This window comes from Aeromonas sp. BIGb0405, assembly GCF_024807335.1.
GTDB classification, from domain to species: Bacteria; Pseudomonadota; Gammaproteobacteria; order Enterobacterales; family Aeromonadaceae; genus Aeromonas; species Aeromonas rivuli.
Map to the genome: position 1 here is coordinate 226,458 of NZ_JANUEP010000001.1, position 57,060 is coordinate 283,517.

The 57,060-nt window shown below is 60.1% G+C and carries 54 protein-coding genes; 14 read left to right on the forward strand and 40 right to left on the reverse strand.

The genetic code is table 11. The annotated features are described in order from the left end of the window. The first annotated feature begins 330 nt into the window (after positions 1–330). Positions 331–1,053, forward strand: a complete 723-nt coding sequence (locus tag M2366_RS01130) for a phosphatase PAP2 family protein (RefSeq protein ID WP_259268736.1) — start codon at positions 331–333, stop codon at positions 1,051–1,053. 236 nt (positions 1,054–1,289) lie between these two features. Here the strand turns inward: M2366_RS01130 and M2366_RS01135 are convergent, their stop codons facing one another. Continuing rightward, positions 1,290–2,126 carry a MetQ/NlpA family ABC transporter substrate-binding protein gene (locus M2366_RS01135; RefSeq protein WP_259268737.1) on the reverse strand — a complete coding sequence of 279 codons (837 nt, stop codon included), beginning with the start codon at positions 2,124–2,126 and terminating at the stop codon, positions 1,290–1,292. A gap of 428 nt (positions 2,127–2,554) precedes the next feature. After that, on the reverse strand, positions 2,555–2,752 hold the full coding sequence (locus tag M2366_RS01140; RefSeq protein ID WP_042652500.1) for a hypothetical protein: 198 nt from the start codon (positions 2,750–2,752) through the stop codon (positions 2,555–2,557). A 301-nt stretch (positions 2,753–3,053) separates the two neighbouring features. Between M2366_RS01140 and M2366_RS01145 the strand changes: the two genes are divergently transcribed. The 3 genes from M2366_RS01145 to M2366_RS01155 all read left to right on the forward strand — a co-directional run bounded on the left by M2366_RS01145 (position 3,054) and on the right by M2366_RS01155 (position 5,114). After that, positions 3,054–3,593 (forward strand): isochorismatase family protein, encoded by a 540-nt coding sequence (locus M2366_RS01145; protein WP_224432702.1) that lies wholly within the window; start codon positions 3,054–3,056, stop codon positions 3,591–3,593. A gap of 5 nt (positions 3,594–3,598) precedes the next feature. After that, the gene (locus M2366_RS01150) at positions 3,599–3,808 is read left to right on the forward strand and encodes a hypothetical protein (protein WP_259268738.1); all 210 of its coding nucleotides are present in this window, start codon (positions 3,599–3,601) and stop codon (positions 3,806–3,808) included. A 229-nt stretch (positions 3,809–4,037) separates the two neighbouring features. Further along, positions 4,038–5,114, forward strand: coding sequence for an SGNH/GDSL hydrolase family protein (locus M2366_RS01155; protein ID WP_259268739.1), 1,077 nt, complete (start codon positions 4,038–4,040; stop codon positions 5,112–5,114). A gap of 70 nt (positions 5,115–5,184) precedes the next feature. Here the strand turns inward: M2366_RS01155 and ppsA are convergent, their stop codons facing one another. Beyond that, positions 5,185–7,557, reverse strand: a complete 2,373-nt coding sequence (gene ppsA / locus M2366_RS01160; RefSeq protein WP_259268740.1) for a phosphoenolpyruvate synthase — start codon at positions 7,555–7,557, stop codon at positions 5,185–5,187. Positions 7,558–7,861: 304 nt separating this feature from the next. On the opposite strand from ppsA, the gene M2366_RS01165 reads away from it, so the two are divergent. Next, a complete protein-coding gene (locus tag M2366_RS01165) occupies positions 7,862–8,674 on the forward strand; it encodes a pyruvate, water dikinase regulatory protein (protein ID WP_042043770.1) in 813 nt (270 codons plus the stop codon). A gap of 129 nt (positions 8,675–8,803) precedes the next feature. Here M2366_RS01165 and M2366_RS01170 read toward each other — a convergent pair whose 3' ends face one another. Beyond that, positions 8,804–9,070 (reverse strand): hypothetical protein, encoded by a 267-nt coding sequence (locus tag M2366_RS01170; protein WP_042043769.1) that lies wholly within the window; start codon positions 9,068–9,070, stop codon positions 8,804–8,806. Between the two features lie 427 nt (positions 9,071–9,497). Between M2366_RS01170 and M2366_RS01175 the strand changes: the two genes are divergently transcribed. Then, positions 9,498–10,874 (forward strand): amino acid permease, encoded by a 1,377-nt coding sequence (locus tag M2366_RS01175; RefSeq protein WP_224432698.1) that lies wholly within the window; start codon positions 9,498–9,500, stop codon positions 10,872–10,874. Positions 10,875–11,010: 136 nt separating this feature from the next. Here the strand turns inward: M2366_RS01175 and M2366_RS01180 are convergent, their stop codons facing one another. The 20 genes from M2366_RS01180 to trmJ all read right to left on the reverse strand — a co-directional run bounded on the left by M2366_RS01180 (position 11,011) and on the right by trmJ (position 30,044). Continuing rightward, entirely contained in the window at positions 11,011–11,253 is a 243-nt protein-coding gene (locus tag M2366_RS01180; RefSeq protein WP_042043767.1) for a zinc ribbon domain-containing protein, read from the reverse strand. Positions 11,254–11,420: 167 nt separating this feature from the next. Beyond that, positions 11,421–12,905: a ribosome biogenesis GTPase Der gene (der, locus tag M2366_RS01185; RefSeq protein ID WP_042043766.1), complete on the reverse strand. Its 1,485-nt coding sequence runs from the start codon at positions 12,903–12,905 to the stop codon at positions 11,421–11,423. A 74-nt stretch (positions 12,906–12,979) separates the two neighbouring features. Next, the gene (gene bamB, locus M2366_RS01190; protein WP_042043765.1) at positions 12,980–14,173 is read right to left on the reverse strand and encodes an outer membrane protein assembly factor BamB; all 1,194 of its coding nucleotides are present in this window, start codon (positions 14,171–14,173) and stop codon (positions 12,980–12,982) included. After that, positions 14,166–14,816 (reverse strand): tetratricopeptide repeat protein, encoded by a 651-nt coding sequence (locus tag M2366_RS01195; RefSeq protein ID WP_259268741.1) that lies wholly within the window; start codon positions 14,814–14,816, stop codon positions 14,166–14,168. Before M2366_RS01195 ends, bamB begins: the two co-directional genes overlap by 8 nt. Before the next feature lie 3 nt (positions 14,817–14,819). After that, positions 14,820–16,097 (reverse strand): histidine--tRNA ligase, encoded by a 1,278-nt coding sequence (gene hisS / locus M2366_RS01200; RefSeq protein WP_259236698.1) that lies wholly within the window; start codon positions 16,095–16,097, stop codon positions 14,820–14,822. 162 nt (positions 16,098–16,259) lie between these two features. After that, entirely contained in the window at positions 16,260–17,375 is a 1,116-nt protein-coding gene (ispG, locus tag M2366_RS01205) for a flavodoxin-dependent (E)-4-hydroxy-3-methylbut-2-enyl-diphosphate synthase (RefSeq protein ID WP_259268742.1), read from the reverse strand. A 9-nt stretch (positions 17,376–17,384) separates the two neighbouring features. Further along, the gene (gene rodZ, locus M2366_RS01210) at positions 17,385–18,311 is read right to left on the reverse strand and encodes a cytoskeleton protein RodZ (RefSeq protein WP_259268743.1); all 927 of its coding nucleotides are present in this window, start codon (positions 18,309–18,311) and stop codon (positions 17,385–17,387) included. After that, on the reverse strand, positions 18,301–19,077 hold the full coding sequence (gene pilW, locus M2366_RS01215) for a type IV pilus biogenesis/stability protein PilW (RefSeq protein ID WP_259268744.1): 777 nt from the start codon (positions 19,075–19,077) through the stop codon (positions 18,301–18,303). The genes rodZ and pilW overlap by 11 nt, the downstream gene beginning before the upstream one ends. 27 nt (positions 19,078–19,104) lie before the next feature. After that, positions 19,105–20,208, reverse strand: a complete 1,104-nt coding sequence (locus M2366_RS01220; protein WP_259268745.1) for a bifunctional tRNA (adenosine(37)-C2)-methyltransferase TrmG/ribosomal RNA large subunit methyltransferase RlmN — start codon at positions 20,206–20,208, stop codon at positions 19,105–19,107. A gap of 171 nt (positions 20,209–20,379) precedes the next feature. Next, complete coding sequence (gene ndk / locus M2366_RS01225) at positions 20,380–20,808, reverse strand: nucleoside-diphosphate kinase (RefSeq protein WP_259268746.1); 429 nt, start codon at positions 20,806–20,808, stop codon at positions 20,380–20,382. A gap of 380 nt (positions 20,809–21,188) precedes the next feature. After that, the gene (pepB, locus tag M2366_RS01230; RefSeq protein ID WP_259268747.1) at positions 21,189–22,472 is read right to left on the reverse strand and encodes an aminopeptidase PepB; all 1,284 of its coding nucleotides are present in this window, start codon (positions 22,470–22,472) and stop codon (positions 21,189–21,191) included. Beyond that, entirely contained in the window at positions 22,469–23,758 is a 1,290-nt protein-coding gene (pepB, locus tag M2366_RS01235; protein ID WP_259268748.1) for an aminopeptidase PepB, read from the reverse strand. The genes pepB (M2366_RS01230) and pepB (M2366_RS01235) overlap by 4 nt, the downstream gene beginning before the upstream one ends. A gap of 184 nt (positions 23,759–23,942) precedes the next feature. Continuing rightward, a complete protein-coding gene (gene fdx / locus M2366_RS01240; RefSeq protein WP_005907038.1) occupies positions 23,943–24,281 on the reverse strand; it encodes an ISC system 2Fe-2S type ferredoxin in 339 nt (112 codons plus the stop codon). Between the two features lies 1 nt (position 24,282). Next, a complete protein-coding gene (hscA, locus tag M2366_RS01245; protein WP_259268749.1) occupies positions 24,283–26,130 on the reverse strand; it encodes a Fe-S protein assembly chaperone HscA in 1,848 nt (615 codons plus the stop codon). 28 nt (positions 26,131–26,158) lie between these two features. Then, the gene (gene hscB / locus M2366_RS01250) at positions 26,159–26,677 is read right to left on the reverse strand and encodes a co-chaperone HscB (RefSeq protein WP_224432689.1); all 519 of its coding nucleotides are present in this window, start codon (positions 26,675–26,677) and stop codon (positions 26,159–26,161) included. Between the two features lie 9 nt (positions 26,678–26,686). Then, positions 26,687–27,010 (reverse strand): iron-sulfur cluster assembly protein IscA, encoded by a 324-nt coding sequence (gene iscA, locus M2366_RS01255; protein ID WP_005907034.1) that lies wholly within the window; start codon positions 27,008–27,010, stop codon positions 26,687–26,689. 15 nt (positions 27,011–27,025) lie between these two features. Continuing rightward, positions 27,026–27,412 carry a Fe-S cluster assembly scaffold IscU gene (gene iscU, locus M2366_RS01260; RefSeq protein WP_005907033.1) on the reverse strand — a complete coding sequence of 129 codons (387 nt, stop codon included), beginning with the start codon at positions 27,410–27,412 and terminating at the stop codon, positions 27,026–27,028. Between the two features lie 43 nt (positions 27,413–27,455). Then, positions 27,456–28,670, reverse strand: coding sequence for an IscS subfamily cysteine desulfurase (locus M2366_RS01265; RefSeq protein ID WP_042043745.1), 1,215 nt, complete (start codon positions 28,668–28,670; stop codon positions 27,456–27,458). Positions 28,671–28,722: 52 nt separating this feature from the next. Beyond that, positions 28,723–29,226 carry a Fe-S cluster assembly transcriptional regulator IscR gene (gene iscR, locus M2366_RS01270; RefSeq protein WP_042043744.1) on the reverse strand — a complete coding sequence of 168 codons (504 nt, stop codon included), beginning with the start codon at positions 29,224–29,226 and terminating at the stop codon, positions 28,723–28,725. An 89-nt stretch (positions 29,227–29,315) separates the two neighbouring features. Beyond that, a complete protein-coding gene (gene trmJ, locus M2366_RS01275; protein WP_259268750.1) occupies positions 29,316–30,044 on the reverse strand; it encodes a tRNA (cytosine(32)/uridine(32)-2'-O)-methyltransferase TrmJ in 729 nt (242 codons plus the stop codon). A 157-nt stretch (positions 30,045–30,201) separates the two neighbouring features. Here trmJ and M2366_RS01280 point away from each other — a divergent pair, with 157 nt between their 5' ends. After that, the gene (locus tag M2366_RS01280) at positions 30,202–30,609 is read left to right on the forward strand and encodes a hypothetical protein (protein WP_259268751.1); all 408 of its coding nucleotides are present in this window, start codon (positions 30,202–30,204) and stop codon (positions 30,607–30,609) included. On the opposite strand, the gene M2366_RS01285 is transcribed toward M2366_RS01280, so the two are convergent. Then, on the reverse strand, positions 30,562–31,095 hold the full coding sequence (locus M2366_RS01285) for an SCP2 domain-containing protein (RefSeq protein ID WP_259268752.1): 534 nt from the start codon (positions 31,093–31,095) through the stop codon (positions 30,562–30,564). The two genes, M2366_RS01280 and M2366_RS01285, sit on opposite strands and share 48 nt — an antisense overlap. 185 nt (positions 31,096–31,280) lie before the next feature. Here M2366_RS01285 and M2366_RS01290 point away from each other — a divergent pair, with 185 nt between their 5' ends. Next, complete coding sequence (locus M2366_RS01290; protein ID WP_259268753.1) at positions 31,281–32,276, forward strand: peptidase U32 family protein; 996 nt, start codon at positions 31,281–31,283, stop codon at positions 32,274–32,276. 79 nt (positions 32,277–32,355) lie between these two features. After that, positions 32,356–33,228, forward strand: a complete 873-nt coding sequence (locus M2366_RS01295) for a U32 family peptidase (protein ID WP_259268754.1) — start codon at positions 32,356–32,358, stop codon at positions 33,226–33,228. 61 nt (positions 33,229–33,289) lie between these two features. Here M2366_RS01295 and nlpI read toward each other — a convergent pair whose 3' ends face one another. The 7 genes from nlpI to queA all read right to left on the reverse strand — a co-directional run bounded on the left by nlpI (position 33,290) and on the right by queA (position 40,361). Continuing rightward, positions 33,290–34,240 (reverse strand): lipoprotein NlpI, encoded by a 951-nt coding sequence (gene nlpI, locus M2366_RS01300; protein ID WP_306382045.1) that lies wholly within the window; start codon positions 34,238–34,240, stop codon positions 33,290–33,292. 90 nt (positions 34,241–34,330) lie between these two features. After that, positions 34,331–34,699: a rhodanese-like domain-containing protein gene (locus tag M2366_RS01305; RefSeq protein WP_224432683.1), complete on the reverse strand. Its 369-nt coding sequence runs from the start codon at positions 34,697–34,699 to the stop codon at positions 34,331–34,333. Between the two features lie 187 nt (positions 34,700–34,886). Then, positions 34,887–35,834 carry a protein translocase subunit SecF gene (secF, locus tag M2366_RS01310; RefSeq protein ID WP_259268755.1) on the reverse strand — a complete coding sequence of 316 codons (948 nt, stop codon included), beginning with the start codon at positions 35,832–35,834 and terminating at the stop codon, positions 34,887–34,889. Positions 35,835–35,843: 9 nt separating this feature from the next. Next, the gene (secD, locus tag M2366_RS01315; RefSeq protein WP_259236707.1) at positions 35,844–37,697 is read right to left on the reverse strand and encodes a protein translocase subunit SecD; all 1,854 of its coding nucleotides are present in this window, start codon (positions 37,695–37,697) and stop codon (positions 35,844–35,846) included. Positions 37,698–37,715: 18 nt separating this feature from the next. Then, positions 37,716–38,048, reverse strand: a complete 333-nt coding sequence (yajC, locus tag M2366_RS01320) for a preprotein translocase subunit YajC (protein WP_005899993.1) — start codon at positions 38,046–38,048, stop codon at positions 37,716–37,718. 57 nt (positions 38,049–38,105) lie between these two features. After that, positions 38,106–39,239, reverse strand: coding sequence for a tRNA guanosine(34) transglycosylase Tgt (gene tgt / locus M2366_RS01325; protein ID WP_042043732.1), 1,134 nt, complete (start codon positions 39,237–39,239; stop codon positions 38,106–38,108). A 75-nt stretch (positions 39,240–39,314) separates the two neighbouring features. Next, a complete protein-coding gene (gene queA, locus M2366_RS01330; RefSeq protein WP_042043731.1) occupies positions 39,315–40,361 on the reverse strand; it encodes a tRNA preQ1(34) S-adenosylmethionine ribosyltransferase-isomerase QueA in 1,047 nt (348 codons plus the stop codon). A 231-nt stretch (positions 40,362–40,592) separates the two neighbouring features. Between queA and M2366_RS01335 the strand changes: the two genes are divergently transcribed. The 3 genes from M2366_RS01335 to ahpF all read left to right on the forward strand — a co-directional run bounded on the left by M2366_RS01335 (position 40,593) and on the right by ahpF (position 44,045). Next, the gene (locus M2366_RS01335) at positions 40,593–41,057 is read left to right on the forward strand and encodes a CBS domain-containing protein (protein WP_224432679.1); all 465 of its coding nucleotides are present in this window, start codon (positions 40,593–40,595) and stop codon (positions 41,055–41,057) included. A 695-nt stretch (positions 41,058–41,752) separates the two neighbouring features. Further along, complete coding sequence (gene ahpC / locus M2366_RS01340; RefSeq protein ID WP_017411392.1) at positions 41,753–42,319, forward strand: alkyl hydroperoxide reductase subunit C; 567 nt, start codon at positions 41,753–41,755, stop codon at positions 42,317–42,319. 142 nt (positions 42,320–42,461) lie between these two features. Further along, positions 42,462–44,045 carry an alkyl hydroperoxide reductase subunit F gene (gene ahpF / locus M2366_RS01345; RefSeq protein WP_259268756.1) on the forward strand — a complete coding sequence of 528 codons (1,584 nt, stop codon included), beginning with the start codon at positions 42,462–42,464 and terminating at the stop codon, positions 44,043–44,045. A gap of 95 nt (positions 44,046–44,140) precedes the next feature. Here the strand turns inward: ahpF and M2366_RS01350 are convergent, their stop codons facing one another. From M2366_RS01350 to M2366_RS01385, 8 genes are all read right to left on the reverse strand, one after another. Continuing rightward, positions 44,141–44,623 (reverse strand): GNAT family N-acetyltransferase, encoded by a 483-nt coding sequence (locus tag M2366_RS01350; protein ID WP_259236710.1) that lies wholly within the window; start codon positions 44,621–44,623, stop codon positions 44,141–44,143. A 129-nt stretch (positions 44,624–44,752) separates the two neighbouring features. Further along, a complete protein-coding gene (locus M2366_RS01355; RefSeq protein WP_042043727.1) occupies positions 44,753–46,015 on the reverse strand; it encodes an MFS transporter in 1,263 nt (420 codons plus the stop codon). A 182-nt stretch (positions 46,016–46,197) separates the two neighbouring features. Then, a complete protein-coding gene (locus M2366_RS01360) occupies positions 46,198–47,406 on the reverse strand; it encodes an MFS transporter (RefSeq protein ID WP_259268757.1) in 1,209 nt (402 codons plus the stop codon). 106 nt (positions 47,407–47,512) lie between these two features. Further along, the gene (locus tag M2366_RS01365) at positions 47,513–48,442 is read right to left on the reverse strand and encodes a LysR family transcriptional regulator (protein ID WP_259268758.1); all 930 of its coding nucleotides are present in this window, start codon (positions 48,440–48,442) and stop codon (positions 47,513–47,515) included. 243 nt (positions 48,443–48,685) lie between these two features. Further along, positions 48,686–50,569 (reverse strand): DEAD/DEAH box helicase, encoded by a 1,884-nt coding sequence (locus M2366_RS01370; RefSeq protein WP_259268759.1) that lies wholly within the window; start codon positions 50,567–50,569, stop codon positions 48,686–48,688. A 192-nt stretch (positions 50,570–50,761) separates the two neighbouring features. Further along, on the reverse strand, positions 50,762–51,211 hold the full coding sequence (locus M2366_RS01375; protein ID WP_042043722.1) for a hotdog fold thioesterase: 450 nt from the start codon (positions 51,209–51,211) through the stop codon (positions 50,762–50,764). 87 nt (positions 51,212–51,298) lie between these two features. Further along, positions 51,299–51,787, reverse strand: a complete 489-nt coding sequence (locus tag M2366_RS01380) for a hypothetical protein (RefSeq protein ID WP_259268760.1) — start codon at positions 51,785–51,787, stop codon at positions 51,299–51,301. Next, positions 51,787–54,846, reverse strand: coding sequence for an FAD-binding and (Fe-S)-binding domain-containing protein (locus M2366_RS01385; RefSeq protein WP_259268761.1), 3,060 nt, complete (start codon positions 54,844–54,846; stop codon positions 51,787–51,789). The genes M2366_RS01380 and M2366_RS01385 overlap by 1 nt, the downstream gene beginning before the upstream one ends. A 169-nt stretch (positions 54,847–55,015) precedes the next feature. Here M2366_RS01385 and M2366_RS01390 point away from each other — a divergent pair, with 169 nt between their 5' ends. Next, a complete protein-coding gene (locus M2366_RS01390) occupies positions 55,016–55,942 on the forward strand; it encodes a cation diffusion facilitator family transporter (RefSeq protein ID WP_042043718.1) in 927 nt (308 codons plus the stop codon). A 381-nt stretch (positions 55,943–56,323) separates the two neighbouring features. Next, complete coding sequence (locus M2366_RS01395) at positions 56,324–56,836, forward strand: hypothetical protein (protein WP_259268762.1); 513 nt, start codon at positions 56,324–56,326, stop codon at positions 56,834–56,836. Positions 56,837–57,060 lie beyond the last annotated feature (224 nt).

The following is a 57,060-nucleotide window of genomic DNA, read 5'->3' on the forward strand; positions in this document are numbered from 1 at the left end:
ATTCGTCTCTCTTCTGCCGCCACAGTCGCTTCCCCCCTAATCCGTACAGGACAACGGGTCAGACACTCAGATTCATGCCTCTGCTGCCGCCACAGCCGCTTCGCCGCCCTGGCCCACACAGGGCAACTGGTCAGGCACTCAGATTCATGCCTCTGCTGCCGCCACAGTCGCTTCGCCGCCCTGACCCACACAGGGCAACTGACTGATGGTGCCCCCTGATTTGTAACACCATGTTGTTGGCCGCCTCTCGCGACTTGACCGCCAAGCCGGGGCTGGCACAATGTCGCCTCTTTTTATCTGCCGCGCCACGGCACCGTTACGAGCCTTGTTATGTCGACGCACTCCTCTTCACTGCCGCGCAGCCAGGCGCTTGCATTCAGTGCCGCCCTGATCCTGCCGCTGGTGCTGCTGGTCTGCCTGCCCTGGCAGCCTTTTAGGGTCAATGCCCTGCAATCGGAGTGGTTGTGGTGGCCCTACGCCCTCACCCGCATGGTGGATATTCCCGGCCTCGCCATCAGTATCCTGGCCCTACTGCTGCTGACCCGCTACAAGCTGGCCCTGAGCCTGCCCGCCCTGCTGGCCTTGAGTGGCGCCCTCTTTGCCGTGCTCGCGGGCGACTGGGTCATCAAGAGCCTGATCAAGCACCTGACCCAGGAGCCGCGCCCCTATCTGCTCTGGTTGGAGAGCCAGCAGCTGATCCCCGCCATCGAGCAGTTCTATGCCAGTCAGGTTGAGGTGCGCAGCGAACAGGTACATGCGGCGAGCCAGCTGCTGGCCCTGCCCCAGTGGCTAGGCAACCACTGGCAGGCGGAGGTGAATTACGCCTTCCCCTCCGGCCACAGCATCGCCGCCATGAGCCTCGCCCAGTTCTTCGGTCTGATCTGGCTGGCCCGCGCGCCCCGCGGAGTCTGGCTGCTGCCGCTATGGGCCCTCGCCATCGGCCTGTCACGCACCCTGATCGGCATGCACTGGCCCCTGGATGTGCTGGCCAGCGCCCTGCTCGGCAGCCTGACCGCCCTGTTTGCCGCCCGCTGGTGGCTACGCCACTACTGATCCCTCTCCAGATGCTGCACCAGGGCGCGGCGCATGCCCTGTCACAGACCTCACCCTGCATGGGTTGACGAGCACTCTGCTCGGCAACCTGACGCGCTGTTTGCCGCACCGTCTGCGAGTGGCTACGCCACCACTGATTGCCCGTCGCCATCGGCGGCCCACACTGCGGCGAATATGAGCACGGGCACCCCTGGGTGCCCGTGCTCATATCAAACCATCCGTCATGGGGGGTCGGCTCACCCCTTGTTCTGCCCCTGCCAGCCTTCGGGGTATTTGTAACCGACGAAACGCTTGGCGGCATACGCCTTGAACGCGGGGGAGTTGTAGGCGGCAGCCACATCCTTGGCGAACGGGGTATCGGCATCGCCGCGCTTGACCACCACCCAGTTGATGAAGTCATAGCTGCGCTCGAGGAAGAGCCCCTCGCTGAACGGGATACCGCTCGACGCCGCATAGTTGCCATTGATCACCGTAAAGTCCACATCTTCCCGCGAGCGTGGCAGTTGCGCCGCCTCCAGCAGCACCAACTTGAGATTGTGGGGGTTGCCGACCACGTCAAACTCGCTCGCCTTGAGGGGATTAATGCCCTCTTTAAGGGTGAGCCAACCCATGTCCTGCAACATCAACAGCGCCCGCGCCTGGTTGCTGGGATCGTTGGGCAGCGCCACTGTGCTCCCCTCTTTCAACGCCGATAGTGTCTTGATCTTGCCGGAATAGAGACCCATGGGGCCGGTCGGCACCTGGGTTATCGGGGTCAGCGACAAGCCCCTGTCCTTGGCAAAGCTCTCCAGATAGGGCCTGTGCTGGAAGCAGTTCACATCGAGGGAGCCATCGGCCAGGGCGAGATTCGGGCTTACATAATCGGTGAACTCCACCAGTTTCACTGTGTAGCCTTTGGCTTCCAGCTGCGGCTTGATGGAGTCGGTCACCATGTCGGCAAAATCCCCGACCGTGGTACCAATCACTATCTCTTGCTTGACGGGAGCCGCCGCATCGGCGGCTGTGGCAGAAAAGGCGCTGCTGGCGGCCAGCAGGGCAAAGGCGGAAAGTGTGAAGAAGGAACGACGCTGCATAAGAAACTCCCTGTCAACATGGTCAAAACGGTGGCCTGGCCGCGGGGAGTGCCCCTGCAGGCAGCCTCACCACAACCATCTAGCCATCCAAATGGCTAATTAAGATCACCATAACAGAGCCTCCGCCCTTCGCCAAGCGACAAAATTGGCTGAGCTTGCGCAAAGATGGCGAGCACCAGTGCCGATGCCGAGGCGCGGTCCGTCACCGCTCCTCGCGCGAAAATCTTTGATAAGCCACACAATAATGATGAGCAGGATCTCGCCATCCCGGCCTCATCCGGCATAGGATGGTCATTTGGTGCCCTTCCGTCTGGGCGACGAGTAGCGCAGTCCGACCGTGCGGGCGCCATGCCCTCCATAGCAAAAAGCCCCGGCGTCATCGACACCAGGGCTTTGGGAATACACCGACGGATTGAACCGACAACGCCTTACTTGACCGCCTTGCTGGCGTTCTCCATCGCCTGCTTCTCGGCGGCGCCGAGGATGGCAGTCTGGCGATTTTGCTCTGCCAGGTAGCAGGTATCCTTGCTGATCCCCTGCGCCTGGCAGTCCGCCATGCGCTGGGCAGGGCTGGAACAACCGGCCATCAGACCAGCGACGGACATAAGCAGAATGATTTTCTTCATGGTGATTCCCATCGTTAAGTTAATCGCGGCGCACTCTTGAACAAGGGCTGGAACTGCTTTAATAACAAGATCTTCCCACTCGTTCGGCCGGATTCGTTGCCAAATTTGGCGACACTGGTCTTAGCACTGTCAGGTGCTTTTTCATGGCCCGACTCTAGCGCCGTCCGCCCGGTGCGTCACTGGCGCTCTGGTAACAATTTGTTTCTCTCTATATAAAAAGGGGTATCGCGCCGAGCCTGCTCGCCGCTCCCCATGCCGTTCGCGGGCCACCTAGCACGCGATCCCTTGCTAAGGAGTCACCATGTTGATCACCTCCACCACAGGCCTGCTGGTCGTCGATATTCAGGGCAAGCTGGCCCGCCTCGTCGAGGGGAGCGAGTCCCTCATCGCCAACACCGCCCGGCTGGTGCAAGGCGCCCGGGCGCTGGGCTTGCCGGTGATCTGGCTGGAGCAGAACCCGGACAAGCTCGGGGCCACGGTGCCCGAGCTGCAGCCGCTGCAAGCCGGGACACAGGTGCTGCCCAAGTTCAGCTTCGGCGCCCTGGGGGAGCCGCAGGTGGCGGCGGCGATCAGCGAAACCGGGGTGACCCACTGGCTGGTGTGCGGCATCGAGGCCCATATCTGCGTCTACCAGACGGTGCAGGGGCTGTTGGACGAGGGCGCCCAGGTATCATTGGTGGTAGATGCGGTGTCGTCGCGCACTGCCGCCAACAAGGCGGTGGCCGTCGATCAATTGGCGGCATTGGGGGCACGGCTCAGCTCGGTGGAGATGTGCCTCTATGAGTTGCTGGGGGATTGCCGCCATCCGGCGTTTCGCCAGATCCTGGCCCTGGTGAGATAAGCGCCATGATGGATAACATGGTGCCTTTTATGTTCGGGGTGGTCGCTTTCCTGATCGCACAGGTAGTGACCATAATCGGCATGGCGCTCACTCGTCGCTATCTGGCTTGGCTCTGGGCGGGCTTCATCATCTTCTACCTCCTCTGGTGGATCCTGCTCGGCTGCCCTCCCTTCCTTCCCCACGAATGGCCCGGCCCTGATGGGACAGCGGGCTGAGGGAAAACTTATTAATCTTCGAGTAAAAAGTTTGATGGCCCCCACAGATCCTGACGATGCTGCTTTTATGCACAGCACCTCTCCATCTATCTTCATTCGGCGCCCATTTGCTGGGCGTCAAATGGCAGCGATGGTGGCGTATGCCTGATCGGTTCCCATCGTGCACGGGATCGGCGCTGGCGTCATGGCCTTCCCTGCCCCCACTCAATGAAACAACACAGGGATCAGCATGAAGACAGTGAAAGGACTCCTCCTGCTCGCCGCCATGGGGCTGGCCGCCGAGGCACTGGCCGCCCGCATTGAAGCAACAGACTATCGCCTCAATTACGAGGGACGCATCGTACGCGACTGGGTCAAACAGGACGTGCGGTTCAACTGGCCGGCGACCCGGCTCACCTTTCGCTTCGAGGGACGGGAGCTCGCCATCGCCATGGACGGCCAGCAGAGCCAGTTCGATCTGCTGATCGATGGCCAATTGCAAGGCGTCATCAACACCGGCCAGGGCATGCACACCTATCCCCTGCTGCAGTGGCCGACGCCTCGCTCGGTCAAGGTCGAGCTGGTCAAACGCACCGAAACCTATGACGCCATGCTGACCCTGGACGCCCTGGTCACCGACGGAGTAGTGAGCGGCCTCTGGCAGCAAAAGCCCCACCTGCTGTTTGTCGGTGACTCCATCAGCGCCGGCATGGGCAGCGAGTCGAACAAGCGCGAATGCAGTTGGGAGGAGAACCTCAACAGCTCCAACGCCCGGCTTGCCTTCCCGGCCAAAACGGCGGCGCTGCTCGGGGCCACCCATAGCCAGGTCTCCTACTCGGGGCTCGGACTCTTGCGCAACTGGGACGGCAACCAGCCCCAGCATGCCCTGCCCCATTATCTGGACAAGGCAGGCGCCGTCTATCAGGGGGGCACGGATTTCGAGAGCCAGCACCCGGCGCTCATCGTCGTCGAACTCGGCACCAATGACTTCAGCTCCGAGCTGCAACCCCACGAACCCTGGCCGGATCAGGAGAGCTTTCAGCAGGCCTGGATCGATGGCTATGTCGAGCTGCTGCGGGATCTGCGCCAGCGCTACGACAGCCCCATCATCCTGATGGGCCAGTATCTCTGGCCCCACGACCGGCTGAACCAGACCCTGACCCGGTTGCAGCAACAGCTTGCCCTGCTGGGGGAGCCTCCCGTGCTCATCGAGCAGATGCGCTCCGAGAACTCAGGCTGCCTCTGGCACCCGACCGCCGCCGAGCATGACGGCATAGCGGCGAGCCTGGCCGGGCTTATCCGCCAGCAAGGGCTCTTGCCTGAGTAGAGATCCGACTGGCAACCCATAAAAAACGGCGCCCTTGCGGCGCCGTTGTATCGAGAGCGGATTGGCTGACTTAGCCGGCCTTGTGCTGCTCGGCCAGATAGAGCCAGGTATCGACGACCGTATCGGGGTTGAGCGACACCGAGTCGATGCCCTGCTCCACCAGCCAGGCGGCGAAGTCCGGGTGATCGGACGGGCCCTGACCGCAGATGCCGACATACTTGCCCGCCTTGCGGGCGGCCTGGATGGCCATGGCCAGCAGCGCCTTGACCGCATCATTACGCTCGTCGAACAGGTGGGCGATGAGGCCGGAATCCCTGTCCAGTCCCAGGGTGAGCTGGGTCATGTCGTTGGAGCCGATGGAGAAGCCATCGAAGTGCTGCAGGAACTGATCTGCCAACAGGGCGTTGGAGGGCAGTTCACACATCATGATGACTTTCAGGCCCCGTTCGCCACGGCGCAGACCGTTCTCGGCCAGGATCTCGATCACCTGCTCGGCTTCACCCACGGTGCGCACGAAGGGGATCATCACCTCGACGTTGGTCAGCCCCATCACATCGCGCACCCGCTTCATCGCCTCGCATTCGAGGGCGAAACAGGGACGGAAGCTGTCGGCGATGTAACGGGAGGCACCGCGGAAGCCTATCATGGGGTTCTCTTCATGGGGCTCGTAGCCACGGCCCCCCACCAGATTCGCGTACTCGTTGGACTTGAAGTCCGACATCCGCACTATCACCCGCTCCGGCCAGAAGGCGGCGGCCAGGGTGGCGATGCCTTCGGTCAATTTGGCGATGTAGTACTCGCGGGGGCTCTCGTAGCCGGCGATCATCTTGGTGATGGTGGCCTGCAGCGCCGGGCTCTGCTTGTCAAATTCCAGCAGGGCCTTGGGGTGCACCCCTATCATGCGGTTGATGATGAACTCTAGGCGCGCCAGACCCACACCGGCGTTGGGCAACTGGGCAAAGTCGAAGGCCCTGTCCGGGTTGCCGACGTTCATCATCACTTTGATGGGCAGGCGCGGCATGTTGCCCACTTGTGTCACCGCCACCTCGAAGTCGAGCTGGCCATCATAGATGAAGCCGGTATCGCCCTCGGCGCAGGAGACGGTGATGAGCTGGCCCGGCGCAATGTGATCCGTGGCATCGCCACAGCCGACCACGGCGGGGATACCCAGCTCGCGGGCGATGATGGCGGCGTGGCAGGTGCGGCCCCCCCGGTTGGTGACGATGGCCGAGGCCCGCTTCATGATGGGCTCCCAGTCCGGATCCGTCATGTCGGTGACCAGCACGTCACCGGGTTGCACTTCGTCCATCTGGCTGATGGAGCTGATGACCCGGGCCGGGCCCGCCCCTATCTTGTGACCGATGGCACGCCCTTCGATCAACACCTTGCCCGCTTGCTTGAGGGCAAAACGTTCGAGGGTGTTGGCCTCCTGACGACTGCGTACCGTCTCGGGACGAGCCTGGACGATGTAGAGCCTGCCATCCTGACCATCTTTGGCCCACTCGATGTCCATGGGACGGCCATAGTGTTGCTCGATGATGAGCGCCTGCTTGGCCAGCTCCATCACCTCGTCATTGTTGATGCAGAACTGGTTGCGCTCCGCATCCTGGGTATCTTCAATCTTGACCTGACGGCCATGACCCGCATCGCTGGAGTAGGTCATCTTGAGCAGCTTGGATCCCAAGGTCTTGCGCACCACGGCGGGGCGACCCGCTTTCAGGGTCGGCTTATGGACATAGAACTCGTCCGGATTGACCGCACCCTGCACCACCATCTCCCCCAACCCCTGGCTGCCGGTGATGAAGACCACATCGTTGAAACCCGATTCGGTATCCAGGGTGAACATGACACCGGAGGCGGCCAAGTCCGAGCGCACCATGCGCTGGATGCCGGCGGAGAGGGCCACGCCCTTGTGGTCATAGCCCTGGTGCACCCGGTAGGAGATGGCGCGATCGTTGAACAGGGAGGCAAACACATGCTTGACGGCGGTCATGACGGCATCGATGCCGCGCACGTTGAGGAAGGTCTCCTGCTGGCCCGCGAAGGAAGCATCCGGCATGTCTTCGGCGGTGGCGGAGGAGCGCACCGCAAAGGAGGCCTCCAGCCCGGCACTGAGCTTGTCATAGGCGCTGCGGATGGCCTCTTCCAGCTCCGGCTGGAAGGGGGCATCGATCACCCATTGACGGATCTGGTTACCGGCGGCGCCGAGGGCCGCGATGTCATCCACATTCAGATGGTCAAGCAAGTCATGGATCTGATCATTGAGCCCGCTGCGCTCCAGAAACTCATTAAAAGCAAACGCCGTGGTAGCAAACCCACCCGGCACGGACACACCGGCACCAGACAGGTTGCTTATCATCTCGCCAAGGGATGCATTCTTGCCGCCGACTCGTTCTACATCTTGCATTCCGAGCTGTTCGTACCAAAGTACGTACTGTTGCATTTGCATGTCTCCAGGTTGGTGGGCCAGGGTGCCGGTGCACCATCTGTGCCTTGTTGTGTGCTTTTTTTGTTAGTTTGTGCTGTCGCTGCCCGCCGAGAAAACGTTTTCTTCTCCCGGTCAAAAAAATCCCCACGCAAGATTTGGGGATAGGCCGAATGACACAGACATTCTACAATGCGAACACAAAAAGGTAACGATTCAGGTTTGCAACCGAGTTCACAACTTGGAAACGGCAGATCGGTTGACAATAGTCGTTTGGTATCGAGAGATACTTTCTTCGCAGCAAGTAAAAAGGGAGCGGCCAGTGCACACCGTTTTTTATGTTTCAGATGGCACTGCCATCACCGCCGAGGTGTTTGGCCACGCGGTACTCAGCCAATTTCCCATGATCTTCGAGCAGGTCACCATCCCTTTCGTGGAGACCCTGGAGAAGGCGCGTCTGGTCCGCATGCGCATCGACGAGCAGTTCCGCCAAACCGGGGTTCGCCCCATACTGTTCCACACCATCGTCGACCCGCAGGTGCGTGAAGAGGTGCTCAAAGCCCACGCCAGCAGCCATGACTTTCTCAACACCTTCGTCAGTCCCCTGGAGCAAGAGCTTGGCATCAAGGCCACCCCGCGTCTGCATCGCACCCACGGCATGGAGAACCGCAAGCTCTATGACGACCGCATCGAGGCGGTCAACTTTGCCCTGGCGAACGACGATGGCATCACCACCAAGGAGTATGACGAGGCGGACATCATCCTCATCGGCGTCTCCCGTTGCGGCAAGACACCGACCAGCCTCTATCTGGCGCTGCAATTTGGCGTGCGTGCCGCCAACTACCCCTTCATCGAACAGGACATGCAGGCCCTGGAGCTGCCCGCCGCCCTCAAGGCCAATCGCCACAAGTTGTTCGGGCTGACCATCACCCCGGACAGGCTCCATGAGATCCGCAACCAGCGCCGGGCCAACAGCCGTTACTCCTCCCTGGAGCAGTGCCAGCAGGAGCTGGCGAGCGTCGAGCGCCTCTATCGCCAGGAGGCGATCCGCTTCCTCGATACCAGCGCCCACTCGGTGGAGGAGATCAGCGCCAAGATCCTCGAGGGCACCGGCATGCGCCGCCAGCTCTATTGAGAGCGGCGCTCATCCGCAACAAAAGTCAGCCCAGCTTGCCATGCAAAGAGCCCTGTTCCCGCCAACGCGGGTTCAGGGCTCTTTGTCATAGGGCTGGCCGGGGAAACACCCCGGGTTCCCCTCCCGTTGTCAGCTCTTGGGCAGGTTAAGCTCACGGTTACTCATCAGTTTGCCGTAGAAGGAGATCAAACCATAACCACCGCGCACCCGCTCCGCCAGCCAGATCCCCAGTCCAAGGCCGAGCAGGCCAGCCCCCGCCATCACCCAGGGCCAGCTGGCCTGGGCCAGGAACCCGAGGCACAACAAGACACCCAGGGCCAGCAACAGCAGCAGTGGCGCCAGACACAGCACTCCCCACAACAGGGCCATCATGACCCAGCCCACCATCTTCATCATCCCAAAACCCGCCTATCCTCGTCATAACAGTGATGGATACCGCTCTTGCCACTGATTGCCCTGCCCCACCTGCCACTGACATGGGCAGGCAAGGCGGGAGCGGATGCAAAAAGCCTCCAATGAATCTCACCACCATTAATCACGGATAGTGCAGAAGATCAAGATCGGCATAATCAGTTGACCAGATAGTGAGCAATGACCAGAAAAAGTGAGAAGAACCTCAAGAAAAGACTGATGAGAGGCGAAAAAGCCAGCGAATGATAGCAAAAACAGGTGCAACACGGGTCGTTTATCACTATTCTGCTTCGGTTGGTAGCCACCATGAAAAACAACAAATGGCACCATGTAACGAAATAAATACAGGTTACGTCAGCTTTTGGCTACGAAATGACGAAAGCGACGGACTGACGAATCAAAAGGACTCAGTATGGATCTTCAACCACAAGGCGATGAGCTCAAGCGCGGCCTCAAGAACCGCCATATCCAGCTCATCGCCCTGGGCGGCGCCATCGGCACCGGCCTGTTTCTGGGGATAGCCCAGACCATCAAGATGGCCGGCCCCTCAGTGCTGCTCGGCTATGCCATCGGCGGCTTCATCGCCTTCCTCATCATGCGCCAGCTCGGCGAGATGGTGGTGGAAGAGCCGGTGGCAGGCTCCTTCAGCCACTTTGCCTATAAATACTGGGGTGACTTCGCGGGCTTCGCGTCTGGTTGGAACTACTGGGTACTCTATGTGCTGGTCAGCATGGCCGAGCTCACCGCAGTCGGCATCTATGTCCAGTACTGGTGGCCCGAGATCCCGACCTGGATGTCGGCGGCCCTCTTCTTCGTGCTGATCAACGCCATCAACCTCACCAACGTCAAGGCATTTGGCGAGATGGAGTTCTGGTTCGCCATCATCAAGGTGGTCGCCATCGTCGGCATGATTGGCTTTGGTGGTTACCTGCTGGCCAGCGGCAGCGGCGGCCCCGAGGCGAGCGTGACCAACCTCTGGGATCAGGGCGGTTTCTTCCCCAACGGTATCAGCGGCCTGGTGATGGCCATGGCGGTCATCATGTTCTCGTTCGGGGGTCTGGAGCTGGTCGGTATCACGGCCGCCGAAGCCGACGATCCGCAAAAGAGCATTCCCAAGGCCACCAACCAGGTGATCTACCGCATCCTCATCTTCTATATCGGCGCCCTGGCAGTACTGATGTCCCTCTACCCCTGGGGCAAAGTCGTCGAGGGCGGCAGTCCCTTCGTGATGATCTTCCATGCCCTGGACAGCGATCTGGTGGCGACTGTGCTCAATATGGTGGTACTGACCGCGGCGCTCTCGGTCTACAACAGCTGCGTCTACTGCAACAGCCGGATGCTGTTTGGCCTGGCCAAGCAGGGCAATGGTCCCAAGGCGCTGCTCAAGACCAGCAAGAGCGGTGTTCCCATGGTCGCCATCTCCATCTCGGCGGGTGCCACCTTGCTGTGCGTGCTGATCAACTACCTGATCCCGGGCAAGGCCTTCGAGCTGCTGATGGCGCTGGTGGTATCGGCCCTGGTCATCAACTGGGCCATGATAAGCCTCGCTCATCTCAAATTCCGCAAGGCCAAGCAGGCCCAGGGGATCGAGCCTAAGTTCAAGGCGTTCTGGTACCCCTTTGGCAACTACCTCTGCCTCGCCTTCATGGCGGGTATCCTGGTGATCATGTATCTGACCCCCGGCATCCAGATCTCCGTCATGCTGATCCCGGTCTGGATACTGGTGCTCGCCATCGGTTACCAGTTCAAACGCAAACGCCTGGCCGCTGCCGCCGTGAATCCGGCCTGAGACCAACACAAGCCCGACAAGAGGCCGAGTCAAACTTGCATAAAAGAGGCGCCCGGTGGGCGCCTCTTTCCTATCTCATTTGGCTGGTCGGCGAGCGATTGAAAGGACGAGCTGTAACGGCTGCATGGCCTCTCCTCTATTCGCCATCCCCTACCCGCCTGACCTCATAGATCACCCGACGCTTGGAGATGAGGCTGCTGCACCCCTGACAGAAATAGTCGACCGCACCGCATGCCTGCAGCCGCTCCAGCGGGGCGCCACAATCGGGACAACTGGCCTCAAAGCACAACTCGGCGTGACAGACCGGGCAGCGCTGTTCGCTATGGCGAGGATCCAGGGCCGCCGCACACGCGGGGCAACTGGGCGTGGAATCATTCATGGTGATGCTCCTGATAATATGAGTCTGGCTTGAGCCTGCCGCAGACCCGCTCCTTCTCTTATCAGCATGGCTGCTGCCGATTGTCAGGGTCAAGATAACATGGGGAGCGCCTGCGGGAATTGCACTGCATCAATGTAAAACGGCTGCCCTGAGGCAGCCGCGTTGTCTTACTTCTTCATCTTGAGCAGGCGCTTACGTTGCCGCTCCTGACTCAGGGTCATGGTGTTCTTCCTGCCCTCGAAGGGGTTGACCGACTCCTGGAACTCGACCCGGATCGGGGTACCCATGATCTTCAGGGACTTGCGGAAATAGTTGATCAGATAGCGCTTGTAGGAATCCGGCAAGTCATTGAGCTGGTTGCCGTGGATGACGATGCGCGGCGGGTTGTAACCACCGGCATGGGCGTACTTCAGCTTGACCCGGCGACCATTGACCATGGGCGGCTGGTGATCTTCCTGGGCCATCTGCATGATGCGGGTCAGCATGGCGGTGCTGGTCCGGCGGGTGGCGGACTGGTACGCCTCCTGGATGGATTCGAACAGGTGGCCGACCCCGCTACCGTGCAGGGCAGAGATGAAGTGCACCCGGGCGAAATCGATGAAGCCCAGACGACGGTCCAGCTCATTCTTGATGCTGGTCTTCACCTCGGTATCCAGACCATCCCACTTGTTCACCACCAGCACCACGGAGCGACCGGTGTTGAGCACGAAGCCCAGGATACTCAAGTCCTGATCGGTGATGGTCTCGCGGGCATCGATCACCAGCAGGCAGACGTTGGCATCTTCGATGGCCTTGAGGGTCTTGATGACGGAGAACTTCTCCACCGTCTCATGCACCTTGCCACGACGACGCACACCGGCGGTGTCGATGATGACGTACTTCTGCTCATCACGCTCCATGGGGATGTAGATGGAGTCGCGAGTGGTACCCGGCATGTCATAGACGATGACCCTGTCTTCACCCAGCATGCGGTTGGTCAGGGTGGATTTACCGACGTTGGGGCGACCGACGATGGCGAACTTGATAGGCAAGTCGGCAAAGGGGGTCTCCTTGGTGTCTTCCCGGGTGTCCAGATCACCGGCGGCTACCATGCGCAGCAGGGCTTCTTCATCGAAGTCCTCTTCTTCCTCTTCCTGCACATCGTCTTCACCGACCAGGGTTTCCAGGTGCGGGGCCAAAGAGAGCTCCAGCAGGCTCAGCACGCCGCGACCATGGGCGGCGGCTATCTGATAGACCTCCCCCAGCGCCAGGGAGTAGAACTCGGACACGGCGGAATCGCCATCGATGCCGTCGGTCTTGTTGGCGACCAGGAACACCTTCTTCTGGGCCTTGCGCAGGTGCTCGGCGATCGCCTGATCCGCGGCGGTCAGACCGGCACGGGCATCGACCATGAACAGCACCACATCGGCTTCTTCGATGGCCTGCAGGGATTGCTCGGCCATCTTCAGCTCGATACCCTCTTCAGTGCCATCGATACCACCGGTATCGACCACGATAAATTCCAGCTCGCCCAGCTTCGCCTGGCCGTATTTACGATCCCGGGTCAGGCCGGGGAAATCTGCCACCAGGGCATCCCGGGTACGGGTCAGGCGGTTGAACAGGGTGGATTTCCCCACGTTGGGGCGGCCCACCAGGGCTACTACAGGAGTCATAAAAGCCTCATTCTCAAGACGACAAAGGCTCCGGGTCCGAAGACCAGGAGCCGGATAATCAAAATATCGGACAGTTAGGGACGCTTAAGGGCGTACAACTTACCGTCACGGCTCTGTACATAGAGTACATCTTCATCCACCAGAGGGGCGGCATAGAGACCACTGCTATCGAGCTGCTGCATCGCCTTGATGGACCCATCGGTACGATCCAGCCAATACAGGTAACCTTCCACATCGCCCACCACCACATAGTCGCCAAAGACGACCGGGGCGGTGACGCTGCGATTTTCCAGCTGGGTGTTGGACCACAGCTCCAGACCGTTGCGACGGTCGATGGCAAACAGGTGACTGCGGCTGTCGGTCAGCACGATGGCATCACCGCTCACCGCCATGTCGCGATAACCGGAATATTTGCGCTTCCACACCTCATCACCTGTCATCAGCTTGCGGGCCATCAACTGGCCGTTGTAAGCGATGGCATAGAGTTCATCACCGGCGATGAGCGGAGCGGCATCCACGTCCACCATGCGATCCAGTTCGGTGGCACCGCGCGGGTCGGCAACCTTGGACTGGCGCACCGGTTGACCGTTGCTGAGCAGGGCGATGCCCACCTTGCCATCGGCGCGGCCGTACAAGACGGCGCCATTGGTGATGACGGGGGAGCCCGTGCTGCGCAGGGTCAGCGGCGGCTGCTCTTCGGAGAGTGTCCATTGCAGCTTGCCTTCATCGCTATCCAGCGCGACCAGACGACCCGAGGTAGTCAGTACCACGACCCGGCCATCTTCGACCGCAGGGCTGGCAACCACTTCACCCGGCACTGTGGTCTGCCAGAGTACGGCACCGTCTTTTTCGTCCAGGGCATAGACCTGGCCGTTTTCGGAGCCGAGGAACAGCTTGCCATAGCGAGACACCAGACCGCCGGAGAGGCGGGCGCTGCGCTTGTCTGCGTTGACCGGCAGATCCGCCAAGTCCACGCTCCACAGCTCCTTGCCGCTCGCACGCTCGAAGGCGGTCACGTCACCGCCACGGGCGGCGGCATAGATGACATCATCCTCGACCGCCGGGCGCAGCTGGGAGTAGAAGTTGCCAATGCCATCGCCTACCGAGCTGCTCCACAGGGTATCGGCCTGGAAGCTGGACTCAACCTGGGGCAAGGCTGCCATGGGGTTGAGATCTTCATCCTTGCTGAACAGGGAACAACCTTGCAGCGCCACGGCGATGGCGGTACCCAGCGCTACCCGTTTGAGGTCACGTTTCAGATCACGCATCCGGCGCTCCTGCATTGACGTTGGCTGGCAGCGCCAGATCGTCCATCTTCAGCTTGAGCTCCGGGCTGGCTTGCAGACCACCGGCATCGGCTGCGGCCTGATAGGCATCGCGGGCCTCTTCCGGCTTGCCCTGCTTGAGCAGCAGATCGCCGCGCACTTCGGCAAGCTGCGCCTTGAAGGCCTCGCTCTTGATCTTGCCGAGCTGAGCCAGGGCCTCGTCAAACTTGCCCTGATCGCCCAGCACCCGGGCCAGACGCAGGCCAGCGATGGGCTGTACGCTCTCGTCACCTTGCGCAACCACCTGACTAAGCTGCTGCTCGGCCAAGTCCAGCTTGCCCGCCTTGACGGCGGCAGCGGCCAGCTGCAGGGCCGCCAGCTCACTGTAGGATTCCCCCTTGTGCTCGCCGATGAAGCTCTGCGCCTGGGCAAAGGCGGCATCGTCCCCCTTGGCCAGGGCCTGGGTCAGCTGGTTGTAAGCCTGGGAAGCTGCCTCCTTGCTCGTCTGCTGATATTCGTTGTAATAGCGCCAGCCAAACAGGCCGACCAAGCCGATGACGGTCCCGGCAATCACCGAGGTACCGTTCTCTTTCCACCAGCTCTTGATAACTTCAACCTGTTGATCTTCGGTGGTATAAACTTCCACGGCTTACTCTCCTTTGACTGCCAGCAGGGCAATGACGGCGTCGACCTTCAGGGTCTGTTGTTCCCCCTGGCCACGCAGATATTTGATGGTCACTTCCCCGTTTTGTGCCTCGGACTCGCCGAGGATCAGGGCAATGGACGCGCCGCTCTTGTCGGCACGTTTGAGCTGCTTCTTGAAATTGCCGCCACCGCAGTGGCTCATCAGACGAAGATCGGGCAACGCATCGCGCAGTCGCTCGGCCAACTGGAAACCAGCGGACGCTATCCCCTCGCCGACCATGGCCAGATACACGTCCACCCCAGGGCGGATGTCGGCATTGAGCTCGAGGGTCTCGAGCATCAGCACCAGACGCTCTATGCCCATGGCAAAACCGACCGCCGGGGTGGCTTGACCGCCGAGCTGCTCGACCAGACCGTCGTAGCGGCCACCGGCCAGCACTGTGCCCTGGGCGCCCAGACTGCTGGTGACCCACTCGAATACGGTGAGGTTGTAGTAGTCGAGACCACGCACCAGCCGCTCATTCACTTCATATTGAATGCCGGCGGTATCGAGTAGCCTCTTGAGCCCCTCGAAGTGGGCCAGGCTCTCTTCGCCCAGGTGATCGAACAGACGCGGGGCACCCACCAGAATTTCCTGAACGCGCTCACTCTTGGAGTCGAGCACCCGCAGCGGGTTGCTGTACATGCGGCGCTGGCTATCTTCATCCAGCTCATCCTTGTACTGCTCCAGATAAGCAACCAGGGCATCGCGATAGGCGGCACGCTCTTCGCTCTGGCCCAGAGTATTGAGCTGCAGGCAGACATGATCCTGGATGCCAAACAGGCGCCACAAACGGTGAGTGAGCATGATGAGTTCGGCATCGATGTCCGGGCCATTGATCCCAAACAGCTCGACACCGAATTGATGGAACTGGCGATAGCGGCCCTTCTGGGGGCGCTCGTGGCGGAACATGGGGCCCATATACCACATGCGGCGTTCCTGGTTATAGAGCAAGCCATGCTCGATACCGGCACGGACGCAGCTGGCCGTCCCTTCCGGGCGCAGGGTGAGGCTGTCACCGTTGCGATCCTCAAAGGTATACATCTCTTTTTCGACCACGTCGGTCACTTCACCGATGGCGCGTTTGAACAGATGAGTCTGTTCGACGATGGGCATGCGCACTTCGCTATAGCCATAGCTGGCGACGACCTGACGCAGGGTCTGTTCCACTTTCTGCCATACCGGGCTCTGCTCCGGCAGGCAGTCATTCATACCGCGAATCGCTTGAATCTGTTTTGCCACGTTGCTACTCGAGAAAAAGACGTGAAATGTGGCCGCATTATAGGGATTTTCGACCCCGAGGTAAAATCGGGGCAGTTCCAGTGCGGCATGATGGCTGAACCGGCTCAGCGAGGCACCCAGGCCTTCTCTATCGGATCTGGCCAACCGGGATCAGCCGGGTGGTTAAGCCTTGTCTATTCGGATCTGGTTAGCGGGATCCAGCATGGCGGCACGGGCACGGATACGGCGCTCCAGCACGGGGATCAGATCCTTGTTGTCCAGGCGGTCGACCCGCAGGCCCCCCTCATAAAAGGCGCTCTTGTTGGCCGCCCCCGCCAGACCGAGGTCGGAGACCAGGGCTTCACCCGGACCATTGACCACGCAGCCGATGATGGAGACATCCATGGGGGTGATGATATCTTCGAGCCGCTCTTCCAGGGCATTGACCGTGCTTATCACATCGAACTCCTGACGGGAGCAGGAGGGACAGGCGATAAAGTTGATGCCACGGGAGCGAATGCGCAGGGACTTGAGGATGTCGAAGCCGACCTTGACCTCCTCCACCGGATCGGCCGCCAGGGAGATGCGCAGGGTGTCACCGATACCATCGGCCAGCAACATGCCAAGGCCGATGGCCGATTTGACGGCGCCGGCCCGAAAGCCACCCGCTTCGGTAATACCCAGATGCAGGGGCTGGTCTATCTGCTTGGCCAGCAGGCGATAGGCCCCCACGGCGAGGAAGACATCGGATGCCTTGACGCTCACCTTGAAGTTATCGAAGTTGAGACGATCCAGGTAATCCACGTGGCGCATGGCCGACTCGAGCAGTGCCTCTGCGGTCGGTTCGCCATATTTCTCCTGAATATCGCGCTCCAGAGAGCCCCCGTTGACGCCGATGCGGATCGGAATATTGAGGTCCCGCGCACAGGCCACCACGGCCCGCACCCGCTCTTCACTGCCGATATTGCCCGGATTGATGCGCAGGCAATCGGCGCCGTATTCGGCCACTTTCAAGGCGATACGGTAGTCGAAGTGGATGTCGGCAATGATGGGAATATTGGTCTGCTGCTTGATGAGCTTGAAGGCTTCAGCAGCCTCCATGGTCGGCACCGAGACCCGGACCAGGTCGGCACCCACCCGCTCGATGCGCTGGATCTGCTCGACGGTGGCGGCCACGTCTGTGGTCTTGGTGTTGGTCATGGTCTGAACCGTGATGGGGGCATCGCCCCCAACCGGTACATTACCCACCATGATCTGCTTGGATTTACGACGAATGATCGGGGATTGGTGAGCGAACATGGGTAGAGCTTACTCCTGCGGCAACGCGAACTTGGCGGTCCGGCCGTTGTTGTAACGGCTCATGTCGATGGACTTGCCTTCAAATTCAATCTTGACGGCCATGGGCGCACCAATGATGAACTTGAAGGGGGCTGTCCCGGCGAGGGTCAATTCATCATTGGCCTTCTTGAGACCGCTGAACAGGGTCTTGCCCGTGCTGTCTTTCACATCGAGCCAGCAATCGGCGGCAAAGTTCAACTTGAGTTGCGGCACGCTGGTCGCAGGTTCAGTCGCAGAGTCAGGCACAGTGGCCACCGCGTCGCTCACCACAGTCTCTTCAACCGGGGCCGTGTTGACGGCTGCACTCACCGTGGTGTTCTGGTCAACGGCGGGATCAGCGGGCTCCACCTCGGCAACAGGCGCTGTCTCTGCGACAGGCAGTTCGCCCTGAGTCGCCTCATTCACGTCGGTTGCAACCTGTGGTTCGGCCGGTGCGCTGATCTCGCTGGCGGCGAGCGCGTCCTCCCCTGCAGAGCGCTTGGCCGTACTCTGCCACCACCAGGCGACAGACAAGCCGATCAGCGCCAGGATCACCAACCAGGTCACCAGCTTGAGGCGACTGTCATTGGCCTGCTGACGGGAGCGGCGCGAGAAGCTCTGCATATCAATGTTGTCCGGCGGCGTCAGTCCCAACTTGGTGTAGGCAGCCAGGACTGTCTCTTCCGGAACGCTGACCAGCTTGGCATAAGTGCGCAAGTAGCCACGAATAAAGGTGTGCGACGTGTTCTTATCGTAAGTATCTGATTCGATAGCCGCAATCAGGGTCAGACGAAGATGAAGGCGTGATGCAACCTGTTCACGGGTCCAGCCAAGCTGTTCGCGAGCGGCGCGCAGCAGCTGGCCTGGGCCTGCTGCCTGAGATTCGTCTTGAGAGTCGTGTTGCTGTTCAATAGTCATTGGCTAAGTAACGCTTGGCTTGTGGCGAAGAGGGAAAGCGCTGTACCAGCTCAGTCCCGAATTGGTGAAGTAATGCCGGTTTGTCCATCGACTGGGCGAGACGCAGTCTCAACCAGAGACTCTCTTCGTTCTCATCGGCCACGGCCGCAAAACGAACGAGATAGTCCTGCACATCGGTCAGCTTGTCATCTTTCATGGAAAGCTCGGCCAAGTCCAGCAATAACCTTGGATCCCGGGGATTATACCCCAAGGCAAGATGATAGTACTCGCTCGCTTTCTCTTTTCGATTGTTTTGCAATGCACAAATCGCCGCATTCTCATAGGTATTGGCCACCTTGACGTAGTCAGGTTGCTCAATCGCCTGGTTGAATGCCTTGTCGGCCTCGTCGAAACGGCCGCGATTGCAGAGGAAGGCCCCATAGTTGTTCATCGCGTCAGCATTGGTCGGATCCATGGCCAAGGCTTTCCGATAACTCGCCTCGGCCGACTTGTAATCCTGCACCTGCTGGAAAAAATAGGCAAAGCCAACCTGGATCTGGGCATTGTCAGGATCGTACTGCAGTGCCTTGTCCAGATTGAATTTTGCCTGTTCGGCATTGCCCTGACGCAAATATTGGAGGCCCAGGTCCAGTCTGGTCTGGGCTGCCGCCTTGAGGTCGGGGCCAACTTCGCGTTGTGTCGAGTTCGGGCCAACGTAGCTAGTCTCGGTCACGCAGCCGGACAGCGCACAAAGCGCCGCCACCAGTATCAATTTACGTGTATCCATTTCCCTGACTATACAATGGCTTAGCGGTTAGACCATTTTGACGGAAATCCCTTCCTGTTGCATCCGATTTTTCATGGTGCGTTTGGTGCGATCGATCACCTCCCCCACCAGCTGGCCACAGGCCGCATCAATGTCCTCTCCCCGGGTCTTGCGCACTATCACGGTGAAGCCGTACTCCATCAGCACCTTGGAGAAACGGTCGATGCGACTGTTGCTCGGCTTGCCAAAGGGGTTGCCCGGGAAGGGATTGAACGGGATCAGGTTGATCTTGCAGGGGGTGTCTTTGAGCACCTTGGCCAACTCGTGGGCCTGCTGCATGTCGTCATTGATATGATCGAGCAGCACATATTCCACCGTGACCCGGCCACCGTTGGCGTTGGATTTGGCCAGATAGCGGCGTACCCCGGCCAGGAAGTTCTCGATATTGTACTTGTCGTTGATCGGCATGATCTCGGAGCGCAGCTTGTCATTCGGCGCATGCAAAGAGATAGCCAGCGCCACATCAATCTGGTCGCCCAGCATGTCCAGCGCGGGGACTACCCCTGAGGTTGAGAGCGTAACGCGGCGCTTGGAGATGCTGAAACCAAAATCATCCATCATCAGTTTCATGGCCGGCACCACGTTGGCCAGGTTGAGCAACGGCTCACCCATGCCCATCATCACCACGTTGGTGATGGGTCGTTTGCCCCCCACCACCTTGGCGGCGCGCCATACCTGGCCGATGATCTCGGAGACCTTGAGGTTACGGTTGAAACCTTGCTGGGCGGTGGAGCAGAAGGTGCACGCCAGGGCGCAGCCGACCTGGGAGGAGACGCACAGAGTCGCCCTGTCCCCTTCCGGGATATAGACGGTCTCGACCTCTTGATCGCCGACTTGCAGTGCCCACTTGATGGTGCCATCGGAAGAACGTTGCTCGCGGCTGATCTCCGGGGCCCGGATCTCGGCGATGATCTTGAGGCGTTCACGCAGCGCCTTGTTGACGTTGTTCATCTGATCGAAATCATCACAACCAAAGTGATAGATCCACTTCATTATCTGATCTGCCCGGAACGGCTTCTCGCCTAGCTCGACGAAGAAGGCACGCATGGCATCCCGATCGAGATCCAGCAGGTTGATTTTTGTTTCGCTCATCAAAGGCCTCAGTCCACAAACTACAAAATTATTGCTGACAGTCGTCAGGGGGCGGCATTGTACAAATAATGTGTCCACCTTTCCACCCGCAGCATACGGGGTTATCAGCCTTTTCGCCAAAAAACGAAAGGGAGCCGAAGCTCCCTTTGCTCAATGTCACTGCCGGCATCATCAGGCGCGTGGGCAGATCTCGTCATCGCCGAAGAAGTAGGCGATTTCACGGGCAGCAGAAGCGGGGGCATCGGAGCCATGCACGGCATTGCGGTCAATGCTCTCGGCGAAGCAGGCGCGCAGGGTACCCGCCAGGGCATCGGCCGGGTTGGTGGCGCCCATGATTTCGCGATTGCGACGAATGGCGTCTTCACCTTCCAGCACTTGCACCATGACAGGACCGGAGGTCATGAAGGCTACCAGTGCGTTGTAGAAGGGACGCTCTTTGTGCTCGGCATAGAAACCACCGGCCTGCTCAGCGCTCATGTGGATCATCTTGGCTGCGACGATACGCAGGCCCGCGCTCTCAAAGCGGTTGTAGATGGCACCGATCAAGTTCTTGCTGACAGCATCCGGCTTGACGATAGAGAAGGTACGTTCGATAGCCATTAGATCTTCCTTAAACTACAGAGATTTATGATGAGAATTCGTGTTCGGCGGCGATTATACGTAAACAAAAACCGGAATAACACACAAAAAGGCAACTTTTTGTTAAACAAATTCATCGTTAAAACAACATGCCCGCCTATCTTGCCGCAGCTCAAGCACAAAAAATGTGCTCTTCCCCACGATATCTTGGTAAAGGCCGTAAAAGCTAGCGTCTCTTGCTGGCATCGCAGCCCGGTATCCGGCGGCGACTGCGCCCTTCCTTCCGACTCGCAGGCGGCTATTGGCTCAAAAATGGGTAGTGTGGCTCTTGGCAAAGCAAGAAGGCGCCATCATGGCGCCTTCTGATCACAGTGCTACAGGATCCCGCACTGGACGGTGCCTCAGCGGGTCTCTTCCTGCAGGGCACGGGCTATGGTGCGCATCCCCAGGGTATTGGCCCCCGGCGCCCACAGGCCATCGCCGTTCTCGTTGAAGCACGCAGCGAGATCGATGTGCAGCCAGCCCTGCCCCTCGTTGGCAACGAAGCGGGAGAGGAAACCGGCCGCGTTGGAGGCGCCACCCGGGCCGCCACCCGGCACCGGGCGACTGTTGGCGGTGTCGGCATAGTGGGACGGACACTGCTGGCTATGCCAGGGTTCGAGCGGCAACGGCCAGGCGGCTTCCTGCTCGGATTCCGCATAGGCCATGGCCCGGCTCACCAGCCCCTTGTCCAGGCCGAACAGGGCATTGTAACGCCCCCCCAGCGCCATCACCGCCGCCCCCGTCAGGGTGGCGCCATCGATGATAAGCGGCGCACCGGATTCACCGGCGAGCTGCAGGCCATCGGCCAGCACCAGGCGCCCCTCGGCATCGGTGTTCACTATCTCCACCGTGGTGCCGTTCTTGTAGGTCAGAATATCACCCAGCTTGTAGGCGTGGCCCGAGACCAGGTTCTCGGCGCAGCACAGGATCAGCTTTATCCGCTTGTTCAGACCGCGCAGCATGGCCAGCGCCAGGGCGCCAGTGACGATGGCGGCGCCTCCCATGTCATGCTTCATGGTCAGCATGCCCTGGGAGGTCTTCATGGAGTAGCCGCCCGAATCGAAGGTGATGCCCTTGCCAACCAGGGCCGCCGCGACCGGGGCCTTGGGATCCTTGCTCGGGTTGAAGTCCAGCTCCAGCATGACGGGTTCGCGATCGCTGCCGCGCCCGACCTGATAGAGACCGACCCAACCCGCCTGAGCCAGGGCTTCTCCCTTGAGGATGCGATGGCTCACTCTGTCCGGTGCCAGTTCGGTAATAAAAGCGGCTGCTTCGACCGCCAAGTCCAATGGCCCCAACTGCTCGGGGGTGGCGTTGGTCATCTCGCGCACCCAGCGTCCGCACAGCCAGCGAGCCTCCAGTTCGGCCCTGTCCTCCTCGCTGCAGGTGGCCCATTGCAGTTCCACCTCCCGTTTCGGGGTCTGCAACCCTTGGGCGAAAGCCCACTGCTGCTCCCTGTCCCAGTGACCAGCCAGGCTGACCTTGTAGATCCCCTGGTTGCAGAGACGACGCGCCGCCTGCTGGATATCCTGCAAGGGGCTCGCACTCACCAGATGGATCTGGGCGCCATCGGCGCGGTGGGAGACCAGCGCGCCCTCACCCCATTCGGCGCTGGCAAATTCACGACTTAACCAGATGTTCATGCAGAAACCTCTTCGAGCCAACGTGCAATGGTGCGCAGGCCATGACCCTTGGCACCGGTGGCCCACAGATCGTTACCCGCTTTCTGGTAGGCGCCCGCCAAATCCATGTGCAGCCACCCCTTGCCTTCGTCACGGACGAAGCGCGACAGGAAGGCGGCGGCCGTGGTGGCGCCGGCTGTGCCCTCGGCCGTGGCCACGTTGCTCATGTCGGCAAACGAGGAGCCGAGCTGGCCCTGGTGCCAGGTCTCCAGCGGCAGCACCCAGGCTTTCTCATGCTCCGCCTTGGCGGCAGCCAGGCCACGGGCATGTTCGGCCTCATCCAGGGCGAACAACGCATTGTAATCACGCCCCAGCGCCATCTTGGCGGCGCCGGTCAGGGTGGCGGCATCCAGGATATAAGGCGCGCCACTTTCGCCCGCCGTCAGCAGGCCATCGGCCAGCACCAAGCGGCCCTCGGCGTCGGTATTCTGGATCTCGACACTGATGCCGTTGCGATAGGTAAGGATGTCGCCGAGCTTGAAGGCGTGGCCGGAGACCAGGTTCTCGGCGCAGCAGAGGATGAGCTTGACCCGCTTGTCCAGGCCACGGGCGATGGCCAGTGCCAGACCCCCGGTTACCATGGCGGCGCCACCCATGTCCGATTTCATCGGCAGCATGCCATCGGATGACTTCATGCTGTAGCCGCCGGAGTCGAAGGTGATCCCCTTGCCGACCAAGGCCGCCGCCACCGGCGCGTCCGGGTTGCCAGTCGGGTTGTAATCGAGCTCCAGCAGCACGGGTTCGCGCTCACTGCCCCGTCCCACCGACCAGATGCCGATGTGACCCGCCTCCTTCAAGGCTTCACCGCTGGTGATGCGCGCGGTCACCTTGTCACCGGCCAGACCGCGAATGAGCAGCAGGGCTGATTCCGCCAGGCTCATGGGGTAGATCTCTTCCGGGCAGCCGTTGGTCACGTCCCGCACCCAGGCACTCGCTTTGAGCAGGCCATCGAGGGCCTTGGCATCCTCGGCCGACTGCTCGCCGAACGCCAGCACCCGCTCGCCCTTGGCGGCATAGAAACCTTGGGCAAAGGCGAAACGGCGCTCCAGATCCCAGGCTTCACCAGCCAGGCGAACCCGCTTGATGCCGGAGGACTCCAGGCGACGACCGGCACGCTGGATGGCGCGCAACGGCTCTTTATCAAGATGCACCAGGGTCTCATCGCCATTAAAACTCAACAGGGCACCCTCGCCCCAGTGAGCGGCGGCGGCCTGGGTGGACAACACTACATTCATCATCTCAGCCATCTCTCTTGCTTCCTTTTCTTTGGCATACTCTTTTTGGCAAATTGTCGGCTTCTCGCCCTGCAATCCGAACTGGCGGAACACGGAAAATCGGGCGATAAAAAAGGCCGTCCCCTTTCGGGTCACGGCCTTCACCATATCACTTTTATGTCAGGACTGACTGCATGCTCAATTAACCAGTGCGCAATCAGTGCCGCTCGGAGGCGAGGTTGAGGGTGTACTTGGGCAGCTCCACCACCAGATCCTCATCCGCCAGACGCGCCTGACAGCTCAGACGGGACTCGGGCTCCAGACCCCAGGCCTTGTCCAGCATGTCATCTTCCAGCTCATCGCTCGGCTCAAGGGAATCAAACCCCTCACGCACCACGCAGTGACAGGTGGTGCAGGCGCAGGACTTTTCGCAGGCATGCTCTATCTCTATGCCATTGCGCAGGGCGATGTCCAATATGGTTTCACCGCTTGCCCCTTCCAGGGCAGCCCCTTCCGGGCAGAGTTCGGGATGGGGCAAAATGATCAGTTTTGGCATATCACACCTTGTTAACGTCTTGGCCAGTCAGCACCTTGCGGATGGAGGCATCCATGCGACGGGAGGCAAACTCGCCACTGGCAGCATCCGCCGCCTCGATGGCATCTTTGATTTGATTGGTTGTTCCTGTGGCACGCATGGCCAGCAGGTGGGCGATGGCCCCGTCGATTTCGCTGCGCTCGGCCGAGCTCAACAGCGCCTCACCATCCACGGCCAGCGCAGCATTGAGGCTCTCGATCACCCGGTCCGCGTCCACTTGCTGTTCGGCCAGCATACGGGCGGCCATATCCTGTTCCGCATGCTCGAAGGAGGCGGTCAGCATGCTGAGGATGTCATCCTCGGCCAGTCCGTAAGAGGGTTTGACCTGAATGTCAGCCTGAACCCCGGAGGATTTCTCCATGGCACTGACCGAAAGCAAGCCATCGGCATCCACCTGGAAGGTAACTCTGATATGAGCCGCGCCTGCCGCCATCGGCGGGATCCCGGTCAGGGTGAAGCGGGCAAGGGAGCGGCAATCTGCCACCAGTTCCCGCTCACCCTGCACCACATGGATTGCCATGGCAGTCTGGCCATCCTTGAAGGTAGTGAACTCCTGGGCGCGAGCCACCGGTATGGTGGTATTGCGCGGGATCACCTTCTCGGCCAGGCCGCCCATGGTCTCGAGTCCCAGGGAGAGCGGGATCACATCCAGCAACAGCATCTCGGCATCGGGTTTGTTGCCCACCAGAATATCGGCCTGAATGGCTGCGCCGATAGCCACCACCTTGTCCGGATCTATGCTGGTGAGCGGCGTGCGGCCAAAGAAACTACCGACTTGCTCACGCACCAGCGGCACGCGAGTTGAGCCGCCGACCATGACCACTTCCAGCACCTCATCGGCACTGAGACCGGCATCTTTCAGGACCCGGCGACAGGCCAGCAGGGTCCGCTTGACCAGGGGCAGAATCAGTTCGTCCAACTGGCCGCGGGAGCATTCGCCCTGCCAGCCGGCGAAGGCACAGGAGACAGTGTCTGCATCGGTCAGTCCATGCTTGATGGCGGTTGCGGCATCGAGCAGTTCCCGTTGCAGGCGCGCATCCAGCTGCCCTTCCAGCCCGGCCCGGGCCTTGAGCCAGTCGGCAAGCAGGTGATCAAAGTCATCGCCACCCAGGGCGGAATCACCGCCGGTGGCCATCACTTCAAACACGCCACGATGCAGACGCAGTATAGAGATGTCGAAGGTACCGCCGCCGAGATCGTACACGGCAATCACCCCCTCCTGCCCCGAATCCAGGCCATAGGCGATGGCGGCGGCGGTGGGCTCATTGAGCAGACGCAGCACATGCAGACCGGCAAGGCGAGCCGCATCCTTGGTGCCCTGGCGCTGGGCGTCATCGAAATAGGCGGGTACGGTAATCACTACGCCGTCGAGGTCGCCGCCCAGGGTCGCGGCGCCACGGGCGGCCAGCGCTTTGAGAATTTCAGCCGAGACCTGCACCGGATTGACCAGCCCCTGGCGAGTGAGGATCTGCGGTGATCCCTTGTCGCTTGCCACGAATTCGTAGGGCTGTTGGCGGGTATCCAGATCCGCCAGCGCCTTGCCCATCATGCGTTTGACCGAAATGATGGTGTTCTGGGGATCCTGGGCGGCCTCGGCTTTCGCATCGAAACCGACCCGGATGCTGTCAGCCTGATAGTGGACGGCAGAAGGCAGCAGGGCGCGACCCTGTGCGTCATTGAGCGTATCGGCCTGACCGCTACGCACCGCGGCAACCAGCGAATTGGTGGTGCCCAGATCGATGCCGACGGCACGTTTATGCTGATGAGGCGCGGCGCTCTGGCCGGGCTCGGCGATTTGCAGTAATGCCATGGGGTATCACATTTCCAGCGTTAGAAGATCAATATTCGAACAGCGAGTCTTCGAAGCGCTCCAGCTCTTCGAGCAACTTGTCGACGAACTTGAGTTTGCGCACGCAATCGGCCGCCTTGAGATCCTCGCCCATGGCGAGCGTCTCGGTCAGCTGTTGCATCAGGTGGTGATGCTCCTGGTCGATTTCGCGGCGAAAATCCGCGATGGCCGTCTCAGGTTGCGCCTCGGACTTGAGGTCTGCGAGGCGTTCACGCCACTCCAGTTGCTGCATCAGAAACCCCGTATCTTGCAGGGTTTGCTGTTCGGCGCGAATGTCGGTGCCACGCAGGGAGAGCAGATACTCAGCACGGCGCAAGGGGGCTTTGAGGGTAGAGAAGGCATCATTGATGCGAGCGGCTTGCTGCACTGAAGCCAGCCGCTCCCGTTCGGGAGCGGTGGCGAAACGATCAGGATGGAACTGAGTTTGCAGTTGACGGTAGGTATCCCCCAGCTGGCGGATATCAAGTTCGAACCCCTGCGCCAGACCGAACAACTCGAAATGGTTCATGAGGTACCCTTAGACACTGAAACTTTCGCCACAACCACACTCGCCCTTGGCGTTGGGGTTGTTGAACTGGAAGCCCTCGTTGAGGCCCTCCTTGACGAAGTCCAGTTCGGTGCCATCCAGGTGGGCAAGGCTCTTGGCGTCGACGATGATCTTGACACCCTCTTGCTCGAACACCTTGTCCCCGTCATTCAACTCATCGACGAATTCCAGCACATAGGCGAGCCCAGAGCAGCCGGTGGTCTTGACGCCGAGGCGCAGGCCCAAGCCCTTGCCCCGGTTGATCAGAAAACTGGATACCCGCTCTGCCGCGGATGCTGTCATGGTAATGGCCATACTGCTCTCCGGACCTTAAACGAGACCTTTCTTCTGCTTGTAGTCGGCGATGGCTGCCTTGATGGCATCCTCAGCCAGGATGGAGCAGTGGATCTTGACCGGTGGCAGTGCCAGTTCTTCGGCGATGTCGGTGTTCTTGATGCCAGCCGCTTCGTCCAGGGTCTTGCCCTTGACCCATTCGGTCACCAGGGAGCTGGAGGCAATGGCAGAGCCACAACCATAGGTCTTGAACTTGGCATCTTCGATGATGCCAGCATCACTGATCTTCAGTTGCAACTTCATGACGTCGCCGCACGCAGGGGCACCGACCATGCCGGTGGCAATGCTGGGATCGTTCTTGTCGAAACCACCGACGTTACGGGGGTTTTCGTAGTGGTCTATTACTTTTTCACTGTAAGCCATGATTAACTCCTGCTAATTCCGTTGTAGCCACTGATCTTGAGGATCAGTGGTGTGCCCATTCGACCGTGTTCAGATCGACGCCGTCCTTGTACATCTCCCACAGGGGAGACATCTCGCGCAGACGACCGATGGAGCCACGGATAAGCTCGACTGCATAGTCGATCTCTTCTTCTGTCGTGAAGCGACCCATGGTGAAACGAATGGAGCTGTGTGCCAGCTCGTCGTTCAGACCCAAGGCGCGCAATACATAAGAGGGTTCCAGGCTGGCGGAGGTACAGGCTGAGCCGGAAGAGACCGCCAGATCCTTGAGTGCCATGATGAGGGATTCCCCTTCCACATAGGCAAAGCTGACGTTGAGGTTGCCCGGCACGCGCTGCTCGAGGTCACCGTTGATGTAAACGGCTTCCATGTCTTTCACCCCGTCCCACAGACGCTGGCGCAGGGCCATCATCCGCGGCGCTTCACTGGCCATCTCTTCTTTGGCGATGCGGAACGCCTCGCCCATGCCGACAATCTGATGAGTCGGCAGGGTGCCGGAGCGCATGCCGCGCTCATGACCGCCACCGTGCATCTGGGCTTCCAGACGAACGCGGGGCTTGCGGCGCACATAGAGGGCACCGATGCCTTTGGGGCCATAGACCTTGTGAGCGGAGACGGAGAGCAGATCGACCTTGAGGGCCTCGACATCGACCGGGATCTTGCCCGCGCTCTGAACGGCATCGACGTGCAGGAAAATCTTGCGCGAACGGCACAGGTTGCCGATGGCCGCGATGTCTTGCACCACGCCGATCTCGTTATTGACGTGCATGATGCTGACCAGCACGGTGTCGTCGCGCATGGCGCCTTCAATCTGCTCAAGGGTGAACAGACCGTTGGGCAGCGGCTCGAGGTAAGTCACCTCATAGCCTTCACGCTCCAGCTGACGGCAGGTGTCGAGCACCGCTTTGTGTTCAGTCTTGGAGGTGATGATGTGCTTGCCCTTGCTGGCATAGAAGTGTGCTATGCCCTTGATGGCCAAGTTATTGGATTCAGTCGCACCAGAGGTGAACACGATCTCGCGGGGATCGGCACCAATGAGCTCTGCCACTTGATTACGGGCCAGGTCGACCGCCTCTTCAGCCTGCCAGCCGAAACGGTGAGAACGGGAAGCTGGATTGCCGAACAGGCCATCCATGGTGAGGCACTGCATCATCTTCTCTGCGACTCTGGGGTCAACAGGGCAGGTTGCCGAATAATCAAGGTATATAGGCAGTTTCATCTTTTTCTCCGTTACAGACCCACCACACATCGGTTGGCTGTGGAAAGCACGTTTATAGTTGGACTTTCAAGCTCACATCGCCGCGTTCTACCCGATCAACCAGGGACAACACGGTCTTCATCTGTTCATCTTGCTTGTCAGCAATGCGGCGTACATCTGTCTGCCCGACCAGTTCGGCCAGGGAGATATCACCGAGGAAACTGGAGATGCGCTCACTGAGATCGCGCCACAGGGAGTGGGTCAGACACTGGGTGCCACCGTGGCAGCCACCTTTCCCCAAGCACTTGGTGGCATCGACCGACTCATCGACTGCGGTGATCACCTGGCCGACCGAGATGGCCGCCGGATCCAGACCGAGTCGATATCCGCCGCCGGGGCCGCGCACACTGCTCACCAGACCATGCTTGCGCAGGCGGGCAAACAACTGTTCCAGATAGGAGAGAGAGATGCCCTGGCGCTCGGAAATATCGGCCAGGGGCACAGGCCCCTGATCAGCATGCAACGCCACGTCGAGCATGGCGGTTACTGCATAACGTCCTTTGGAAGTCAGTCTCATATCCGTTACCGTCTTGCGAACCAATTGGCAATAATGGTCACATACCCGACTAATTCAGTCAAGTATATAGTTGACCGTTTTAGTCGGGATTAATCCTGCGGTCTTGGTTTCTGAACCGACGTCAATATGCCGCGCAAGATGTTGAGTTCGACCGCCTCGGGGCGGGCCCGATTGAACAGGCGACGCAGCTTGTTGATCACCTGCCCCGGATGCTCTTCGCTAATGAAGCCGGTCTGCAGCAGTGTCTGCTCCAGATGGCGATAAAAGCCATCAAGCTGTTCACCACTCGGGTAGGCGACCTCGTTCATGGGCTCTGGGGCCTGCTCCTGGCTCGCCAGCCAGTGCATGCGTATCTCGTAGCAGAGGGTCTGCACCGCCATGGCGAGGTTGAGGGAGCTATATTCGGGATTGGCCGGAATGGCCACATGGAAGTGGCACTTCTGCAGTTCGTCATTGGTGAGGCCCGTGCGCTCACGGCCAAAGACCAAGGCAACCGGATGCTGGTTCGCCTCCCTCACCAGCTGCTCTCCCGCTTCGCGCGGATCCAGCATGGGCCAGCTCAGGGTACGCGAGCGCGCGCTGGTACCGATCACCAGGGCACAATCGGCGATCGCCTCATCCAGGGTCGCAACGACACGGGCATTGGCCAGTATGTCGCTGGCACCCGCCGCCAAGGCGTTAGCATGGCTATCGGGCAGCTCCTGGGGATCAACCAGTATCATATTGCTCAGGCCCATGGTCTTCATGGCGCGAGCGGCCGAGCCCATGTTGCCGGTGTGAGAGGTGTTTACCAAGACGATACGAATCTTATCCAACATGCCCGGTCAATCTTTCGTGAAAAATGGCGCGCAATTGTAACATAGCCAATCCCCCTTTTGGCATCGTAAATACCGATCCATTTCACGGTAAGCGGGAACTAATCCCCCAGGGAGTCGGGACTAACAAGATAGGGAGACGGTTCAGAGGTACGCCGGCATGTTGCCACGCAGGTTATACGAAAGTTTGCCAAGCGCTTATCTGGGCGGGGGGAGCCTGCTGCTACTGCTTGGTCATCACCCCCTGCTATGGGGGGCTGGCGCCCTGTTGTTTGGCTGTGGCGCCCTGATCTGGATGATGCGCTCCAGCTACAGGCGCACCGATCTGGTGGTCTATCCGCGGCATCGCTGGTTTAGCCCCGAATGGCTCTATGAAGCGCAGCCCTTTCTCCTGCTAGGGCTGGCCATTGCCCTGGGCCAGCAAGAGCAAGGGCGTTGGCTGGCGCTGCTTGCCGCTTGCTGGGCCCTGCGCTGCCTCTGGGCAAGGCACTTGCATCGCCACCATACCCCGGGGCTGGCGTCACAACTGAAGCGCTGCACCTTGCGCCGTCGCCACCGTTTGTTCTGAGGCTCCCTTTCCGCGCTCGATGAGGTGCGCCAGATCCAGCAAGGGGTACTTGAGCAAGGCAGGCAGGGAGGCCAGATCCAGGCTGTCTATCAGGTTCTTGAGCTCGAGGCCAAGCTCGGTATCCCCTTCAATCTTGAGGCGACGCTGGAAGAAGAGCGTGTCCGGATCTTCCTTGCGCGCCGCGATGAGGATGAGATCCTCGGCGCCACCGCTGAAGCTGACATCCACCCGAGGCGCCCCCTTGACCACCGCCAGCTGACCTTCGCGCAGGCTGATGAACCAGGACAGTGCCAGATCCGTCACCTCGACCTTCAGCCACTTGTCCGTCAGGAAGTCGAGATCCCCGTCCGCGATAGCCTCCCGAAACACCCGGGCCAGCAAGGGTTCCATCAACCTGCGCTGCAGGGTAAAGGGCACCAGCCCCAAAGGGCGGCGCAGCAGTTGGGGGGCCCGTTCGACCAGACGGTACTGCAGTTGTTGAAACACGGTTCACTCCTCATGAGGTTTTCGGGCATTCAAACACAGGCCGGGGAGATGGATCCTGTTGAAAATCAAACTTGTGCGCGGTTAACCCTCTCTGGGTAAAGCCACCGAAAACTGCCTCAGGTCAAAAAGCGTGACGACAACCCTGCATACAATCGGGACACTTTTGCGTGATCGGAGCACAACCGATGGAATTACTCTGCCCGGCAGGCAGCCTGCCGGCCCTGAAAAGTGCCGTGGATAACGGCGCAGATGCCGTCTATATCGGCTTCAAGGATGACACCAATGCCCGCCATTTCGCGGGGCTCAATTTCGATGGCGGCAAGCTGGAAAAAGCGGTCGACTATGTCCATCAACATGGCCGCAAGCTGCATATCGCCATCAACACCTTCGCCCACCCAAACCAGCATGCCAGGTGGCAACAAGCGGTAGACAGAGGCGTGGAACTCGGCGCCGATGCGCTCATCATCGCCGATCTGGCCGTGCTCGATTATGCCAGCCGCCGCTACCCCGAGATGGAACTCCATGTCTCGGTGCAGGCCAGCGCCACCAATGCCGCCGCGATCCGCTTCTATCAGCAAGGGTTCAAGGCGACCCGCATTGTGCTGCCCCGGGTGCTCTCCATGCATCAGGTCAGGCAGTTGTCCCGCGAGACCGACGTCGGCCTGGAAGTCTTCGCCTTTGGCAGCCTCTGCATCATGGCGGAGGGGCGCTGCTACCTCTCCTCCTACCTGACCGGGGAGAGCCCCAACACCGTCGGCGCCTGCTCACCGGCCAAGTACGTGCGCTGGGAAGAGACCCCAAAAGGGCTCGAGTCCAGGCTCAACGAGGTGCTGATCGATCGCTACGGACCCGGTGAAAACGCCGGCTACCCGACCCTGTGCAAGGGGCGCTTCGAGGTGGATGGCCAGACTTATCATGCCCTGGAGGAACCCACCAGCCTCAACACCTTGGGGTTGTTGCCCGAGCTGTTTGGTGCCGGCGTGCAGTCAGTAAAGATTGAGGGGCGCCAGCGCAGCCCGGCCTACGTCGAGCAGGTCACCCGGGTATGGCGCGCCGCCATCGACAGCTACCTGTGCGATCCCGAGCACTACTGCGTCAAGCCCGAGTGGGATGCCCAGCTCGCCCGCGTCTCCGAGGGCAGTCAAACCACCCTCGGCGCCTATCACCGCAAATGGCAATAAAGAGAGGCCCCATGTCCCGCTCTCTCAGACAAGACGGCAATATCTTCCACTGCCAACATGACGGCAAGGAGCACAACTAATGCAATTTTCTCTCGGGCCCCTGCTCTTCTACTGGCCCAAGACCGATACCCAGGCTTTCTATCAGGCCGCCATGGCCAGCGATGCCGACATCATCTATCTGGGCGAGACGGTGTGCAGCAAGCGCCGTGAATTCAAGGTCGAGGAGTGGATAGCCCTCGCCAAGCAGGTCGCGGCGAGCGGCAAACAGGGGGTACTCTCCACCCTTGCGCTCATTTCGGCTCCGTCCGAGCTCAAGGAACTCAAGCGGCTGGTCGACAATGGCGAGCTGATGATAGAGGCGAACGATCTGGGCGCCGTACAGCTCGCCCGGGAGGCTGGCGTGCCCTTCGTCTGCGGCCCCGCCATCAACGCCTATAACGCCGAGGTGCTGCGCATGCTGCTCAAACAGGGCATGACACGCTGGGTGATGCCGGTGGAGCTCTCCCGCGACTGGCTGGTCACCCTCAACCAGGACTTGGCAACGGATCGCCAGCATTTCGAGGTGGAACTGTTCGGCCATGGCTATCTGCCGCTGGCCTATTCGGCCCGCTGCTTCACGGCCCGCTCCCTGGATAAACCCAAGGATGGCTGCGAGCTGGCCTGCATCCACTATCCGACCGGCCGCCAGGCCCTGAGCCGGGAGGGACAACCGCTCTTCAACCTCAATGGGATCCAGACCCAATCAGGCTACTGCTACAACCTGGGCAATGAGCTTGGCGGTATGACGGGTCTGGTGGATGTGGTGCGCCTCTCCCCACAAGGGATGGACACCCTGGATACCTTGACCCAGTTCAGGGCCAACCAGCAGGGCCTGGCCCCCCTGCCCCTCTCGGGGGATCGCGAATGCAACGGCTACTGGCACCAGATCCCGGGCATCCGCCTGGCGCAATGAGCACGGCACCGACAACAACAATAAAGGCCTCGCAATGAGGCCTTTATGTTAACAGCGCAACTTAGAGCGCGGCGGGTTTGCCGCTTTGCTCGCCCTGGGGCTGACTGCCCGGGGGCGGCGACTTTCTCGCCATCAACTCCAGCTCCAGCAACGCATATCTGTGCTCGATGAAGTCATAGACGTTGTTGGCCAGCGCCAGCTTGAAGTAGCTGATCGCCTCCTTGCGGTTACCCTTGAACAGCTCGAACTTGCCGAGATAGAAGTAGGTCTCGCACAGGCGCTCGGCCAGTTCACGGTTGTCCTTGACCCCTTTCACCACGCTGCCCATCAGCTGGGTCGCATTGATCTGGCCGGTGTAAAGGCGCACCAGATCCCAGTTCCAAGCATCATCACCCTGCTTGTTCAGGTGATCCCGCAGATGGCTCATGGCCGTCGACTCGTCGAGTTTGCGCTCGGCCAGATAGAACCAGAGGGCCCGATAGGGATCTTCGGGCTGGGCATCATAGAAACGCTTCATGTCCGAGACGGACAGGGCGGCTCTGTTGCCGTAATAGAGGGCGATGCCACGATTCAAATAGGCATAGTCATAATCCGGGGCCAGCTCCAGCGCCGAGTCAAATGCCTCATAGGCCTCGTCATAGTTCTGCTGCTGAACCAGATAGACACCGATAAAGTTGTAGGCCTCGGCAAAGTCCGGCTTCTCCCGCAAGGCGCGGTTGAAGTCGAGCCGGGCCAGGGAACGCAGTCCCACCCGATCGAACACCACGGCGCGCTCGTAGAACAGCTCGGCACGTTGCTCAGGAGTCAGCTCCATCTCACCCAGCATCTGTCCCAGACGGGCCAGGGCCAGTTCGCTCTGATAGGAAACCTGTAACGGCGTCGCCAGCACCAGCGATGTGGGCTGCGGTTGGGTAACTTTAGGGGGCTCTACCTGACTACTACTGCTGCATCCCCACAGGGGCAGCAACACCAGGACACCGAGCAGGTATCCCATCCCTTTACTGACGCTCAATGAACACTCCGACCCAGACCCTTGACCTGGCATATGGTAAAGAGGAAGCAAGGCTTTGTCATGTGGCTGGCCTGCTTCTCGACAAATAAATCAGGATTCGACAGGGTATCCAGCCTCGGACCAGCCCCGAAAGCCTCCATCGACGCTGACCACATGGCGATATCCCATCTTCTGCAGGGCATCGGTCGCCAATATGGAGCGAAAGCCGCCACCGCAGTAAAGGAAGAGTTCCGTATCAGGATCCGGGTAACGGACCTCGATATCGCGCTCGATCACTCCTTTGCCGAGGTAACTGGCCCCCGGCAGATGACCCTTGGCCCACTCGCTCTCCTCGCGGACATCAATCAGGTGAAAGGTGCGCCCCTCATCCTGCCAACGTTTTATCTGGTGCACATCGGTTTCGGTAATCTGGCCACGAATGGCCTCAACCAAAGCGAGGAAACGGGGACTGTGTTGCATGGAAGGCTCCTTGCGGTCAGGAATGGCGGATCACGGCTGGCATGGGAGCCCGCCCGGAAGATAGCAAGCCATGACCATACGGGGGATGGGCGCATTTGTCACCCCCCTCCTTGTGCAACCCATAGCGCCGCTCAAAAAAAGAGAGCGCCCGGAGGCGCTCTCTTTCATCAAGGCTGTCGACCAGCAATCAGGGCATGATCTCTGGTAGATCGGCCCCTTCTTTATCGACTTGGGTCGGCAGCATGTGCTCCCGTTTGATGCCGAAGAACATGGCGGAGGCACTCGCCACATAGATGGAGGAGTAGGTCCCGAAGGCCACCCCGATCACCATGGCGATGGCAAAACCATGGATCAAGGGTCCACCCTTGAGCAGCAGCGCCACCACCACCACGAAGGTAAGCCCCGAGGTGATGATGGTCCGGCTCAGGGTTTCGGTCATGGAGAGATCCATGATGTAGGAGGTATCTCCTTTGCGCACCTTGCGGAAGTTCTCCCGCACCCGGTCAAACACCACTATGGTGTCGTTCAGGGAGTAACCCACCAGGGTCATCAAGGCCGCCAATACGGTCAAGTCGAACTCGTACTGGAAGTAGGCAAAGATGCCGAGGGTGATGATGACATCATGCGCCAGGGAGAGGATACCCCCCATCGCCAGCCGCCACTCAAACCGCACCGCCACGTAGGCCAGGATACAGAGGATGGAAGCCAGCATGGCCAAGGCCCCGTCTGTCGCCAGTTCATCACCCACCGAAGGGCCGACGAATTCGACTCGCTTGAGAATGGCGCCTTCATCGACCAGCTTCGCAGCTGCCAAGACTTCGTTGCCCTGCTGCTCCACCTTGACCCCCTCTTTCGGAGTCATGCGCACCAGTACGTCACGGCTGGAGCCGAAGAACTGCAGGGTCGCCCCTTCAATCTTCCGCTCTGCCAGTGCTTCGTGCATCTTGTCCAGGCTCACCGACTGCTGGAACCCCACCTCGATGGTGGTACCACCGGTAAAGTCCAGCCCCCAGTTCAAACCCCGATCGAACAGGCAGAACAGGGCGAGTATCGTCAGAAAGGCAGAGAACACCATTCCCGACTTGGCAAAGCGCATGAAGGGGATGGGCTTTTCAAAATGTAGAATCTGAAACATGTCTCTTCCTTAGATCGGCAGCTTGTCGATGCGCCGTCCACCCCAGGCCAGGTTGATAATGGCGCGGGATACCGTGATGGCCGTAAACATGGAGGCGGTCAGACCTATACCCAGGGTCAGGGCGAAGCCCTTGATGGCCCCGGTGCCGATACCAAACAGGATCACACAGGTGATGAGCGAGGTGATGTTCGAGTCGGCGATGGTCGAGAAGGCGCGGTCGAAGCCCATGTGGATGGCTTGCTGCACCCCGCGACCATTGCGGATCTCTTCACGAATACGCTCGTAAATCAGCACGTTCGCATCCACCGCCATCCCCAGCGTCAAGACGATACCGGCGATACCCGGCAGAGTCATGGTGGCCCCCGGTATCATCGACATGATGCCGACGATCAGCACCAGGTTCATGGTGAGGGCCAGGTTGGCCACCCAACCGAACGCACGGTAGTAGATCCCCATGAACAGCACTATCACCAGCATGGCCCAGCCGATGGCTTCCATACCGTTGTCGATGTTCTGCTGACCGAGGCTCGGGCCTATGGTGCGCTCTTCCACTATCTGGATGGGCGCAATCAGGGCACCGGCACGCAGCAGCAGCGCCAGGTTGTGGGCTTCGTTGGCGTTGTCTATGCCGGTGATGCGGAACTGGCTTCCCAGCCGTGACTGGATAGTCGCGACGTTGATCACCTCTTCCTGCTTGCGGAACTTGCGCTTGCCGTCCGGACCGGGTTGACCCACCGGCTTGTATTCGATGAATACGGTGGCCATGCCTTTACCCACATTGTCCTTGGTAAAGTTGGCCATCTTGTTGCCACCCTGGCCATCGAGCTTGATGTTGACCTGGGGACGGCTGTACTCGTCGAAGCCGGACTGGGCACCGACAATATGGTCACCGGTCAGGATGATGCGTTTTTGCAGCACCACGGGGCGGCCATTGCGATCGGTATAGACCTTGGAGCTCGGCGGTACCCGGCCATCGGCGGCAGCCTGGGGATCGGCGGTCTCATCCACCATATGGAATTCCAGGGTCGCGGTGGCGCCCAGAATTTCCTTGGCACGGGCGGTATCCTGGATACCGGGCAGCTCGACCACGATGCGCTCGGCACCCTGTTGCTGCACCAGCGGCTCGGCGACGCCCAGCTCGTTGACCCGGTTACGGATGATGGTGATGTTCTGCTCGAGAGCGTACTTCTTCACCTCCTTGATCTTGGCTTCACTCAAGGTAGCCAGGATCAGGAAGTCATCACCCTTCTGCTCGCTGTTGAAGGTCAGATCCGCATTCTGGCGGCGCAGATGGGCGATGGCCTTCTCTTGATCCGCTTCATCACGGAACAGGATTTCAACCTGATCGCCGCTGCGGCGCACCCCAGAGTAACGGATCTTCTGGGTACGCAGCTCGGTGCGGAAATCCTGCACCATCTGATCTTGCTGCTTGACCAGCGCCTCGGCCATGTCCACTTCCATCAGGAAATGCACACCACCGCGCAGGTCGAGACCCAGTTTGAGGGGAGCGGCACCGATCGCCTCGAGCCAGGCGGGCGTGGACGGCGCCAGGTTCAGCGCGGTGACAAAGTCATCACCCAGCTTGGACGCAACCAGGTCGCGGGCCTTGAGCTGATCTTCGGTATTGGTGAAACGGACCAGGATCTGGTCATGTTCGAAGGCGGCATGTTTGACCGGAATAGCGGCCTCATCCAGGATCGCTTTAACCTGATCCAGCGTCTTGAGCTGAACTTCGGCACCGCGACTGGCGGAGACTTGCAGAGCCGGATCTTCACCGTACAGGTTGGGGGCTGCATATAGAAAACCGATGGCGATCACGATGATCACCATCAGGTATTTCCACAGCGGATAGCGGTTTAACACGCTGTGCTCCTTGGGAGATTAAAGGGACTGGATAGAACCTTTGGGCAGAACGGCGGTGACGAAATCACGCTTGATGGTAACCTGGGTCTGATCGTTCAGGGCCAGTACCAGATAGTCGTTCTCGGTGGAGACTTTGGCGATTTTACCGACCAGGCCACCGGAGGTGAGCACTTCATCGCCCTTGGCCAGTGAGCTCATCAGGTTTTTATGTTCCTTCACACGCTTGGCTTGCGGACGATAGATCATGAAGTAGAAGATCAGGCCAAACACGGCCAGCATGATGATCATTTCCATGCCGCCACCCTGGGGACCGGCACCGACGTCTGCATAGGCCTTGGAGATAATGCTCATTTAACAACCTCTTATTGATATGGATTTAAGACACAACGCGCTGATACGTTGTTGTTATTACACGTTTTCTTCAGCTAATGGAGGCACGGCCTTCCCTTGCCGACGATAAAACTCAGTCACAAAGTCGTCTAATTTACCCTGCTCGATCGCGTCCCGCAAACCCTGCATCACTCGCTGGTAATAACGCAGGTTGTGAATGGTGTTCAAACGGGCACCTAATATCTCGTTGCACTTGTCCAGATGGTACAAATAGCTGCGGGTGTAGTTCTTGCAGGTGTAGCAATCGCAGTCCGCATCCAGGGTGCTGGTATCCTCGCGATACTTGGCGTTGCGGATCTTGACCACCCCGTCCGTGGTAAACAGATGACCGTTGCGGGCGTTGCGGGTCGGCATCACGCAGTCGAACATGTCGACGCCGCGGCGCACCCCTTCCACCAGATCCTCCGGCTTGCCCACCCCCATCAGGTAGCGCGGCTTGTCGGCCGGGATCCGTGGGCAGACGTGCTCGAGGATGCGATGCATGTCTTCCTTGGGCTCACCCACCGCCAGGCCGCCGACCGCGTAGCCGTCAAAACCTATCTCGAGCAGGCCGTCGAGGGAGACATCCCGCAGCGGCTCGTAGACGGAGCCCTGGATGATGCCAAACAGGGCATTCTTGTTGCCCATCTCATCAAACTTGTCACGGGAGCGCTTGGCCCAGCGCAGGGACATCTCCATGGACTTGCGGGCTTCTTCATAGGTCGCCGGGTACGGCGTGCACTCGTCGAAGATCATCACGATGTCGGAGCCCAGATCGTACTGGATCTCCATGGACTTCTCGGGGTCGAGGAAGATCTTCTCACCGTTGATGGGGTGACGGAAATGCACGCCCTCCTCGGTGATCTTGCGGATGTGACCCAGGCTGAACACCTGGAAGCCACCGGAGTCGGTCAGGATAGGACCCTGCCAGTTCATGAAGTCATGCAGATCCCCGTGGGCGCGCATCACCGCCTGCCCCGGCCGCAGCCAGAGGTGGAAGGTGTTGCCGAGCAGGATCTGGGCGCCGGTCTCGCGCACCTCTTCCGGGGTCATGCCCTTGACGGTGCCGTAGGTGCCGACCGGCATAAAGGCCGGGGTCTGCACGGTGCCGCGCTCGAAGACCAGTTGGCCGCGACGGGCGCGGCCGTCAGTGGTTTTCAGTTCAAATTTCATCACTACCTCTATTCAGTCAGAGAAACAGTCTGACAGCAGGGAGCCCGACGGGCCCGATATGGGACTGAGCTCGGCTCAGCCCCGGCGACGGGTGACGAACATGGCGTCCCCGTAGCTGAAGAAACGGTACTGCTCGGCCACGGCCGCCTGATAGGCCGCCATCACGTTCTCATACCCGGCGAAGGCACTGACCAGCATGATCAGGGTCGATTCCGGCAGATGGAAGTTGGTGACCATGGCATCGACCACCTGGAACTGGTAGCCGGGGAAGATGAAGATGTCGGTGTCACTGAAAAAGGGCGCCAGCGGCTTGCCCTGGGCCAGGGTCACCTTGGCCGCACTCTCCAGGGAACGCACCGAGGTGGTGCCCACCGCAATCACGCGACCACCACGGGCCCGGGTCGCGGCTATGGCGTCCACCACCTCCTGGGGCACCTCGGCATATTCCGAGTGCATGTGGTGATCTTCAATCTTGTCGACCCGCACCGGCTGGAAGGTGCCCGCTCCCACATGCAGGGTGACGAAGGCGGTCTCCACCCCTTTGGCCCGGATCTTCGCCAGCAGGGGCTCATCGAAGTGCAGACCCGCGGTCGGCGCCGCCACGGCGCCCGGCTTCTGGTTGTAGACGGTCTGGTAGCGCTCCTTGTCGGCATCCTCGTCGGGCCTGTCAATATAAGGCGGCAACGGCATGTGGCCGATGGCTTCCAGGATCTCCAGCACCGGACGGGAGTCCAGGAAGTGGATCTCGAACAGGGCGTCGTGGCGGGCACGCATCTCGGCTTCCACACCGCCATCGAGTATGAGACGGGTGCCGGGCTTGGGCGCTTTGGAGGCCCGCACATGGGCCAGCACGCTCTTCTCATCCAGGATGCGCTCCACCAGCACCTCCAGCTTGCCGCCGCTGGCCTTCTGGCCAAACATGCGGGCCGGAATGACCCGGGTGTTATTGAACACCAGCAGATCGCCGGGGTTGAGCAGGTCGAGTACGTCGACAAATTGGCCGTGGCGCAGGGCGCCGCTGTCGCCATCGAGTTGTAGCAGACGGCTGGCAGTGCGCTCGCTCATGGGATAGCGGGCGATCAGCGCATCGGGCAACTCAAAGGAAAAATCGGATACTTGCATCGTGACTACTTGGCTTGGCAATAGGATCGGCGGCTAGTCTAGTTATCCCCTCCTGGCATGGCAACCGAAAAGGCCAAAAACACAAGGGATACAAGGGGTACAGACCGACTTTGTGAACCAGGAACCGTTAATTCGGCTATCGCCTTTCCCCTTGACTCCGATCATGTTTCGCCCCTCGGCACTGGGCTAGGGTGAAGTGAACCACACAAGGTTGGCCCCAAGGAGGTTTGCATGATGACCCTGAGCGAGATAATGACAGAGCAGCCCTTCACCCTGGGGCCGAACAACAGCGTCAAACAGGCAATGGATCTGATGCAGCAGGAGCGGATCCGCCATATCCCCATCGTCAATGAGCAGCAACAGTTGCTGGGCCTGGTCACCCTCACCGACATACTGGCGACCCGCGAATCCAAACTGTTGCTGATTGACCCTGAGCGGGAGGCCGAATTTACCGACAGCGTGCGCCTCGAGGAGATCATGACCCGCAAGGTTTCGACCGTCAGCCCCCGTGCCGGCATCAAAGAGGCTGCCCTGTATCTGCAACGGCATCGCTATGGCTGCCTGCCGGTACAAGACAAGGGAGAGCTGATCGGCATCGTCACCGAGTCGGATATGATCACGGTGGCGATCAACTTGCTGGAGCTGATGGAAGATCGCGATCCCTCCCCCATCGGGGATACCACTGACGATCACTGAGTCAATCGCCCCATAATTTGGTAATAAAACTACAAAACACACCAAATTTGACGATCATTTCGCCACAAAGGCCTTGGTGACGCACATATTTGATATAAAAAGAACATAATGGGGTTGCAGTGTGACATGGATCACACTATTATTCCTCCCCTGCAATGTTTGCCGAGAGAATGCCAGTGGCGCGTGCAACCACCCTAGCGTTTTCTCATTGTCTGCAAGTTTGCACACCCCGTAGTGAGTCTTTATTTTTATTGCCATTCCTTTGTTTTGATACCCCGGCCCTGGCGCCGGGATTTTTTTATCTCCCCTCCCCCTGCCGTATCGCCAGACCCTTTGCCAGCGACAGGATCGATGCCGGCATTGACTCGCACCCGCTGAGGCAGCCCTCCTCAGCAAACCTCTACCGCTGCTCATCCAACCGCTCTTCCCGGCGCGACATCACGCCCACCTCACCATTCCCCTCCGACATGAGAGAAAGATGGATTGAACATCTGCCTTATCTTTATAAAACATATGTTTATTCTAAATTGATCGGTATATTCATCTTGGGTACAGGCAAGACGGTTAATCTAAAAAACAGATTTGTCCGATTCATAATTGCCGCTTTAACCGATTGGGGAATGGCCCTATCATCATCCCAGTCAACTAACCCAGGGTCGCAAATCGTTGCCCCAGGGACACACAGGAGCAAATAGATGTCTACCTATATCAATACTGAAATCAAGCCGTTCAACGCTACCGCCTACCACAATGGCAAATTCGTTCAGGTCTCCGACGCTGATTTGAAAGGCAAGTGGTCCGTGGTGTTCTTCTACCCGGCTGACTTCACTTTCGTTTGCCCGACCGAGCTGGGTGACCTGGCTGACAACTACGCCGAATTCAAGAAGCTGGGCGTCGAGATCTACTCTGTCTCCACCGACACTCACTTCACGCACAAAGCGTGGCATGACACCTCCGACACCATTCAGAAGATCCAGTATCCGATGATTGGTGACCCGACTGGCGCCATCACCCGCAACTTCGGCGTGATGATCGAAGAAGCTGGCCTGGCTGACCGTGGCACCTTCGTGATCGACCCGCAGGGCATCATCCAGATCGTTGAAATCAACGCTGGTGGCATCGGCCGTGACGCCCTGGAACTGCTGCGCAAGGTCAAAGCTGCCCAGTACGTTGCTTCCCACCCGGGTGAAGTGTGCCCGGCCAAGTGGAAAGAAGGCGATGCCACCCTGGCCCCGTCCCTGGATCTGGTAGGCAAAATCTAAGCCTCCCTCCTCCAAGACCGGCCCACTCAAGGGCCGGTCTGCTTTCTGGCCCAGTGCTTTCTGCATTCACTGTTTTCTGTATCCCGTACTTTCTGTTTTCAGTAATGGCGCCGACCCGCAATCAGTAAGAAGGAATTCGACCATGTTAGATACCAACCTCAAACAACAACTCAACGGTTACTTGCAGTACATCGTCAATCCCATCGAGATCAGCGTGTCCGGCAATGACAGTGACAAATCCGCAGAGCTGCTGGCCTTAGGCCAGGAAATCAGCGAGATGTCCCCCAAGATTTCCATGACCGATGGCACTGCTACTCGCAAGCCTTCCATGAGCGTGGCGCCACAAGGCCAGGCACCGCGCGTGCATTTTGCCGGCATCCCCATGGGTCATGAATTTACCTCCCTGGTGCTCGCCCTGCTGCAAAGCGGCGGCCACCCCTCCAAGGCCGATCCGGCCGTGCTGGAGCAGGTCAAGAACCTGAAGGGCGAGTTCCACTTCGAGACCTATATCTCCCTCTCCTGCCACAACTGCCCGGACGTGGTGCAGGCCCTGAACCTGATGGCGACCCTGAACCCCGGCATCACCCACACCATGATCGACGGTGCACTGTTCCAGGACGAGGTGAACGAGCGTCAGATCATGGCGGTGCCGAACGTCTATATGAACGGTCAGCCGTTCAGCCAGGGTCGCATCTCGCTGGAAGAGATAGTCGCCAAGCTCGATACCGGCGCGGCCGAGCGCAAGGCCGAAGAACTCAACGAAAAGGCCCCCTATGACGTGCTGGTGGTGGGCGGTGGCCCGGCTGGCGCTGCTGCCGCCATCTATGCCGCCCGCAAGGGGATCCGCACCGCCATCGTCGCCGAGCGCTTCGGCGGCCAGGTGATGGACACCGTCGGCATCGAGAACTTCATCTCCGTGCCCTACACCGAAGGCCCCAAGCTGGCCGCCAGCCTGGAGCAGCATGTCAAGCAGTACGGCGTTGAGCTCATCACCGAGCAGCGTGCCGCCGCCATCAGCAAAGACGGCTATGTGAATGTGGCGCTCGCCTCCGGTGCCACTTTGAAGAGCCGCGCCGTGATCCTGGCAACCGGTGCCCGCTGGCGCGATCTGAACGTGCCGGGTGAAGTTGAATACCGCACCAAGGGCGTGGCCTACTGCCCCCACTGCGACGGCCCCTTCTTCAAAGGCAAGCGGGTGGCGGTAATAGGTGGCGGTAACTCCGGCATCGAAGCGGCCATCGATCTGGCCGGCATCGTCGAACACGTCACCGTGGTGGAGTTCGCCGACACCCTGCGCGCCGACGACGTACTGCAGAAAAAAGCCCGCTCCATGGGCAACATCGACATCATCATGAGCGCCCGCACCACGGAAGTGATCGGTGATGGCAGCAAGGTGGTCGGCATGGATTACGAAGATCGCACCACGGGCGAAATCAAGCATCTCGCGGTGGCTGGTATCTTCGTGCAGATCGGGCTGGTGCCAAACACCGAGTTCCTGAAAGGAAGCGAAGTGGCACTGACTCGTTTCGGCGAGATAGAGATCGACGCCAAGGGCGCGACCTCCCTGCCCGGCGTCTACGCCGCGGGCGACGCCACCACGGTGCCGTTCAAGCAGATCATCATCTCCATGGGCGCCGGCGCCACCGCCGCATTGGGGGCCTTTGATTACCTCATTCGCACGCCTGAGCCCACTCAGGTGCAGCAGGCTGAGCCCGCTCTGGCCTGAGCCCCGTCAACCTGATCGCAAACCGGTGCCTTGGCACCGGTTTTTTATTTCCATTGTCGGACAACGTTGCCGACCCCATGATGGCAGCGCCCCTGTCAACCGCGCGGGCCGAGCCGCTTGCTCATGGCGATATTGGTCACCTCATAACCCAATCTGCGATAGAGGGCCAAAGCCGCTGGATTGTTGGCGAACACATTCAACCCAATGCTAATCAGCCCCAAGTCGCGGGCCAGAGGTTCGAGCAACTCGAAGGCTCGCTGACCATGCCCAAGACGCCTGGCTTGGGGCAAGATGGTGATGTCGAAGACGAAGCCAGTGCGAGTCTCCCCGGATCCCCGCAGGGCAAACCAGAGTCCCCCCACCGTCTCTCCTTCCCCGTCGAGGATTTCGAACAAGCGATGATCGGCAGTCTCCAACCCTTGAGGCAGCAGTGCCTCGTATTCGGCCTGGGCGCGTGCGAGCGCCCCCACCAGTGGCCAACGGCCGGTCGCCACATTCTCCTCGGCGTAATCACGCCAGGATTGCGCCACATAGCGCTCATAATAAGCCTGGCTCATGGCCACCAGCTCGGTCTTCATAATGGACTCCTCCATGATCTGTTCGCCATCTGTTAGCCTCTCTTGTGCCTGGGTTCCCCCGTGGCATCAGGATCCCTCCCCCTCTGTGTCACTGCTCGGTTCTGAGCCAGACGCCCTGTCAACGTCCGGCTAACTCGTCTGCCCATGGGGCTCGGCCAGCTCCACATCGGGTCTGGGCTCGAGCTCGGCGCTCATGGGTGTATTGGGTGGCACCGGCATAAACTGCTGGTGCTCCGCCAGGGGAACCGGTGCTCGCACCCGCTGGCGCCATATCAGAAACAGCGTCAACAGCGCACCACAGAGGCAGAAGTAGGCAAACAACCCTTGCGGGCCAAACAGGTGGATGGCAGTCGGCGCCAAGACGGGTCCTATCATGGCTCCCAGGCTATAGGCGAGCAGCAACCCCTGGTTGGCACTGAGTACCTGATCCGGCTTGAGCTCATCACAGGCATGACTGAGGCTCAGAGGGTAGATGGAGAACGCCAGGCCCCCAAACAGGAAGATGAGCCCGGTCATCAGCCACTGAGGCTGCGGGGCTGGCAGTATCACCATCAGCAAGGCGATGACGGAGAGCAAGGCGGCAAGGACCCCGATGATGAGTCGCCGATCGAAACGGTCCGATATGCGGCCTATGGGGTACTGCAGACACATGCCCCCCAGGATCACCACGGCCATCATGTTGGCAACCCGCTCGATTGGATAGCCACTGTCGGTGAAAAACAGCGGCAGCAACCCATAGATGGCCCCCAGAATGAGACCCGAGGTCATGCTGCTCCACATGCCCGCCGGGGTGAGGCGGAACAACTCGAGAAAGCCCACCTTCTGGGGCTGGATCATGGCTGGCATGGCCACCCGGGAGAGAGCAAGCGGGATCACGGAGAGGGAGGCGGCCATGGCGCACAGGGCGAAGGGCACCAACATCATGGGATCGATGACCTTGAGCAACAGCTGACCCGCCGCCAAGGCGCCATAGAGCAATATCATGTAGAGGGACATCAGCTTGCCCCGGTTGGCCGGGGTGCTGGAGACCAGCATCCAGGATTCGAGCACCACAAACAGGCCGCCGGTGGCAAAGCCTCCCAGCAGCCTGAGTCCGGCCCAGACCCAGGGATCGACAATGAGGCCATGCAGGATGGTCAGGGTGCAGATGAGGGAGGCATAGGCGGCGTAGGCACGGATATGGCCCACCCTGATGATGAGGCGGGCATTGGCGAAGGAACCGAGCACCAGTCCGGCGAAATAGGCGCCGGACACCAATCCTATGGCCTGCGCATCCACCTGCTCGGCCGAGAGCCGTACCGTCAGCAGTGTGCTCATCAAGCCATGACCCAGAATGAAGATCACCAGACTGATCAGCGGGGAAATCACCCCTTGCAACCGCGTTGCCACCATAAACAGGCCACCCTCATTTTCAAGCCAGAACCACACAGGCTACGGATAAATGGCGCAGGCTTCAACCCGCACGGCGCCACCCAGCTCGGTTGAACGGCCGCCATGGTTCACTCAGCCCCCGGATAATCTGCCCACGGGCAGAGACAAGCTCGTCCGCGGCTTCGTTGCCAGCACCGCCTGTTTCAGACGCTGGTCGAGGGGGAGATCCCCTTGGTCATGACCCCATAGAGCAAGGCCAGCAGTGCCAACCCGAAGCCAAGGCAGCCCACCCCCATCCAACCCGCTTGCTGCCAGGCCAGCATGGCACCGCTGGAGCCCAGGGTGCCCCCCAGGAACATCGCCACCATGAACAGGGTATTGATCCTGCCTCTCGCCTCGCCCCTCAGTCCATAGATCAGGTGCTGATTGGCGATCAAGGCACTCTGTACCCCCAGATCCAGCAAGATAACCCCCATCGCCAACCCAAACAGCGAGTGCCATGCCTCAAATAGCCCCCATGCCAGCACCACCAGCAGCGCCCCCGCCAGCACCACGGGCTTAGCGCCCACTCTGTCCGCCATCCGCCCAGCAAGCGGCGCGGCCAGCACGCCGACGATGCCGATCACCCCGAACAGACCGGCTGCCTCAGCCCCGAGACGGTACTCGGAATGGGCCAGATAGAATGCCAGCACCGTCCAGAATGCGCTGAACGAGCCAAACAGCAGCGCCTGGATCAGGCTAGCCCTGCGCAGAGCGGGCTCCTCCCGCCACAGGACACTCAGTGAACGCAGCAAACGTCCATAGCTCATGGTGGAACGAGGCAGATGCAAGGGGATCATCCTGGCCATCAACACAGCCCCCAGCAGGGCAAGCGGCGCCCCCAGCCAGAACATGGCGCGCCAGCTGGCGTAAGCGGTAATAAAACCCGCCAGGGTACGACTCAAAAGGATGCCGCTTAACAGCCCGCTCATCACGGTGCCGACAATGGCCCCCCGCCTGGCTGGGTCGGCCAGCGCCGCCGCGACCGGCACTATCTGCTGGGCCGCCGTCGCCCCCACCCCGAGTATCACTGACGCCACCATCAATCCGACGGCCCCCGTCGCCATCGCGGCCATCACCGAGGCGACTGCAATCAGCCCAAACTGCCCCACGATGAGCCAGCGGCGCTCAAGTACATCCCCCAGTGGCACCAGAAACAGCAAGCCGGCGGCATAGCCCAGCTGAGTCAGCATGGCAATCATGGGAATGGCAGGCTGATCGGGGAAATCCCGTGCCATCACCTCCAGCATCGGCTGGTTGTAATAGATATTGGCGACGGCCAGGCCACAGGAGAGCGCCATGGCGAAGATAAGCGAGCGGCTGATGGCAACCTTGGGCAAGGTTGTCGACCGGCTTGATGGCGATGATGTCATGACACTCTCCTGATAGATGATGGGCACACCGTGGCGCGCACGAACCTGATGAAGAGAGCATAACGATGGCCAAGAGACTCCGGTAGACGAGTGATCGCCATAACACTTATTCCACCGAGGAATGGCCCTGTCCCTTGTCGGCTATCCGCTGAAGGCCAGCCAAGGCGGCCACGAATGCCACAAACGCGCGGGACTTGGCGCTTGACTGACGACCCGCAGGAAACAACGCCCACAATGAGAGGCGGGGAAGCTGCCACTCGGGGAGAACCCTGATCACCTCGCCACTGGCCAGCTCGGGGGCAAACATCCACTCGGAACCTATGCCTGGTCCCACGCCAGCTAGCACAGCGGCGCGAACCCCCTCGGCGGCAGACACGGTCAGCCGCCCCTGGCCGGTAAACACAACCTGCTCTTCCCCACGGCAAAAGAGCCACTGCTGGCTCATACCGGGCTGGGGGCTATAGAGCACGAGTGGATGATCTTGCAGCTCTCGCGGGGATACGGGCAGACCTCGGCTCGCAAACCAGGCTGGCGTGCCCACGACGCTCATTGCGCAGTCAGCCAGCTTGCGAGCGACCACCCCGGAATCACTCTGCTCCCCCAGCCGCAGGGCCACATCGATGCCCCCCGAAATGAGATCCACGTTGCGGTCATCGAGCTGGATCTCGATCGCCAGATTGGGATGGGCAGCCAGGAAAACCGGAAGATAAGGAATAATATGCAGGCGGGCAAAGGTCACGGGGGCACTGATCCGCAGGCGGCCGCTCACACCGGTGCGGCATAGCTCAACCGCGGCTTCGGCCTCCCTGATATCATCGAGGATCTGCCTCGCGCGCAGATAGTAGGCCTCTCCGGCTTCGGTCGGTGTCAGGCCCCGAGTCGAGCGCAGCAGCAGTCGGCAACCCAGCTTCTCCTCCTGCTGTGCAATCAGCTTTGATATCGCGGGCTGGCCGAGATGGAGTCGACGTGCCACCGCCGAAAAAGAGCCCGTCTCCACCGCCAGCACAAAGGCCTCCATAGCCCCGAGTCTATCCATCTGTTATCCCCTTCTCGCACAGGCGCCGTGAGACCATGTATCTGATATGCAACGGCCATGGTCGCAGCCGAGTGTACCGCGAAACAGGGCCATGCCGAACAACCCTGGAGATAGATACAGACAGACTCGCTCACCGCCTTATGGTGACGCCTGACAAGCCCACTGCCGCTCAGCATGGGGACGGCGGCAAACAGACATAAAAAAGGCCGCTCGATGAGCGGCCTCTTGGCATGGTGTCAGCGCTTAGCTATCGCGGCGCTTACCAGCAAATTTACGATCTTTATTGAAGCCACCTTCACGGCGCTCTCCACCCTTGTTGAACGGGCGGTCACCGGCTGGACGACGATCCTTGTTGAAAGGACGGTCGCTGCGCTGCGGGCGTGGCGCTGTGTTGCTGCCGGCAGGCACTTCGGTATAGCGAGTGATCTGCAGCGGACGCTGGCAAACACGGGCCTTCTTGATCACTTCCAGTACATCGGCGGTCATGCCCTTGGGCAGGTCGACGGTGGAGAAGTCATCGGCGATGTCGATGTTACCGATGAAACGGCTCTCGATGTTCGCTTCGTTGGCGATGGCGCCGACGATTTGACCCGGCTTGACGCCGTGATGGGCACCCACGTCTACACGGTAGCGCTCCATCTCCACATCCGGGTTGTCTTTGAGCGGACGCGGCTCCAAGGACGGCATGCGACGGGCAGGACGATCGCCACGGTCACCACCATCACGGCTGCCGAAATCACGGCCACCGTCACGACGCTCGAAGTCACGACCGCTGCCAGCATTGAACTGCGGCTCAGGGATGGAGTCATCCAGCAGCAGCGGTTGATCGCCCTGTACCAGCTTGGCCAGTGCGGCAGCCAGTTCCAGCGGATCGACAGAGTCTTCCTGGATCAGCTCGTTGACCAGGTTGTGGTACAGCTCAAGCTCTTCGCCCATCATGGTTTCCCGGATGCGCTCCTTGAACTTGGTCATGCGATGCTGGTTGATGTCATCGGTGCTCGGCATCTTCATCGGCTCGATGGCCTGACGAGTGGCGTGCTCGATGGCGCGCAGCATGCGGCGCTCGCGGGGAGCCACGAACAGGATGGCTTCGCCTTTACGACCGGCACGGCCAGTACGGCCGATACGGTGCACGTAGGATTCGGTATCGTAAGGGATGTCGTAGTTCACCACGTGGGTGATACGCTCAACGTCCAGACCACGAGCGACGACGTCGGTGGCGATCAGGATGTCCAGCTGGCCTTGACGCAGCTTGTCGACGGTACGCTCACGCAGTTTCTGCGGAATGTCACCGTGCAGGGCTTCACAGGCGTGGCCACGGGCGGCCAACTTGCCGGCCAGCTCTTCGGCAGCGTTCTTGGTGCGTACAAACACCAGAACAGCCTCATAGGGCTCGACTTCCAGCAGACGGGTCATGGCGTCCAGCTTGTGCAGACCGGTTACCTGCCAGTAGCGCTGACGAATGGTCGGTGCAGTGGAGGTCTTGGAGACGATCTTGATCTCTTTGGGTTGCTTCAGGTGCTTCTGGGCAACGCGACGGATCTGATCTGGCATGGTGGCAGAGAACAGCGCAACCTGGCGACCGGCCGGGCACTGATCCATGATCCAGTCCACGTCGTCGATGAAGCCCATGCGCAGCATTTCATCGGCTTCGTCCAGTACCAGTGCTTTCAGACCGGAGAGGTCCAGGTTCTTGCGGCGGATAAGATCCATCACGCGACCCGGGGTACCCACGACAACCTGAGCACCACGGCGCAGGGCGCGGGTCTGGGTTTCGTAGGAGGAACCACCGTAGATGGGCAGTACGTGGAAATCAGGCATGTGGTGGGCATAGCGTTGGCACGCTTCTGCAACCTGCAGCGCCAGTTCACGAGTCGGTGCCAGCACCAAAACCTGGGTGTTGCGGTTACCAGCTTCCAGACGAGAGAGCAAAGGCAAAGCAAAAGCAGCGGTCTTCCCTGTACCGGTTTGCGCCTGCCCCAGCAGATCGTGTCCCGCCATCAGGTGGGGGATTGCTGCGGCCTGGATTGGTGACGGGCGCTCATAGCCCACGTCCTGCAGCGCTTTCAATACAGGCGCGGCCAGTCCAAGCTCACTAAAAAGGGGCAGTTGTTCGGTATCAGACATAGATTCTTCCAGATTAAGGCAGGCGGCTAAACACCGCGGAATAGCAAAAGGCGGCGATTATAGCGCCACTTTGTTCTGCTGTCTTGAAAAATGTGATAGGCCTCTCAAGACGTTGGCAATTATAGAGGGATCTTGCGACTATGGCTTGCTTATTTTTCAGCCATGGTGCGTGATAGCAGATCGCAATGCTCGCTAGCCCTTGTCCCGCTTGTGTTTGAGCACGGCAACCGTTAAACGGCTGGTACAGAGTAAACGTGCCCTTTCATCCCGAATTTCTATCTGCCACACCTGAGTCGTCGCGCCCAGATGCAACGGCGAGCAGCGCCCCGTCACTCTCCCTTCCCGCTTGGCACGCAGATGATTGGCATTTATCTCCAGACCGACGCAATAACTGTCGCTGCCAACCGACATATTGGCCGCCACCGATCCCAGACTCTCCGCCAAGACCACAGAGGCGCCACCGTGCAACATGCCAAAGGGCTGATGGGTGCGCGCGTCCACAGGCATGGTCGCTTCCAGCCAGTCGGGCCCGAAATCAGAATACTGAATATCAAGATGAGCCATCAGAGTGTTGGCCGATGTCGCGTTGAGCCGCGCCAAACTTAGGGGCTGTTGCCAGATGGCGGCTTTATCGTCGTTCATGAAATGCAGATCTCCTTAAATGAGGGTGGACCTCATGGGGGAAACAAGATGACGGATGCCCCCTGTCTGAGCGGGTCGGCATCCGCCTTACCAGGGGTAACTGATGCCGGGCCAGTCAGACCAGGCAACGTCTCGCCCTGGCAAACGGGGATGGTGCCACTGCCACACCTTGCCCAGCCAGGCACGTAGCTCGGCCTCCAGCACGGCGTCATCGAGGGGCGCCTCGGCCACCTTCCAGAAGAAGAGCTCCACCTCCACCTCCGGCAGCACCGAGGGGTAGAGATAGACGCCGCCCCAGAACTCGGGCTCCCGACTCGGGCTCCAGAGGCCATAGGCGAAGGAGCGCTTGGCCAGGAACTCCGATTGCTGCCAGGTCAGATCCTCCTCATGCTGGCCGAGGCTGAACTGGGCGGAAGGCCAGATATCCTGGGGGCGAAACAGCTGATGCAACTGCTCCCGCTCGCGCAACATGGCGACGAACTCCACCACAGCCTGAGCCGGGTTGACCGGTAACAACAGAAAATCCGGGTGCCGCAAGGCTTGCGGCACCCGAAACCGCTTGGGCAAGCTCAGCATCAAAGTAATTCCAAAAGCGCCTGCAGTGGATGTTTGAGTTTCTCCCCCTCCATCCGTTTCACCTGGCTGCGACATGAGTAGCCCGTGGCCAGACAGCGGCCCTTGGGTAGGCGAGAGAGCGGCTCGGCCCAGCTCAAGGCGTAGATCCCCTTGGAGTTGTCCACCTGTTTGGCATCGTGACCATAGGTGCCGGCCATGCCGCAACAGCCCACCGACACGGGCTGCAGGCGGGCGCCAAAGCGGTCAAACAGGGTGCCCCAATCGCCATGGGTAGTGGGCTTGGCGGTCTTTTCGGTGCAGTGGGCAAACAGATACCAAGGTTCAGCCGCCGTCGTCTCCTCGGACGCCTTGGGCTGCGGCGCAGGGATGGACAATAACCACTCCTGAGGCAGCAGTACCTGGAAGTCGCCACGGGCAGTACCCAGCGCCTTCACATACTCATCGCGATAGCAGAGTACCAGTGAGGGATCGACCCCCACCAGAGGCACATCGAGACGGGCCAGGCTGTTGAGGAATTGGGCGCTGTTGGCTGCGGTGCGGGCGAAGGCGCGCAAGAAACCTTTCACATGCTGAGGCTTGCCGTTGGGCAAGAAGGGCAGCAGATAGGGCTGATAGCCGAGCTTGGTCACCAGTCGGACCAAGTCCCGCACCACGGGGGCGTCGTAATAACTGGTGAAGGGATCCTGCACGATGAGCACCACTCTGGCACGCTGCTCGGCACTCATGGCTTCCAGTCCGGCCAGGTCGAAGTAGCGGGCACGGTCGTCGCGCAGCGCCTCGTTCAGGGTCGGGACACTCAGCAGCGGCACATCCACCATGCCGATGCTCTTGGCACTCAGGCGCTGAGCCCACTCCTTCTCCAGGAAGAAGTTGACCAATTTCGGCACCTTGGCCAGCCAAGGGGTGTAGCTCTCGACGGTGCCGACGAAGTAATCCTTGGGGCCACGCAGGTAGCGCGCGTGGTAGAGCTGAATGAAACGAGCCCGAAAGCTCGGCACATCCACCTTGATGGGGCACTGGCTGGTGCATGCCTTGCAGGCCAGGCACCCCTCCATCGCCTCCATCACCTCGTGGGAGAAGTCATACTGGCCGCGAGCGCGGGCCAGGGTGTTGCGCGTCTTATCGATGATGGCCTTGATAGACAAGCCACCGCTTTGCAGCGCCACCTCTTGCGCGAGGGGATCGAAGCCCTGCTCCGCCAGCTGGCGCAGCCATTCGCGCATCAAGCCCGCCCGCCCTTTGGGCGAGTGGCGACGGTCGCGGCTGATCTTGACCGAGGGACACATGGGGGAGTCGGTCTCGAAGGTGAAGCAGAGGCCGTTGCCGTTGCAATCCATGGCGCGGGTGTAGCTCTCCCGCACCGCAATCGGGATCTGGCGGTCAAACTTGCCGCGCTTGGGACCGTCCACCGACACAAGCGAAGCGCCGCTGCCATAAGGGATGCAGATCTTGCCGGGGTTGAGGCGGTTGGCGGGATCGAAGGCGCCCTTGACCCGCTGCAGCTCCTCCCACAGCTCGCCAAAGAAGGCGGGGCTGTATTCGGAGCGAAAACCCTTGCCGTGCTCCCCCCACATCAGGCCGCCATATTTGGCGGTGAGCGCCACCACCTGATCCGAGATGCGCCGCAGCAGCACCTCCTGCTCGGGGTCGCACAAGTCCAGGGCCGGGCGCACGTGCAGCACCCCCGCATCCACGTGACCGAACATGCCGTAATCGAGGCCATGACCATCGAGCAGGGCGCGAAACTCCATGATGAAGTCCGCGAGAGATTCCGGCGGTACGGCGGTATCTTCGGTGAAGGCCACCGGCTTCTTGCGCCCTTCGGCGTTGCCAAGCAGCCCCACCGATTTTTTGCGCATGCCATAGATGGTCTCGATGCTCGGCAGGTGGTCGCACAGCTGATAGCCGATGATCCCCGCCTCCCCTTTGGCCAACAGCTCATCGATACGGCGGCACAGCTCGGTCACCTTGATCTGGTGCTCGCCCTCGTCGGTATCGGCAAACTCGACAATGTTGAGTCCCTGCAGATCCTTGCCGGGCACGTCCTGGATAAGGGCTTTCACCGAGTGCCAGATGATGTCGGCGCGAGCCAGCCCCAGCACCCGGGAGTCCACGGTTTCCACCGACAGGGCATGGGCCGCCACCATGAAGGGGGCATTGCGCAGGGCCGACGGGAAGCTGTCGTATTTGACGTTGACCAGGGTGCGATAGCGGGGAATAGGGGTGATGTTGAGGCGAGCCTCGGTGATAAAACCGAGCGACCCTTCAGAGCCGCACAGTACCCGACTGACGTCCAGGGTATCTGTCTCAGGGGTATAGAGGTGCTTGAGATCGTAACCGGTCAAAAAGCGGTTGAGCTTGGGGAAGATGGCCTCTATGTCGGCGCGGCGCTCGCGGCCGATGCGATAGAGGGTGCGATAGATCTCCCCTTCCCGGCCCTCCAGCACCAGCTTGTCGGCGAGGCGGGCTCCCGTGACGGGCTCACTGGCCATGATGTCGCCATTCTCCAGCACGGCTTTGAGGCCGAGCACGTGATCCGAGGTCTTGCCGTAGACCAGCGACCCCTGTCCCGAGGCATCGGTGTTGACCATGCCGCCCAGGGTGGCGCGGTTGGAGGTGGAGAGATCCGGCGAGAAGAAGTAGCCGTGGGGTTTGAGGTAGTCGTTGAGCTGATCCTTCACCACCCCGGCCTGGGCGCGTACCCAGCCCTGCTCCAGATTAATTTCCAGGATCTGGTTCATATGGCGGGAGAGATCGACGATAATGCCGCCGCCCAGGGACTGGCCATTGGTGCCGGTGCCGCCGCCGCGAGGGAAAAAACTCAAGGTGGCATACTCTGGCCCCTGAGCCAGCGTGAGCATGACTGCAATGTCATCCGCGCTGCGCGGATAGAGAACCGCCTGAGGTACTACCTGATAGACGCTGTTATCCGTCGCCATCGCCAACCGGCTTGCATAAGACTTTTCGATATCACCACGAAATGCGCTTCGCCCTAGCAACTCAAGAAACTGCAGGGTTGTGGGTGACAAACTGTCCTGGTAATCGAGTCTCGGGATCATGAATCCTTGTTGCCTTCCATTGCTTGATGCCGGCATACCGGCGACTACGACGGCCCGACACGGCTGCGTTGGCCGAGTCGTGGGCGGTCAGCTCACATGTGGCGGCCAGTATATCAGCAAGAAAACCGCTTGCGATCGGCAATATTCACCATTTGAAAGGAGGATTGTTATGGCTCACCTCAGCCATGTTATCAGTACGTTTATCACCACCGAGAAACAGGCGCTGACCCTGTCACTGTTTGGCTGCATCAGCTTCGCCATCTTCGGGATCGGCTATGGCCTGTTCGCCGGTTCCAACGCCATCATGCTCGACGGCATCTTCACCCTGTTCAGCATGGGTATGACGGGCTTAGGGTTAATCACCGCCTACCTGGTGACCCGCCCCTCCGACGCGCGCTTCCAGTACGGCTACGCCCATTTCGAGCCCATCACCAACGTCATCAACGGCACCATCATCTTGCTGCTCTGTCTCGGCGCTCTCCATAGCGGCATCACCTCCCTGATGGAAGGGGGACGGGAGATAGACCTCGGTCACGCCCTCATCTATGCCGCCGTCTGCACCTTCTTCTGCGCCATCATTTACCGCGTCGAGGCGGCGGTGGCCGAGCGCGTCGATTCCGAACTGGTGCGGGTCGACTCCAAGGAGTGGCTGGTCGATACCCTGCTCAGCGCCACCCTGCTCATCGGTTTCGTGGTCGCCATCGGCCTCGACGCTCTCGGTTATGGCCACTACAACCGCTACATAGACCCCGTGCTGGTCACCCTGCTCGCCCTGTGCGCCACCCTGATCCCCATCAAGGTGCTCGGTCGCAACCTGCGGGAAGTGTTGAAAATCGCCCCCAAGGGGGATGTCTCGGCGCGGGTCGAGCGCGAGATAGACGCCCTGCGCCAGCGCCATGGGATCGAGTGTTACAGCCATCTGGCCAAGAGCGGCCGCCGCTTCGATCTCGAATTGAACATACTGGTGGCCCCGGATCAGGAGTGGCCCATAGAGCGCCAGGATGCCCTGCGCCAGGAGCTCTGGTCCCGCCTGGGCGATACCCTGGGGGATGCCTGGCTCTCGGTCTGCTTCACCCGCGAGAAACGCTGGCTCTGATCCGGCGCTTGCCATCCTGATGCAACGCGGGGCCCCGTCGCCCCGCGTGACAAATGTCCCAAACAGGGCCTCCTGCAGCCCGCCCGCTGCCTCGCCCTGCGTCACGCTCGCCGCCCCTCTCCTGCCGGTTATTGCTCTGTTTTTTTTAATCTTTAAACCATTGACAGGGAAAACCGTTTGCCGAGTCCCTTGAATCAATAACCATTTTCAGCAGCACAAAAATTTACGAAAATTTCGTTGCTAAAATTAAGTAGGCCAGCTATTTATTTTCGCCAAGGACAAACGGCAGACTTCGCGCCGAAATACAGTGATGTTGTTATCCACCGAACAATAAAAACAAATACACTTATTCCACTTTGTTAAACAGTTAAGGTAAGTCCCATGAAAAAGGTGTTGATCACAGTATTCGCATTGACCATGGCGGGCACCGCCAGTGCTGCCCTTCCCCAGCTTAATTACGAGTGCCCGGGTAAGATCCAGATGCACAGCGATGAGGGTGGCCCCGTCTATATCAATGGCAAGGAGGCCAAGCTCAAGAAGTTCAGCGACGACTTCTATGAGGCCAAGGGCGCGGGAGTCACCCTCTCCATCAGCAACACCGGGGGCCAGTACGATGTCTCTTACACCAGCAAGCAGGGCTCGGGCGTCTGCCAGCCGACTGCAGCTGCAGGGCAAGCTGCCCCAGCCAATAAAGCCAGCGCCGCCGAGACCGCCTGTCTGAAGGCCGTCGCAAGCAAGACTGGGACAGCCGTCAGCAAGCTCAATGTGCTCGAGGTACTGGACTCCGAAGCAGGAGTGGGTGTCACCATTGAGGTTCCAGGTAGCCAGGCGCCCTGGTCCTGCCTGAGCGACAAGCAGGGTCATGTGCAGGGCGCCGCCTCGACCGGGTCCTGAGTCAGCCACTGTGCCCGAGTGTGAGGCGGACACGCAGCATCGGGCTGGTTGGCTCACAACATGGGAGGCATTGCCTCCCTTTTTCATTCCTCACTGTCATCCTCATTGAGAGAGACGGAATATAATGACACCGGGAAACATACTCCTGCATGATTAAGAATATCTTTTCATGGGTTTAATTGATGCAGATCAACACTGCCTGTATCAGTGAGTGTATTCCAACG

Excerpts from the sequence above, each read along its gene's own strand:
- queA (WP_042043731.1), bottom strand. The coding sequence starts at position 40,361 with ATGCAAGTATCCGATTTTTCCTTTGAGTTGCCCGATGCGCTGATCGCC.
- iscR (WP_042043744.1), bottom strand. The coding sequence starts at position 29,226 with ATGAGACTGACTTCCAAAGGACGTTATGCAGTAACCGCCATGCTCGAC.
- M2366_RS01130 (WP_259268736.1), top strand. The coding sequence starts at position 331 with ATGTCGACGCACTCCTCTTCACTGCCGCGCAGCCAGGCGCTTGCATTC.
- M2366_RS01335 (WP_224432679.1), top strand. The coding sequence starts at position 40,593 with ATGATGACCCTGAGCGAGATAATGACAGAGCAGCCCTTCACCCTGGGG.
- tgt (WP_042043732.1), bottom strand. The coding sequence starts at position 39,239 with ATGAAATTTGAACTGAAAACCACTGACGGCCGCGCCCGTCGCGGCCAA.
- M2366_RS01305 (WP_224432683.1), bottom strand. The coding sequence starts at position 34,699 with ATGCAACACAGTCCCCGTTTCCTCGCTTTGGTTGAGGCCATTCGTGGC.
- pepB (WP_259268747.1), bottom strand. The coding sequence starts at position 22,472 with ATGAACATCTGGTTAAGTCGTGAATTTGCCAGCGCCGAATGGGGTGAG.
- M2366_RS01375 (WP_042043722.1), bottom strand. The coding sequence starts at position 51,211 with ATGAACGACGATAAAGCCGCCATCTGGCAACAGCCCCTAAGTTTGGCG.
- M2366_RS01365 (WP_259268758.1), bottom strand. The coding sequence starts at position 48,442 with ATGGATAGACTCGGGGCTATGGAGGCCTTTGTGCTGGCGGTGGAGACG.
- pilW (WP_259268744.1), bottom strand. The coding sequence starts at position 19,077 with ATGGATACACGTAAATTGATACTGGTGGCGGCGCTTTGTGCGCTGTCC.
- M2366_RS01135 (WP_259268737.1), bottom strand. The coding sequence starts at position 2,126 with ATGCAGCGTCGTTCCTTCTTCACACTTTCCGCCTTTGCCCTGCTGGCC.
- M2366_RS01180 (WP_042043767.1), bottom strand. The coding sequence starts at position 11,253 with ATGAATGATTCCACGCCCAGTTGCCCCGCGTGTGCGGCGGCCCTGGAT.
- secF (WP_259268755.1), bottom strand. The coding sequence starts at position 35,834 with ATGTTTCAGATTCTACATTTTGAAAAGCCCATCCCCTTCATGCGCTTT.
- M2366_RS01350 (WP_259236710.1), bottom strand. The coding sequence starts at position 44,623 with ATGAAGACCGAGCTGGTGGCCATGAGCCAGGCTTATTATGAGCGCTAT.
- M2366_RS01155 (WP_259268739.1), top strand. The coding sequence starts at position 4,038 with ATGAAGACAGTGAAAGGACTCCTCCTGCTCGCCGCCATGGGGCTGGCC.
- bamB (WP_042043765.1), bottom strand. The coding sequence starts at position 14,173 with ATGCGTGATCTGAAACGTGACCTCAAACGGGTAGCGCTGGGTACCGCC.
- ispG (WP_259268742.1), bottom strand. The coding sequence starts at position 17,375 with ATGTTCGCTCACCAATCCCCGATCATTCGTCGTAAATCCAAGCAGATC.
- M2366_RS01355 (WP_042043727.1), bottom strand. The coding sequence starts at position 46,015 with ATGGTGGCAACGCGGTTGCAAGGGGTGATTTCCCCGCTGATCAGTCTG.
- M2366_RS01395 (WP_259268762.1), top strand. The coding sequence starts at position 56,324 with ATGAAAAAGGTGTTGATCACAGTATTCGCATTGACCATGGCGGGCACC.
- iscU (WP_005907033.1), bottom strand. The coding sequence starts at position 27,412 with ATGGCTTACAGTGAAAAAGTAATAGACCACTACGAAAACCCCCGTAAC.
- der (WP_042043766.1), bottom strand. The coding sequence starts at position 12,905 with ATGACTCCTGTAGTAGCCCTGGTGGGCCGCCCCAACGTGGGGAAATCC.
- hscB (WP_224432689.1), bottom strand. The coding sequence starts at position 26,677 with ATGAACCATTTCGAGTTGTTCGGTCTGGCGCAGGGGTTCGAACTTGAT.
- M2366_RS01220 (WP_259268745.1), bottom strand. The coding sequence starts at position 20,208 with ATGAGCGAAACAAAAATCAACCTGCTGGATCTCGATCGGGATGCCATG.
- rodZ (WP_259268743.1), bottom strand. The coding sequence starts at position 18,311 with ATGACTATTGAACAGCAACACGACTCTCAAGACGAATCTCAGGCAGCA.
- M2366_RS01360 (WP_259268757.1), bottom strand. The coding sequence starts at position 47,406 with ATGACATCATCGCCATCAAGCCGGTCGACAACCTTGCCCAAGGTTGCC.
- M2366_RS01145 (WP_224432702.1), top strand. The coding sequence starts at position 3,054 with ATGTTGATCACCTCCACCACAGGCCTGCTGGTCGTCGATATTCAGGGC.
- ahpC (WP_017411392.1), top strand. The coding sequence starts at position 41,753 with ATGTCTACCTATATCAATACTGAAATCAAGCCGTTCAACGCTACCGCC.
- yajC (WP_005899993.1), bottom strand. The coding sequence starts at position 38,048 with ATGAGCATTATCTCCAAGGCCTATGCAGACGTCGGTGCCGGTCCCCAG.
- ahpF (WP_259268756.1), top strand. The coding sequence starts at position 42,462 with ATGTTAGATACCAACCTCAAACAACAACTCAACGGTTACTTGCAGTAC.
- M2366_RS01390 (WP_042043718.1), top strand. The coding sequence starts at position 55,016 with ATGGCTCACCTCAGCCATGTTATCAGTACGTTTATCACCACCGAGAAA.
- fdx (WP_005907038.1), bottom strand. The coding sequence starts at position 24,281 with ATGCCAAAACTGATCATTTTGCCCCATCCCGAACTCTGCCCGGAAGGG.
- M2366_RS01295 (WP_259268754.1), top strand. The coding sequence starts at position 32,356 with ATGCAATTTTCTCTCGGGCCCCTGCTCTTCTACTGGCCCAAGACCGAT.
- M2366_RS01290 (WP_259268753.1), top strand. The coding sequence starts at position 31,281 with ATGGAATTACTCTGCCCGGCAGGCAGCCTGCCGGCCCTGAAAAGTGCC.
- ppsA (WP_259268740.1), bottom strand. The coding sequence starts at position 7,557 with ATGCAACAGTACGTACTTTGGTACGAACAGCTCGGAATGCAAGATGTA.
- pepB (WP_259268748.1), bottom strand. The coding sequence starts at position 23,758 with ATGGCTGAGATGATGAATGTAGTGTTGTCCACCCAGGCCGCCGCCGCT.
- M2366_RS01140 (WP_042652500.1), bottom strand. The coding sequence starts at position 2,752 with ATGAAGAAAATCATTCTGCTTATGTCCGTCGCTGGTCTGATGGCCGGT.
- iscA (WP_005907034.1), bottom strand. The coding sequence starts at position 27,010 with ATGGCCATTACCATGACAGCATCCGCGGCAGAGCGGGTATCCAGTTTT.
- M2366_RS01175 (WP_224432698.1), top strand. The coding sequence starts at position 9,498 with ATGGATCTTCAACCACAAGGCGATGAGCTCAAGCGCGGCCTCAAGAAC.
- M2366_RS01150 (WP_259268738.1), top strand. The coding sequence starts at position 3,599 with ATGATGGATAACATGGTGCCTTTTATGTTCGGGGTGGTCGCTTTCCTG.
- hscA (WP_259268749.1), bottom strand. The coding sequence starts at position 26,130 with ATGGCATTACTGCAAATCGCCGAGCCCGGCCAGAGCGCCGCGCCTCAT.
- ndk (WP_259268746.1), bottom strand. The coding sequence starts at position 20,808 with ATGGCTATCGAACGTACCTTCTCTATCGTCAAGCCGGATGCTGTCAGC.
- trmJ (WP_259268750.1), bottom strand. The coding sequence starts at position 30,044 with ATGTTGGATAAGATTCGTATCGTCTTGGTAAACACCTCTCACACCGGC.
- M2366_RS01280 (WP_259268751.1), top strand. The coding sequence starts at position 30,202 with ATGTTGCCACGCAGGTTATACGAAAGTTTGCCAAGCGCTTATCTGGGC.
- M2366_RS01370 (WP_259268759.1), bottom strand. The coding sequence starts at position 50,569 with ATGTCTGATACCGAACAACTGCCCCTTTTTAGTGAGCTTGGACTGGCC.
- M2366_RS01170 (WP_042043769.1), bottom strand. The coding sequence starts at position 9,070 with ATGATGAAGATGGTGGGCTGGGTCATGATGGCCCTGTTGTGGGGAGTG.
- M2366_RS01265 (WP_042043745.1), bottom strand. The coding sequence starts at position 28,670 with ATGAAACTGCCTATATACCTTGATTATTCGGCAACCTGCCCTGTTGAC.
- M2366_RS01385 (WP_259268761.1), bottom strand. The coding sequence starts at position 54,846 with ATGATCCCGAGACTCGATTACCAGGACAGTTTGTCACCCACAACCCTG.
- M2366_RS01380 (WP_259268760.1), bottom strand. The coding sequence starts at position 51,787 with ATGCTGAGCTTGCCCAAGCGGTTTCGGGTGCCGCAAGCCTTGCGGCAC.